Genomic DNA, 57,671 nt, shown 5'->3' on the forward strand with positions numbered 1-57,671 from the left:
CATTAAGCTCTCCTATTTGGGAATATCGTTTTGGGGTATTTTTAGCGATCGCATTGCTTTTTATGAGTAAGACTAAGGCAATATCCCAAAGTTAAGCTCCCCATATAATTAGAAATAATCTTTATTGGCAACATTATCTTTTTACTCATACAATTTAGAACAGGCTTAGTTGTCTCTAACACCAAGTCTTTATATCCTTAAGTAGTTACTAGTTAGTTAACAACTCAGGATTGAATAGCGATCGCCAAATCACCAATGATGGTCAACAGAATAAATGATATCGCTTGGCAGGCACGTCGGGGTAGTGTTGCTGCGATTATTCAAGTTTTGAACGAAAGATTAGCAAATTCAGGCGTCAGAACCAGAGCTATTTTTGATGATGGCGTTTTGCAACTTCTTTGTGAGGCTAACACGGTAGATGAACTAGAGAAATCCACTCTAGTAAATCAAGTCCAGCAAATTCTTGAGTCAATAGCACCCCGTAATATTCGTAGAGTTAATATCAATAGTCGAATAGTACGAGAACAGCAATTGTTATGGTTAGAGGAAATCACTCGCGAACCAGAAAATCAACTGCTGTGGTCGGAAGAAATCATATTAGAACAACCTAATACTTTCCAACAATTAATTAGAGATTTTAGAGATAGAAAAGCTGAATTAGGAAATTCAAATTTACCTAAAACTCAATCTTCTCGTTCGATATTAATTAATAATAACTCGAAAAATTTAGCTTGGAGACGGCTATTATTTGCTCTAAGTATATGTTCATTTTTGCTTTTGTTAGGTTGGGTTGGTTACACTCTGCTAAATGGGAAATTTAAGCATAAAGTATTATCAACAACACAAAAATCTCCATATCCAGTAGCAAAAACTTCAAAGCCAGTAAATAATAACCAAGAAATATCTCAAACTCAGGATGCACCGAAAGAAGACATATTTGTAGAGGCAGTGCGAATTGCTAATCAAGCTTCGGCAGCTGGTAAAGTAGCCAAAAGCTCAACTCAATGGTTAGAAATAGCTGCTAATTGGCAAAGGGCTTCAGATTTAATGAGTCAGGTATTGCCCAATCACAGTCGTTATAAAGAAGCGCAAATTAGAACTAAGTTGTACCAGCAGTACAGTCAGGCAGCCCAGCAAGAGGCGGAGAAAAGTAAATCTTAGTTTTTTGTTAGATGATACAGTTGACATGGTAAGTCCTACTGCCTTTTATCGTAACCTGAAATCAAGATTACGCTTTTATTGTTAGGTTTCACTTTGCTCTACCATTGGAATTATTCTATTTTGCTTCAGAATCCCTTTTTTAAACGAACCGCAAAGAACGCAAAGAATACGAAGAAGAGGATGAAAAGGGGATAATCATTAGACTGTGGGCTAAATAATTGCAAGAAATCCTATTACTTCAAAACCAATTTTTTTACCATGTGGGAAATGCCCTTTTGGTGCATTTATCCCAAAACAAAGTTGCTCGTATAATAGTGGTATGTCATTCATACGCCAACCAACTTTGTTACTAAAATTTTCCCAAATTTCGTATTGGTAATCCTGGATGCCTCCTAAACTTTGATATATTTTCTTTTGTACACTAAAACCAAATAGATTTCGACTATATTCTAGCCACAATTTATCAATTATTAATAAATCCTCACGTGGAAAATTAGCAATATCTATTAGACGAAAATATCTCTCATAATCTCTATTTAATACTTTTAGCATTGCATAAGCAGTTAGTTCATCAGCCTCCTGCCAACAGCCTTCTTTGAGCAAAATTTCAAGTATTCGATAATCAAAGTTATTTGTAACAAGAGTGTTCTCTTGTAACATCTGAGGAACCATTTCTTTCGTTTGTCTTAAATTATTTTGTTTAAACTCATGGTTTATTTTCCGAAGAATGTCGTTCTGTCTGTCAATTAAATTTTGATAAGATTGACGTTCTTTGAATTCCATTCGCCATTTAAAAAAATCTAATACATCCAGTAACGGCTTCACTTGTTTCGACTCCTCATGTCCAGTTTTACACCAGGTTGCAAAGTGTTCGCAGTTATTAAAAATCAAATCATAATTGCATTCTCCTAATCTACTTTCTGCACGTATCATTACAAGGTTTGGCGAGTCACAATACTCATATGGCGATCTACAAATCTCTTTTCCTTGACTAAATTGTTGAATCGTAGTTCGGCAAATTATTCCTTCTGAATAATGAATGACTGTTTCGTCACCGCAATCAATACCGTGGTGGGTATATGATGGAATGCCCACCAAATTACAGTGAACGTAAATGTGATCTCCTCTTGCCATATATGGATAGCTTATTTATTACATTCTCTTTTATGTAATGATTCCCACATTGGCAACAACATTAACAATTTCTGAACTATTTATATTAAATTTAAAAATGTGCAGCATGATAATATTAGGTTGAGTCTCATTTCGCTCAACCCAAAATTATTGTTTCATTACTTTTGCCTACTTTCCATCTAACCCAGCATAATTCTGTAGAGACGTGACACAACCACATCTCTACAAATCATTCAAACCCAACCTAACTAAACACTCATCTCTAACATCCGCTGAATTGGGCGCAACGCCGCCAACCTTATCTCCTCTGACATAGTAATTTCCGGTGCACAGTTTTTCATCGCTAAATAAAGCTTTTCTAAGGTATTCAAACGCATAAAAGGACATTCATTGCAATTACAATTATTTATCGGCGGGGCAGGAATAAAATGCTTTTGAGGTGCTGCTTTTTGCATTTGGTGAATGATACCTGGCTCAGTAGCAACAATAAATTCTTGAGTTTGACTTTCTTGACAATACTTGAGTAATGCTGCTGTAGAACCAATAAAACTGGCATGGCGCAATACAGGAGGTTCGCATTCTGGGTGAGCGATCGCCTCTGCTTCTGGATGTGCTATTTTTAGCTGCACAATCTTTTTTTCCGAAAAGGTTTCATGCACAATGCAGCTACCTTGCCAAAGTACCAAATGTCTTCCTGTCTGTTCCATGACGTACCGCCCTAAATTGCGATCTGGGGCAAAAATAATCGGTACGTTCTCTGGTATTTGCTGCACAATTTTGACAGCATTGGAACTGGTGCAAATAATATCGCTCATGGCCTTAATTTCGGCCGAACAATTGATGTAAGAAACCACCAGATGATCTGGATGAGCGGCTTTAAAAGCTGCAAACTCCTTTGGAGGGCAACTGTCTGCTAAAGAACAACCAGCGCTCAAATCTGGTAGAAGTACCATTTTATCGGGGTTGAGAATCTTTGCCGTCTCTGCCATGAAGTGAACACCAGCAAAGACGATAACATCAGCATTGGTGTTTGCTGCCGCTTTTGCCAGTTGTAGTGAATCTCCAATAAAGTCTGCTATATCCTGGATATCCGGCTCTTGATAATAATGCGCCAGGATTACCGCATTCAGTTCTTGTTTCAGGCTCTTAATTGCTGCAAACAAATCCAGTGGTAAGGCACCTGGTTGGTTTTTGTCTCGTTGAACAAGTGCAGTTGTAAACACAGTTTAGCGTAGCTTAATCTTGCTAGTAATTGTCTTATCTAAGCAATTATAGTAGTTTTTACCAAAAATGACTGGTGATTCATACTCTCTGTGGTGGAGTTGTGTCAAAACCCTCGTAAATTGCCTAAGCTGGAAACATATGGCAAGGAAAGTGGCATGATCGTTCAGACAACTAATTCAAAAACCTTGAAAATCGCTGTAGTTGGAGATGTTCACGACCAATGGGAAGTCGAAGATGGCATGGCACTCAAGCATCTCGGTGTTGACTTAGTGCTGTTTGTAGGGGATTTTGGCAACGAGTCGGTAGAAGTGGTAAGAGCGATCGCCTCCCTTGAGATTCCCAAAGCAGCAGTGATGGGCAACCACGATGCTTGGTACACTGCTACGGAATGGGGACGGAAAAAGTGTCCCTACGACCGTTCCCAAGAAGACTGGGTACAGCAACAATTAGATTTATTGGGTGAAGCCCATGTTGGCTACGGAAAGCGGGATTTTCCCGCTTTCAATTTGACGGTAGTGGGGGGACGTCCTTTTAGCTGGGGTGGCCCGGAGTGGAAATTTGCCGATATCTGCAAGCAAAGGTATGGTGTGAGCGATCTTGATGAGTCAGCTGCCCAGATTTTTCAAGCCGTCAAAAGTGCTGCTTATGAGACGATTATTTTTGTCGGTCATAATGGCCCTTCGGGATTAGGCGATCGCCCAGAAGATCCGTGTGGTAAAGACTGGCATCCTATTGGTGGCGATTATGGCGATCCAGATTTAGCAGAGGCAATTTCCCTGACTCTCAATGCTGGTAAAACTATTCCTTTGGTGACATTCGGTCATATGCACCATACTTTGCGGCACACAAAGAAAATGCTGCGCAAGCGGGTGTTTAGAAGTCCAGAAGGCATTATTTACTTAAATGCGGCGAGTGTACCCAGGATTATAGAAAATGGCGGTGAAAAGCTGCGGAATTTCTCAATTGTTCTGCTAGAAGATGGTGTAGTTGCTCAGACGTCCTGCGTTTGGATTGGAAATAACTTTAAGGTTGCCTCTGAGGAAATTTTGTATGAGCGATCGCGTTCAGTAGTGCAATCTGCATGAGTAATGAGTTATAATTTTTTACTGGTCAGCTTTGTTAGCTGACCGATTTATTGGAGAGGTGGCAGAGTGGTCGAATGCGCTCGACTTGAAATCGAGTGATGTGAAAGCATCCGTGGGTTCGAATCCCACCCTCTCCGTTAAGGAATTAAAAATGAAAAATTAAAAATTAAAAATTGGGAGAACGGCTTTAGTTGGAGTCTTTGGTGGAGATGACAATGGCACCAAGAATCCGTGTCAATTCTTCAGCTTCGGTTTGGAGTTGACTAATTTTTTCTTGAGGTACTATTTCGGACGCAACGAGTAATCTTAGCCAATAGCGAGTTTCACGTGATTCTTTGAGCGCAATCATCATTTTGCCAATAAAATCTGCTTTACTTTGTGCAGCTTGCGCCTCTTCTACATTAGCTCCAATTGATGTGCCTGACCTTAACAACTGTTGAGCAAGAGTTCGTGCTACTCCTGGTTTATCATCTAAAAACTGGCACAATTTGACTATGCGAATTGAGAAAGTAAAAGTGCGATCGCAAATATCTTTTTCCAGATAGAAGTTAAGTATATTTTGTATCATTAATCTACTTTTAGCTGTCTTATCAACTTCTACTAAATGTTTAAATTTTATTTGGTAACAGCAAAGTATTTTCAATATGCTAGAAACACTAATCCCTTTGGTTGTAAATAAGTCTCTTGTAATTGTTGTTGGGTTTCTGCTAGAAAAATTCTGGGCTTGGGTACTGAGTGATAAAAATATTAAATATGCCAGCCATTATCTGAAAATACAGATTCTCGTACTCTATCTTGATTGGGTTTTGCGAAAAACACCGCTCAAATCTTTACCTGAGAAAGCAGAAGATCATGAATGAGAAACCAATGGAAAACGATCGCACTCACAAATCAAAAGCGATCGCCCTCCTTCACCTTCCTCGCTCCAACTTTCAACCTTTGAACTCAAAAGTTGCTGCTCAGAAGACGACACTTCAAGCTTTTTACTTAAAAATTGAGCTTTAGAACTCGAAACGTCGAGCTTTTTACTTAAACTTCCAACTTCTGAACTTCAACTTTGCACCTTTCAAGTACAATTGTTCAACTAGTTGCTACGATGCTGTGTCTTGAGGTTTCATCGTTTATTCCTGAGACTTCGCCTTGCAAGAGTTGCGGATAAACCTTTGTCCAATTTCCCTAACTTGTGATTTAAGAAGAAACCATCACAGCTTGTCTAACCTTGTGCCAAATTAACCCGGCAACAATCAACCCCAAACCTACTTGCCAAATCGAAGACTCTACCCAAAAAGCCAAGAAAAGACAAGACAAAAGACCAAAAATCGCTACCCATTTAGGATACAATCGCTCTTGGGGACTGAGTCTTAAAGAAGCCAAGTTAGTAATTGCATAGTAAATTAAGACACTAAAGGCACTAAAAGACCACGTTGTTTTGACATTACCCAATAAAACTAGTAGGGCGATCGCTATCCCCACAGCAATTACAGCCCAGTAGGGAGTAGTTTGCTCTTGGTTCAGACGCGCTAAAAATTTCGGAGCATCGTTACGACGTCCCATTGCCAGTAGCACGCGGGATAAACCGAGAATCAAGTTTAGCAGCACGCCTAACATTGCTGTGATTGCACCAATTGTTAAGACAAAAGCACCACCCGTACCAGCAATAGTGCGGACTGCAACTTCCAAAGGCGCTGCCCTAGTTTGCCCAGTAGCACCAGCCAAAACATCTACCCCTACAGCCCCAATCGCTACTGCTGCCACTGCCATATAAAGCAACATTGTCAGCAAAAGACAAACTATCATTGCTTTGGGAATTGTCTCTCTGGGCGATCGCGCTTCTTCTCCTAAGGTGGCTATGCGACCATAACCTGTATAAGCTACAAACATCAAAGCGCTTGCATGGAGTATCGTTGCCGGAGAGCCTGTAAAAAAGGGCGTAAAATTGTCAGTTCCTACTTGAACAGCACGGGGCAGGCAGGCAAGAACAAAAAATCCCAAAGATAGTAGCGTGACTGAGACGATCGCAATATTGGCAAAATTGGAACGGCGGATACCATTTAAAACAATTAGCGTCATTACTGCTACAGCCAAAAGAGCACCAGGAACAACCCAGCCAGAACTTACTCCCAAAAGATTTAGCAAGTATCCAGCAAATCCTAAAGCAGCGGTTGCAGCTGAGGCAGACTTTGCTACTAAAAACATCCAACCAGCCGTGAAGCCAAAAGCGGGAGTGAGATACCTGTAACCATATTCATAACTACCACCACTGAGAGGATGGTTTGCAGCCAATTGAGCGCTACTCAATCCATTACAAGTGGCAACGATTGCCCCAATCGCTACTGCTATAATCACCGCAGGCCCGGCTATTCCAGCCGCAATACCGATACTGACAAATACGCCTGTACCAACAATCGAACCTAACCCCATCAGGGTTGCACCAAAAACCCCTAACTCTCGTTTCAGTTGGGGCTGTGGGTTGGTTACAGCCATATTTTATCTCCCTGTTGTGATTGCAATATTTTCATGTTGTTCAAATTGACTTCTGCTTTAAACCAGGCTTTTATTTGTTGTCTTGGGGGAAAGGTATTTATCTTTGTCAGTATTATTTTACTGATAACGCAACTAAATGAATTAGCAGTTTTAGGATTTAAATTTTGTCTAAATTTGAATTAATTAAATCTTAGGACTTTCTTTGCTAATTCTTAATATTTACTCTAAGTTATTCTGTAATTTGTTAAATTTATAGTTTTTCTTGAATTTGTCTAATTACTTTGTAAGAAGATAAATAGAGACTTGGACAAAATATAAGTGTAGTACTTGTATGAGAGTGAGCGTAATAATACCGTCTTTCAATGCGGCTGATACTATCGCTATTCAACTGGAAGCACTTGCTAATCAACAATGGTCGCAGCCTTGGGAAGTTATTATTTCTGATAACGGCTCGACTGACAATTCAATGCCGATAGTAGAACAGTACAAGACACGGATACCTAATCTTCTCACAATTGACTCATCCGATCGCAAAGGCCCAGGACACGCTCGTAATATGGGTGCAAAGGCTGCGAAAGGAGATGCACTACTATTTATCGATGCCGATGACGAAGTTGCTCCTGGATGGTTGGCAGCGATGGGTGAGGCACTTACCAAATATGATTTTGTTGCTGGGCGACACGAATTGAAGAAGCTCAACGAACCTGAGATTCTCAGGTGGTATGAGTTGGAAAATAATACGGGGGCAGTTGTGGAAAGTCAATACCTGCCATTTGCAGGTGCAGGTAACCTGGGAGTTAAGCGTTCTCTGCACAATGCAATTGGCGGTTTTGATGGAGCCTTGCTTCTGGCTGAAGATGTTGACTACTGCTGGAGAATTCAACAAACAGGAACAAAACTTCGCTACGTGCCAGAGGCGATCGCTCATATCCGGTTGCGCACGAGTCTCATTGATGCATACAAAAAAGCCTGGAAGATGGGTACTTGCGAGGCGTTACTGTATAAAAAGCATCGTCCGCTTGGTATGCCTCAAATGATGACATGGAAAACCTTTATAAAAACAGCAGTAATTCTTACTTTTCAAATGGTGTGTTTGCAAATTCGCGATCAAGAAAGTTTAGCTAGGTGGTTGATGAGTTTTGCTTGGCGGGCGGGGCAGTTGCAAGGTTGTATTAAGTATCGATATTTACCAATCTAGTAAAAGTTTTTGATAAAAAAGAACTAGAATATTGGGCGAAATTGGCGAAGTATTTTGACTGAAAATCACGGATGCGATCGCCTGTTAAAATTGAGTTCTTTATCTTTAGATGCAACCTAATTATGCCTCTGCAAATAATTTATTCTCGAATACTAGGAAAGCTGGAAAATGTTTGGCAACTAATTCAAGCTGAAATATTATTTCGCTGGATCTTACCTGCTAAAAGTCAACTACTACCAGTAAGTCAAAAACCAGCAATGGTATTTGCTCCCCATCAAGATGATGAAACCTTTGGTTGTGGCGGCATGATTGCTCTTAAACGCGAGCTTGGAGTTCCTGTTAAAGTTGTTTTTTTGACTGATGGACACAAATCATACTTTCAAATCAAACCAGAGGATATTGTTCAAGTTCGTAAACAAGAGGCTACAAGCGCACTCAATATATTGGGAGTTGAATCACCAGAAGACATATATTTTATCGATCAACCAGATGGCGAATTACGTCATATTTCTAGCGAGCAACAATTAGATACTATCAATCAGCTAGTTCAGCTTTTAAAGTCTTTTCAGCCAGCGGAAGTCTACGTTCCTCATCAAAAAGATAAGCATCCGGATCATGAGGCTACTTATGATTTAGTTCAAGCTGCACTTAAAGAATCTGGAATTCAAGCTCAAGTCTTCCAATATCCAATCTGGTTATTTTGGAAGATGCCACCACTTTTTAGGGTAAACTTACAACCTTTAGGTCAGTCTTATAAATTATCTATCAAGTCTGTTTTCAATAAAAAACAACAAGCAATCCAAGTATATGGTTCTCAACGCCATACCTTGCCTTTTAGCTTTATGAGACGATTTTTCTTACCTTCTGAAATCTTCTTTCAGCAAGAGAATTAATATTTTCCCCGCTCAAGAATTTTCCAGTAAAGTTTTTTATACTCTAAAATAGAGCGATTTACGTGTATGAAAATCTCATGAATATTAGCGTAATCATACCGTGCTTTAATGCGGCTGACACTATTGCTATTCAACTAGAGGCACTTGCTAATCAACAATGGTCACAGCCTTGGGAAGTTATTATTTCTGATAACGGCTCAACTGATAATTCAGTGTCAATTGTAGAGCAGTATCAGACACGCATACCTAATCTTCGCATTATTGATTCATCCGATCGCCAAGGAGCAGGGCACGCTCGCAACGTTGCTGCAAAAGTTGCCAAAGGAGATTCACTACTATTTATTGATGCCGATGATGAAGTTGCTCCTGGATGGTTGGCAGCGATGGGTGAAGCACTTAGCAAATATGATTTCGTTGCTGGCTACGATGATTACAATAAGTTAAACGATCCTTGGATAGTTAAGTGCTATCAATATGAAAATGGTACTGGAGTAATTGAAAATACATATTATCTGCCATTTGCGGGTAGCGGTAATTTAGGTATTAAGCGCTCACTTCACGATGCCATTGGTGGTTTTGATGAAACGCTATACCAAAGCGAAGATGTAGACTATTGCTGGAGAGCACAATATACAGGAGCTAAACTTCAATACGTGCCAGAGGCGATCGCTCATATCCGGTTGCGCGATACTCTAGCGAGTGTATATCATCGCAGTTGGGCTGTGGGTAAAGGAGGAATATTGGTGTATAAAAAGCATAGACCGCTTGGTATGCCTCAACTAGTAACATGGAAAACCTTAATCAAAACAGCGATAATTCTTACTTTTCAAGTGTTGCGTTTGCAAATCCGTGACAAGGAAAGTTTAGGCAGGTGGTTAATGAGTTTTGCTTGGCGTGCAGGGCAATTGTGGGGTTGTATCAAGTATGGTTATTTGCCAGTTTAGACGTTACTAATTGAACGCAGATTTAAGCGATCGCTTTTCAAATATTCAAGAAAGGGCGTTGCTGATTTAGGCTATGAAAATAATTTTTCGTAATGCCAAAACCCTGCCCAGACGCGATATATCGCGTCTCTACACATCAAATTCATACCGCGATTCAGCAACGCCCAAGAAAGCTAGGGTAACGAGAGGTAATATCATCCCTAAGCTTTGATAAATTGACACCAACTGTAAGGTGGGCACTGTCCACAACCTAGAAATAATGGTTTGAGGAAAATTAGACAGTGCCTACCCTACGAAAACTGCTAGGTTAACGAGAGGTAAAACTACTATCACTTCTAAGCTTTTATAAATTGACACCAATCTATTTGATTGGTGTCAGCGCTTTTAGGAAAGAAAATGTCTTAAGCTTCGACTTTTACACCCCGCCAGAAGGCAACATAACCCTCAATATTCTTAGCTTTTTCCTTGGCGCTGGGATAGTACCAAGCAGCGTCTTTATTCACTTGTCCATCTACTTCGATACTGTAGTAGCTAGCAACACCTTTCCAAGGACAAGTGGTGTGAGTGTCACTATCTTTGAAGTACTCTTTGTGAATAGAGTCAGGAGGAAAGTAATGGTTACCTTCCACGACTACAGTATTCTCGCTTTCGGCTAAAGTTGCGTCATTCCAAATTGCTTTCGGCATAAGTGATTTTACGAGTAAACTGTACACATAACATTTTGACACTTCCAAAGCTTGCAGGACATTGCCCAGAAATTAATGCCATCAATAAATTCGAGGGAGCGATTTGTTTTATTGGCGATACCATACCAAACCACAACACCCTCAAATTCTTTGCACCTAGCCAGGCGATCGCTGAAATTTTAGAATGGGTGCAGTGTAGTTGATTGTATTTATCCGTTGGTAGCGACAACTTTTGCATTTGTTATCAACACAGAAGCTGTCGTTACCACAACTTATTCATTCGTTACCACAGCTTATCCATTTGTTACCACACGATTCGTGTCGTTACTACATGATTGGTGTGGTAACCAACGCTTGTCTAGTTGTGGCAAATGCTTATGTCTTCGTTACCACAGCTTAAGCAAAACTTATGAATGATGATGCCTAGCAAATTATATTTTTAGATTCATGTCTTTCTCTCCAAAAATGGATTCACAATTTGTAAAGTATTTTGGAGAATTAATCCATCTTGCATATCTTTTGAGTAAAGAATACTTGCTTTCCCTAGAACGGCACTGGCAACGATGAGGCTATCCCAAAATGAAAGCAAGTAGCGATCGCGCAATTTGACTGCATACTGAAGCGTTTCTAGGGAGACAGGCAAGATTTCACAGCCTTCTGCAAATTCTTCAATATATTTTAATTCACGCAGAGGCGCGGAGGCGCAGAGAGTAAGTAGCAAATCATTTGTGCTTTTATAATCATTGGTATCAACTAATCACGCAGAATGCCCCAAAAAAAGCGATCGCTATGTCTCAATCTCCCAATTTAGAAAAAGCGCTCAAATATCACTTTGGTTACGATAACTTTCGCTCTGGACAAAGGCAAGTTATCGAAGATGCGCTCTCTAATCGGGATCTACTTATTATCATGCCGACTGGTGGTGGCAAATCACTGTGCTTTCAGCTACCAGCATTAATCAAAAAAGGTCTAACTGTGGTAGTGTCGCCTTTAATCGCCTTAATGCAAGATCAGGTGGAAGCACTGCGAAAAAATGGGATTGCGGCAACGTTTCTCAATAGCAGTCTTAACTCTTATCAGACGCGATCGCGTGAACAATACATCCTTGGCGGTAAAGTTAAATTACTCTATGTTGCTCCCGAACGTCTCCTCAGTGAAAGATTTCTGCCATTTCTCGATTTAGTACATCATCAAGTCGGTATTTCTGCCATTGCCATCGATGAAGCGCACTGTGTTTCCGAGTGGGGGCATGACTTTCGCCCAGAATACCGCCAGTTAATTTCGCTACGCAAACGTTACCCTGATATTCCCGTTTGGGCACTCACTGCCACAGCAACCGATCGCGTTCGTATTGATATTATCCAACAATTAGGATTGAAAGAAGCTAGCATTCACATCGCTAGCTTTAATCGTCAGAATCTTTACTACGAAGTCCGTACTAAAAAAAAGAATTCATACGCCGAACTTTTGGAACTGATCCGCGAGACAGAAGGTTCGGGAATTATTTATTGCTTGACGCGCAAAAAAGTTGATGAACTCACTTTTAAACTTCAGCATGATAAAGTTTCAGTTCTACCCTACCATGCCGGTTTAACAGACGAAGAACGCAGCCAAAATCAAACTCGGTTCATTCGCGATGATGTGCGCGTGATGGTGGCAACTATTGCTTTTGGTATGGGAATTAATAAACCGGATGTGCGGTTTGTGATTCACTTTGATATTCCCCGTAATTTAGAAAGTTATTATCAAGAATCTGGCAGGGCAGGTAGAGATGGAGAAGCTTCCCGCTGTACGCTTTTCTATAGCTACGGCGATGTCAAAACAATTGAGTATCTCATTAGTCAAAAAAGCGATCCGCAAGAACAATTAATTGCCAAACAACAATTGCGGCAAATGATAGATTACGCAGAAGGTACAGACTGCCGCCGTACTATTCAACTCAGTTATTTTGGCGAACGATTTACAGGTAATTGTAGTAATTGTGACAACTGCCGTCACCCCAAACCTGTGGAAGATTGGACAGTGGAAGCAATGAAATTTTTATCTTGTGTGGCGCGTTGTAAAGAAAAATTTGGCATGGGCCATATTATAGATGTATTGCGGGGAGCGAAAACTCAAAAAATTAGCCAATACGAACACGATAAACTTTCTACTTACGGTATTGGTAAAGATAGAGGTATAGAAGAGTGGCGCTTGCTCGGACGTTCTCTTTTGCATCAAGGCTTATTAGAACAAACTAGCGACGGTTATGCTGTCTTGAAACTCAATTCTTTGAGTTGGGAAGTGATGCGACGACAGCGGCAAGTATCTATTGCCGTTCCCATATTACAAAAAATTACCTGGAATGAAGAAACTACGAAAGCAACAGAGGCAGAAATGCTATTACAAAAGTTGCGATCGCTTCGTAAAAAACTTGCTGATGAACAATCTGTGCCACCTTACGTAATTTTCGCCGATTCTACTTTAAAGTTAATGGCACAGACCAAACCTCAAACGAAAGAAGCATTCGGCAAGCTTTCAGGTGTAGGTAGTCATAAACTTAGCCAGTATGGTGAAAAGTTTATTGCTGAAATTCGCAACTACTGCCAAGAATCTGGCTTAAAAGAACAGCAAACCAATGCTGGCGATTTGCTTGACTTACCTTCAACTACAGAATTACAAACATTACAATTGTATCAACAAGGCTTAAGTATTTCTGAAATTGCTAAAAAACGCAACCTCCGTCCAACAACAATCATCCGCCATCTTTGCGATTTAATTGAGAAAAACCAATCAATAGATATAAATCAATTGGTTCCTCTACAAAAGCAGCAAAAAATTTGGCAAGTTTTCGACACTCTTGGAGATATTTCTCTGACTCCTATTAAAGAGTATTTGGGTGAAAGCTATAGTTTTGATGAAATCCGATTAGTCAGAGGTAAATGGCGACAGAAAAGCCGCAAGTAATACTATAAATAACCCCACCCGCACTAAAGTAATATCCCCAACTTCTACCCTCTGCTACCCTACGGGTGTTTACAAGAAGTCGGAGATCTGTGTTTTTAGAATTTGTTATTAAGGGTAGCTAGGTACTTCTTTGCCAGTCTCTTGTGGCGCTGAGACATTTGGCACAGGTTCAGTAGCTTTACTTTTAGCTACCGTCATCATTGATAAAAACTTGGGGAAGGCAAGACATACAACAGTACTAACAAGCGTTAGTAATAAACCATCAATCAAACACATATGCAATCCCCCTTCCAAAAACTGTGTCTATCTATCTATTTTTAAACTAAAACTTTGATAATAGTAAAAACCAAACTTTTGAATTTCTTTTAGGTTATATAAGCTATATTTAATATTTAGTTTTGTATCAATATCGAGGATTTCTGAGTGATTCTAAAACTAGAAAAATTAGTGTAAATTTGTGTCGAGCGTCGTTCCTATCTTGCCATAATACATATAAAAAAACAACGTTAATGTTTATTGGAATAATTAATCATATCCATAGACAGTTTGGAATAATAGAATTAAAGGACTCAAAAGCCCGACTTCTTTAAAGAAATCGGGCTTATTAGCTTTCACGAATGATTGAAGTACAAAGCTATGTTTAGTTCGTGTTCTATTCACTTATCCATTTGCAGAGCATTTGCTACAGAAATGAGGGCTAAATTTACATGACGGGCTACCTGTCAACGCGTAAGATGTGCAATAAGGAAAGGTAGTGATTTTGTATCTGGCTTTTTGCGAAGCGGAAGTAGCCTTTACCAATTTAGTTCCTTTGGCTTTTGGATTAAGGATGTGACTTAGAAGCCTGGGAAACATCATGCAAGCCACAGTACTGGTGGTTGTCAGCAATACTGAATCTATCCAATCCATAGATAATCACCTCTTTTGCGTCATAGGCGTCTACTGCTTTTAGTTGATTAGGACTTACGCAAAATCTCTCTAAAATCCTCTTGACTCTGTTTTCTCTACGTTCTCTGCGGTTTATTATTCCATAACTCGTGCGTAAGTCCTGTTGAAAACAAAATTCACATAACTAACTAAAGATAAAGTTATTATTACATTTTTTCTATACTATTTAATCATACTATAGATTTCTTTATATATTTACACTAATAATGCAAATTTTATTTAGGAAAAAGGAATTTTATCCATTGAGGTTGGTTATTTTAGCTGTATGGCAACAACATTAGCTGTAAAAATAATTCATTAATTACTTAGGGTTATGATGTTATGTTAAAAACTTCTGTGGAAAATTCTTTTCTTGCCAACATTAGTGAACGAGAACGACAAATCATCAAGCGTTTACCTGATTACTCAAACGTTGAGTCTTTACCAGAAATTTGGCCTTTAGCAGCACAAAAATTTGGTAATACTGTTGCCCTACGCGATCCTCATGCTCAAAGCGAGGTAGTCCTGACTTATACTCAGCTATCTCAACAAATTCAACAATTTGCGGCGGGTTTGCAGGCGTTGGGAGTTAAAGCAGGCGATCGCATCTCCCTAATTTCTGATAACAGCCCGCGTTGGTTTATTGCCGATCAGGGCATGATGACTGCTGGAGCGGTGAATGCAGTGCGTAGCTCTCAAGCAGAACGGGAAGAACTGCTATACATCTTGGCAAATAGCGGCAGCACAACCCTGGTAGTAGAAGATTTGAAGACATTCCAGAAGTTGCGGGAACGTCTTGAGGATCTACCAATTCAATTAGTCATTTTACTTTCGGATGAAGCTCCACCAGAAGCAGAAACTTTGAAAGTTTACTCTTTTCCACAATTGATGGAAATTGGGGCACAACATACTCTAGAGCCAGTTCAACAAACTCGCAACCAACTGGCAACATTAATTTATACTTCCGGAACTACAGGCAAGCCCAAAGGTGTGATGCTCAGTCATGGTAACTTGTTGCATCAAGTGACGACGTTAGGGGCAATAGTGCAACCGCAACCAGGAGACATGGTTCTCAGTATTCTCCCCACTTGGCACAGTTACGAACGTAGCGCTGAATATTTCTTACTATCTTTAGGTTGTACGCAGGTGTATACTAACCTGCGCTCGATCAAGCAGGATTTAAAAAAATTTAAACCTCATTACATCATCGCTGTACCGCGCCTTTTGGAATCTATTTACGAAGGAGTGCAAAAACAGTTTCGCGAACAACCCGCTTCTCGGCAACGCCTGATTAATTTCTTTTTTGGTATTAGTGAAAAATATATCAAACTGCGGCGGACTGTCGAGGATTTGGATTTACTCCATCTCAATCCTTCCTTTGCGGAGCGGTTAGCTGCTGTTATGCAAGCTGCTGCTTTAGAACCTCTTCACCTTTTGGGAGAACGATTAGTTTACAAAAAAGTTAAGGAAGCAACCGGGGGAAGAATCAAGCAAATGATTAGCGGTGGTGGTGCGCTTCCCAAGCATATCGACGACTTTTTTGAGATTATTGGAGTTGAGATTTTAGTTGGCTACGGATTAACAGAAACTTCACCCGTCACCCATGCACGACGGTATTGGCGAAATTTACGTGGTTCGGCTGGGCAACCAATACCAGCTACAGAAGTCAAAATTGTCAATCCTGAAACTCGTCAACCTCTACCAACAGGAGAACGAGGATTAGTTTTGCTAAAGGGGCCGCAAATTATGCAAGGTTATTATCAAAACCCTGAAGCAACAGCCAAAGCCATCGATCCTGAAGGTTGGTTTGATAGTGGTGACTTGGGCTGGGTGACACCGCAAAACGACTTGATTCTAACCGGACGAGCCAAAGATACGATTGTATTAACAAATGGGGAGAATATCGAGCCACAACCGATTGAGGATGCTTGTGTGCGATCGCCCTACATCGATCAGATTATGCTTGTCGGGCAAGATCAAAAAAGTTTGGGTGCTTTGATTGTCCCCAATCTAGAAGCTCTGGAGAAATGGGCCGAAAGTCAAAATCTCCAACTCTGTATAGAAGATAAAATTGTGACTTCAGGCACCAGTCAAACAATAAATCTGGAGAGTAAAATAATCCAGGATTTATTTAGGCAAGAATTGAATCGGGAAGTGCAAAATCGCCCCGGCTATAGACCAGACGATCGCATCGGCCCATTCAAGCTAATTCTGGAGCCGTTTTCAGTTGAAAATGGCATGATGACACAAAAGCTAAGTATTAAGCGTCATGTCGTGATGGAACATTATCGCGATATCATTAACGGAATGTTTGCCTAGTCAATCCACTGCAAACTTTAAAAGTCAACTTCAACCCTTTATGGATGTCTCCAAGCCTCAACTGCTTCTAAAACGCGTCGTCAACGTTAAAGCCATTGTCACTCCCCTATGGAAAGAGGAAGTGCAGCAGCAATTGCAAGCGCAAATCAACCAAACCGATCAGCAATTGCAACAGTTGGACATCCAAGGACAGCGAGCGGTTGCAGAAATTCAAAAACAAAGCCTGCAACCGCCTGGGCCTCAAACTCTCCAACAAATTGAGAATATTCAATTCCAAGTCAATCAAAAGAAAAGCGAACTGCTAGAGCAGAAAAACCAAAGTCTGCAAAACCTACAGCAAGTACAGCTTTTAGAGTTAGACCAAGAAGTCAACCAATTTCAGATGGAAGGCTTTTTCCGGATTGAACCGGGGGATAACTTAATTAGTAAAATGCAAGTCGAAATCGTGCTGCGCGATGGCGTTGTAGAAGAAATTCGCGGGGATATTTGAGGAACAGGAAAAGTAATCAGGGAACAGGGAACAGTATGTTTGTCTTTCTATTGATAACTGATAACTGATAACTGATGACTGTGAATTGAAAACTCCTCACATCACACTTGGTCACTCCTCACTGTTTGCTTCTTGCTACTCTTACTTTGGGCTGCTATCGGCAAACAGCCATAGCTAGCTTCTGGTTGCCTTGATTTACAAAACATTTTTCTTGAGAGCCAGCCCAAGTAATTTGCCACAAAGGTGGTGAGCTAGCAAGTAGCGATCGCCCAAAACTTGATAATTCGACTCGATACTTCACTGCATTTCTAGCATTCTTGTTGTCTTTGGTTTGGTGGATAATCGTCACCAATGCCTGATTCGGTTGCGGATAAGATACCTCTACTTTGCGGGTTCCTCGTTCTGATTCCACTATGTCAAAAGCATCAAGGGCGAGGGCAGCAGGATCGCTGCCTTGAAGAACCGACTTGATGCTATCGAGAGGTATTGTTTTATAGTTAGCCCGCTCTGGATTTGCCACTAGTTCTTGGGCTGAGACAGCAGCAGAAAGATGCTGCCGTTGCCCATTGACAGAAAGCTGTATAGGTTGCTGGCGGTTAGTTATGTAAACTCCGGCAGCGGTGGCAAAGATACTGAGTACCAGAATGGCCAAAATCTTCGACTTTGCCGACATAAAAACTTAAAAAGCACTTTCCAACAGTTTAGTGATCAATTTTGAATTTTAGTTTGCGGAATCGCTAGATTTCCTCTTGCTTTCGAGTAAATGTTTCCATCACAGCAGTCGTGATTCAGAAATACAAATTAATAGACCATCCGATAATAGAATTGTTCCTCTCGTCTCACCTCAAGCTACAATTCGATCTGAAAAAAGCTGTTAAAGTCCAAAAATTATCGATTCGCCAAACTCCCTATGAGCATTCACGAAGTATTCATGCCGGCGCTTAGTTCCACCATGACCGAAGGTAAAATTGTCTCCTGGGTAAAATCTCCCGGCGACAAAGTGGAAAAAGGCGAAACAGTGGTGGTTGTTGAGTCGGATAAGGCAGACATGGATGTGGAATCCTTTTATGAAGGATATCTAGCTCATATCCTAGTGCAAGCTGGTGAATCCGCCTCCGTGGGAGCTGCGATCGCTCTGTTGGCAGAAACCGAAGCCGAAATTGAAACAGCTAAGGCTCAAGCCCAAGGCGCTGGCACTGCCAAATCCCAAACTACCGCAGCCACTGCTCCCGGACAAATGGCAGATACAGCCGCAGTAGCAACAGCCACAGTAGCAACTCAAAATGGAAATGGCTCTAACAACCGTTCTGGTAGGACTGTAGCCTCACCCCGCGCCCGCAAATTAGCTAAGGAATTAAAGGTTGATTTGACTGGTATTTCTGGCAGTGGCCCTCACGGTCGCATTATCGCCGAAGATGTAGAAGCAGCAGCTGGCAAAGTTAGTACCCAACCTGCTACGGCTACCCCTATTACACCAGCAGTGGCTCCAGTCACACCATCCCCAGTTGCCCAACCAACACCTGCTCCTACACCAGCTGTCGCTGCCGTGTCTGGACAAGTGGTGCCTTTAACAACCTTACAAAATGCTGTAGCGCGGAATATGGTTGCTAGCCTCTCCGTGCCCGTAATTCATGTCGGTTACAATATTACAACTGATGCGCTAGACCAGCTTTATAAACAAATTAAATCTAAAGGCGTGACAATGACGGCGCTATTAGCAAAAGCTGTGGCGGTGACATTGCAAAAACATCCACTCATTAACGCTAACTATTCTGACCAAGGAATTGTCTATCCTGCTAGCATCAATGTTGCTGTAGCCGTAGCAATGGATGATGGAGGCTTGATTACACCTGTTCTGCAAAATGCGGATCAGTTAGATATTTACTCACTTTCCCGCACTTGGAAATCTTTGGTTGAACGCGCCAGAGCCAAAAAGCTACAGCCAGAAGAGTACAGTACTGGCACATTTACAGTATCGAATTTAGGGATGTTTGGCGTAGACAGATTTGATGCAATTTTACCGCCCGGACAAGGTTCAATCTTGGCAGTTGGAGCATCTCGCCCGCAAGTGGTGGCAACAACCGATGGGATGTTTGGTGTTAAGCAGCAAATGCAGGTGAATATTACCTGCGATCACCGCATTATTTATGGTGCCCATGCTGCGGCGTTCTTGCAAGATTTGGCGAAGTTAATTGAGACTAATCCTCAATCTCTGACAATGTAAATTAATAATTCTTATGTGAGAATTCAAATTGAAACTTGGGGTTTAATACTCCAAGTTTTTTGATTTTTTTGTTTATAAATCGATCACAGATAAACACAGATGCACACGGATAGTTTATCTGTGTTTATCTGTGTCCATCTGTGGTCGCGATCTCCATAAAATAGGACTTACGCAAAATCCCTCTAGAATCCTCTTGACTCCGTGTTCTCTGTGCCTGGAGCGGTTTATTATTTCATAACTCGTGCGCAAGTCCTGTAAAATTGGATTTTGCAATCTATCTATTATTTGGTGCGGCTCAAGGTGAGTTTAGCTAATCCACATTAGACGTAATTTCTAATTCTTTATACCCTGTTTGTTCGTCAATAGTTCTCAGAAAAGCAAAAGCATCTGTTGTACCAATAACTATTTCGGCTGTTGTGTAAATAATACATCCATCATCCAGATGTCCGCCAATAGTTTTACCTTGTGAATCGGCAATTGCAATGTGAAGATGAACACCTGTTGTTGCGATTGTGCCGTTCAGGGAAAGAATTTCAAATTTGTCGGTTAATAGTGTACTAGCTTGTTGATTAGCAAAGCGAATTTTTGCTTGTTTAAGGCTGCCGATCGCAGTGATGATAAATCCTGCTTGAATATTTTTCTCTAAGGCAAAATTCCTTAAACTTTTTCTTAAATCTTCGTTGGGCTTAAGTCTAATAGCAGCAGCTTTCATTGAGATTTAAAGTTTTTTGTCAAGTTAAAATTTTTCAAGATTTAGCAATCACCTAAATTCGTATTTAAAATTGCCTGAGCCGTTGCGATCGCTTCTTTTGCACTTTCAACCACATAAATATTTTCTGGAGATAAATTTTTGAAGAAAACTTTACTTTGTTCGTCATCACTCAATAAAATTACTTGCTTCTTTCCTTTTAATGCTAATGCAACTTCTGAAACTGTTCCCGCACCTAATCCACAAGCGATAACTACATCACTAGAAAGCACATTAATGTTATTGCGGGCATTGCCCATGTCAGTAAAAATGGCAATATCGACTGCCTCAGAAATAGCCTGTTGATTAGCATCAGGAAGAATGCCAACCGTTAAACCATTGACAGATTTTGCTCCCTGACTGGCTGCATTCATCACCCCAACATTTCTACCACCAGTCAGCAAAACCCACCCAGATTGGGCAATGAGCTTTCCTAATTCATAGGCATTTTTTAAATCAACTGCTGTTGCCTTTTCACCTGGCCCCATCACCCCAATTATGATTTTTTTCATACCTCAAATTTTATTACCATTCTTCAGCCCAATAGACTATTTCTGATGCTGAACTATCAATTGCGACTCCATAACTATTTCCATGATTCCATTTGAAGTCAGAATTGCTGCGATCGCGTGCATCTAATACAAATATTTCATAGGAGACAGGAAAGGAATCTTCTTGAGAATCACTGGTATAAAAAAAAGTAGTTGGTACACCGTTGGATAAGTTAGCGTGGTCATTTGTGTTACCACCTCTATATCTATATTTAGCAATAGTTCTATATTCAGAAAGTAATTTTTTTATCTGTTGATTTGGTAGTTTCAACCTGACTTGAAAAAAACTATTTCCTTGCGAAGAAGCAGGAGAGTAAGCAAGGAATACATTGGGAGAATGAGCAGAAATATCGGCAGGAAAATGTTTTAATTGATTTTGATTTAACCAAAGTTTATGTCTTATTTCTGTGTAGCGAGATGGATCGTTGACGATCTGAGTTTCCTTTGAGTTACTAAAAGCCTGTTTAAAAACAAATCCCGCCCCAACCATACCAGCGCCACCGAGCAAAATTAAAGCAATTATGGCAACTTTCGTTAATTGTGCAGAGGCTGCACTTTTTATTGGTAAATATCGCTTCATTAAGTTGGATATATATATTTGTGCTTATATACCCAACTTTTATCTAAATTCGTAGACTTACGGAATAGATACTTAAGTATTTTTACAGAAAAAATACCTAAATTTTATAAAGCTTCCGTACAAACCCGGCCGCAAGGAGAGGGGGGACGCGGGGACAAGGGGAGTAATACACTACTAACCACTGTACGGGCAGATTTAGAAGATAAATTATCTGTTTGAACGGCAAGATGATCAACAAAACCCGCACGGCAGTCGCTACAACGGAGGAGCCACTGCGGTGGACGGGTTTCCCGGCATAAAGCATGTGGCGTGGAGCCGGAGACGTTTCCGTTAGCTCCTCTTAACCTCCAAGGGCGCGCTGCCTCCCCTACTAACTACTAACCACTAAAAACTAATGACAAAAAAAGCTTGACAATCTCAAATGTATTCGTCATAATAATAAAGTTGCCAATTAAGGGACTGTAGTTCAATTGGTTAGAGCACCGCCCTGTCACGGCGGAAGTTGCGGGTTCGAGCCCCGTCAGTCCCGTTGATAAGTCGAATACTGAAAGTGTTTATTCTAGGGTTTTTGTTTGAAGATTACTAGAATATTACGTCGGAAATAGCCCAGAGATGGTACGACCTCATGATGACTATTTCCGGAATACCCTACAATGATCGTGCTTTGCTAACATAAAGGATTTGTGAATTTGCTGTGACTGTTAGAGTGCGTCTTGCTCCCAGCCCAACTGGGAATCTACATATCGGTACAGCTAGAACAGCTGTATTTAACTGGTTATTTGCCCGTCACCACGACGGCAAATTTATCCTGCGAATAGAAGACACAGATTTAGAGCGATCGCGTCCCGAATATACAGAAAGTATTCTCCAGGGATTGCAATGGTTGGGATTGAACTGGGATGAGGGGCCAGTGTTTCAAACTCAACGCTTGGAAATTTACAAAAGCGCGGTACAAACCCTTCTAGATAAGGGATTAGCTTATCGTTGCTACACCACTGCTGACGAACTAGAAGCGCTGCGAGAATCCCAAAAAGCCAGAGGACAGGCTCCCCGCTATGACAACCGTCACCGCAATCTGACTCCAGAACAAGAAGCAGCTTACAAAGCCCAAGGGCGTAGCTTTGTCATTCGCTTCAAAATAGATGACGACCGGGAAATTGTCTGGAATGACCTGGTTAGAGAGAAAATGGTTTGGCGGGGCAGTGATTTAGGTGGTGATATGGTTATCGCTCGCGCCGCAGCAGATGGTATCGGTCAACCTCTGTACAACTTTGCGGTTGTCGTTGATGACATGGATATGCAAATTACCCATGTGATTCGCGGAGAAGACCATATTGCCAATACTGCCAAGCAAATCCTCCTGTATGAAGCTTTTGGTGCAAAAATACCAGAATTTGCCCATACCCCCTTGATTTTGAACCAGGAGGGACGCAAGCTTTCCAAGCGAGATGGCGTGACTTCTATCTCTGACTTTAAAAAACTGGGTTTCACTGCTGAAGCTTTGGTCAATTACATGACCTTGTTGGGTTGGTCGCCTCCAGATTCTACTCAGGAAATCTTTACTTTACAAGAAGCTGCCAAGCAGTTTAGCTTTGAGCGTGTAAATAAAGCAGGTGCAAAGTTTGACTGGGCGAAGTTAGATTGGCTTAATAGTCAGTATATTCATGCCATGCCTGTAGATAAACTGACTGATTTAATCATTCCCTACTGGCAGGAAGCTGGGTATCAATTTACAGGCGGGCGGGAGCGCCCTTGGTTAGAGCAGTTAGTGACTCTCATTCAGCCAAGTTTGACTCGCCTGGTGGATGCTGTGGAGATGAGCAAACTATTTTTCACCGATTCTGTGGAATTTAGTGAAGAAGCTGCTGCCCAACTCAAGCAGGAAGGCGTTGCTCTTACCGTTAACGGGGTAATAGCTAGTTTAGAAAATCACCAGGAATTGAACGAAGCTAGCGCCCAAGAAATCATTAAACAGGTGGTGAAAGAGCAAAACGTTAAAAAAGGCTTGGTTATGCGTAGTCTTCGGGCTGCTTTGACAGGAGATATGCATGGCCCCGATCTAATTCAATCGTGGTTACTCCTTCATCAGATTGGGTTAGACAAACATCGCTTAATGAAGGCAACAGCAACAGACAATTAGCAGAAAATTGAGTTTAGGGATAATACCTGAAGAAGGCTAATATCCTCTGAATAGTAAATACAGATGGGTGGGGCGCACGTTTGTGCGCCCTTATTTATAGCTGATGGGCAATTTCCCTCATTTAGGGAACTTGGTATGTAAAATAAATGTCACTCAAAATACTGAAAAAATTTAGAAAATATTAAATGTTAAATAAATTTTTAAACCGAGCGATTAAACCATCGTTTGTAATGGCGATGCTAGCGATCGCATTAACAATTAGTACTACAGCCCATGCAGAAGAAACACCACCACCCATATTTGCAGATGTCACTATCGGTCGCAAATTTTCTCCCGATCCCTTGACAGTTCGTGGAATGAGCGGTGGTTCATTGCCAGGAAATCAAGTAGTCAATAAAACCGAAACTTCCACAGGGCCATGTGCCGGCTTTATTGACAAAAAACCAGACCACATCCTCAAGTTAACAAGTAAGTTCGACTATCTCAAATTGCAAGTAGAAAGCCCTGAAGACACTACCTTGATTGTTAGCGGCCCTGGTGGTATTTGGTGCAATGATGATTTTGAGGGTAAAAATCCCGGCATTCTCGGTGAATGGTTACCTGGAACCTATCAGCTTTGGGTTGGTTCCTACCAAAAAGACAAGTATTTTCCTTACACTCTGCAAATAACAGCAGTTAAATAACAACAGAAGTGGTTCTTGCTGAATTGTATATATCAGCAGGCATGAAAAGGTTCTTTGCGTATATCCTCTTTCAAGCCAAGTGGTAGAAACCCTTAAAAATCTTCCTATCTGTAAATATAACGACCAGGAACCCTTCTACGACCGTAACGTGTATTCAACCGACGTGCAGGAACCCATACCCGTCGCCTAGTTGGAACAACTACTCGCCGTCTAGTTGGAACAACTACTCTCGTTTTTGCTGGAGATTTGTAGACACGACGTCTGGCAATAATTTCTGATGCTGATACTTCAGTTGGCACGGAAACAACAGCAAAAGGAAGAGCAAGCATAACGCCAGCAACAATCCGTTTTATTTTCATCATTAAAATTTTCCTATTTCTTTAATATCTGGAGTTGAGGACATCACACTTCGATTTAGGCCGATGTCTCATATCCCAGAATCATAGAAATTGAAACTGCCATAAACTAGTGAAAAAGGTAATGAGCTAAACCCTTGCTTAAGTAAGAATGTTTAGTATGACTAGTGTCACGAGTCAGACTATCTGAGTAAACTAGATGTTCCCTAATTCTTACTCACTGTCAAAGCACAGGCTGCCATTTGCCAGCTTTCTCACTTTTCTGGCGTATTGTATTAAAATTAAGTTAAATTTAATTAAGATTCTTTTTGGCGGTATAGCTTTGCCATAGCGCCTAAATGGTTCTATAGCAAACCACGTCAAGACGTTAAATTAAACAAAATGAATTTATAAACTCCGTTTCACACTTATTACAGTGACGGTAAAGATATTGCACCATCCGGTGAGTATCACTGACTATTTGTATCGGCATCTAGAGGCAAAAAAAAGATGAAATTCTCCTGGAGAGTCCTGGTTCTCTGGACGTTGCCAGCTTTGGTAATAGGCTTTTTCTTTTGGCAAGGGGCATTTTCTGGTGCTCCTGCGGATATGAGTAAAAATACAGCCAGCACCCGTATGACCTACGGTCGCTTTCTGGAATATTTGGACGCCGATCGCATCGCGAGTGTGGATCTTTATGAAGGCGGTAGAACGGCGATCGTGGAAGCCGTAGATCCGGATCTCGACAATCGTGTCCAACGAGTGCGGGTGGATTTGCCTGTTAACGCTCCTGAAGTAATTTCCAAGCTTAAAGACAAAGGAGTGAGTTTTGATGCCCACCCCATGCGAAATGATGGGGCAATCTGGGGATTGTTAGGAAATCTAATTTTTCCTATTTTGTTGATTACTGGATTGTTCTTTTTGTTCCGCCGTTCTAGTAATTTACCTGGCGGCCCTGGTCAAGCCATGAGCTTTGGCAAATCTAAAGCTCGTTTTCAAATGGAAGCCAAAACCGGCGTCAAGTTTGACGATGTAGCAGGTATCGAAGAAGCGAAAGAAGAACTTCAAGAAGTTGTTACCTTCCTCAAACAGCCAGAAAAATTTACTGCTGTGGGCGCACGCATTCCTAAAGGAGTTCTTTTGGTAGGGCCTCCAGGAACTGGTAAAACTCTGTTGGCAAAAGCCATAGCCGGTGAAGCAGGCGTTCCTTTCTTCAGCATCTCCGGTTCAGAATTTGTAGAAATGTTTGTGGGTGTCGGTGCATCTCGTGTCCGCGACTTATTCAAAAAAGCTAAAGACAACGCTCCTTGTATCATCTTTATAGATGAAATCGACGCTGTTGGCAGACAACGGGGTGCTGGTATCGGTGGCGGTAACGATGAGAGAGAACAAACCCTCAACCAACTGCTGACCGAAATGGATGGTTTTGAAGGCAACACAGGTATCATTATTATCGCTGCCACCAACCGTCCCGATGTACTCGATGCGGCACTATTGCGCCCCGGACGCTTTGATAGACAAGTGATTGTTGATGCACCTGATATCAAAGGACGTTTGGAAATTTTGAAGGTTCACGCTCGCAATAAGAAACTTGATACTGGTGTTTCTTTAGAAGCGATCGCTCGCCGTACTCCTGGGTTTACAGGAGCAGACTTAGCTAACTTGCTCAACGAAGCTGCTATTCTCACTGCCAGAAGACGCAAAGAAGCTATTACCCTCACAGAAATTGACGATGCTGTGGATCGGGTAGTTGCTGGTATGGAAGGCACACCCCTGGTAGATAGCAAGAGCAAGCGCTTAATTGCTTACCACGAAGTTGGACACGCTTTAGTGGGAACTGTCCTTAAAGACCACGATCCTGTACAAAAAGTAACTTTGGTGCCACGGGGGCAAGCACAAGGTTTGACTTGGTTTACTCCTAATGAGGAGCAAGGTTTGATTACTCGCGCTCAACTCAAAGCTAGAATTACAGGTGCTTTGGGTGGTCGTGCTGCCGAAGATGTGATTTTTGGTCGAGATGAAGTTACCACTGGTGCGGGTAATGATTTGCAACAAGTGACCAACATGGCACGGCAGATGGTAACCCGCTTTGGGATGTCTGACTTAGGCCCCATGTCCTTAGAAAGCCAGACAGGTGAAGTGTTCTTAGGTCGTGACTGGATGACTCGCTCAGAATATTCCGAAGCGATCGCAGCACGTATCGATTCTCAAGTCCGCACCATTGTTGAAGAGTGTTACGAAACAGCAAAACGAATTATCCGTGAAAATCGTACAGTGACAGACCGTTTGGTTGATTTGTTGATTGAGAAAGAAACTATTGACGGTAATGAGTTCCGCCAGATAGTTGCTGAGTACACAACCGTACCTGAAAAACCGCAGTATACACCAATTCTGTAATTTTTCCAAGCAATTAAGTATGTGTGAAAAGGGGATGGCGCTGTCCATCTCCTTTTTTTATGAAAAACTATTGAATCCCCTGGCATCTTGACATTGAGCCGAGACAATTGTCATTTCCGGAAAGCCTTGCTACACAAATGTTTCAGTTAGTTAAGCGTGTATGACAAACACCAGTAATATTTAAGACGCTCATACTGGAAATTGCTGAGATTTGTACTCAAAGCGGATTGGAATTCTGCTAAGGAAGGATAATTCTTGAGTACTTCATAAACTTTGCCGTTTTCCAGTTTTCGCTGTTGATAGGTATTACTACCAAATCCGAATCTAATACCCCCTTTTACCCTACAGGCTAGAAGCCTGGGCTACACAAACAAAGGGTTGAACAACCAGATTTAGTATTATTCAAAGTTGTGGAGTGCTGAAAATTGACCCAAATTTTCCTGACGCCACTTGGCATCTACTTTGCGATTTGTCCGCAACTCTAAAACCCTAATTCCTGTAGTTGGTAGTGTATTTAATCTGTTCTGTAACTGTTCCCAAGTAGTAATTAATTCATGCTCTACCCCGTAAGTGGCACATAACTGAGCAAAATCAATATCTTGGGGAGTAGCAAAAAACTCTTCAAAGGGCGGCTCAAACTTGGCAATGGGCAACATTTCAAAAATTCCACCGCCATTATTATTAATTAATACAATCGTCAGGTGTCCAACAAATTTATTTCTGATTAAAAAGCCATTGGTATCGTGCAATAAAGCTAAATCTCCCGTCAACATGACGCTGCTTTGATTACGATGGGCAATTCCTAAAGCAGTGGATAACGTACCATCAATACCATTCGCACCCCTGTTGAAAAAGGGTTTTACACCTGATTGATTGGGTTTCCAAAAAAATTCTACGTCCCGCACGGGCATACTGTTAGCGATAAATATAGGGGTTTCTTTGGGTAGAAATTGAGACAGTAACCAGGCGATTTTACTTTCAAGCAAATCCGACTTGCTTGCTAAGGTTTGATCGACATTCAACCTAACTTTAGCTTCTGCTGTACACCATAGTTGTAGATAGAATTCTGAGAGTGAGGGACTTTGTATGGCATTCTCCCCCTCTCCCCCTCTCCCACTCTCCCACTCTCTTATTAAGAGTTCTACACTCACCCGCAGATGAACTGTCCTACCGTGGAGAGGGTCAAGATTTTGGTCGCTGGGGTCAATGATCCAGCGTTTTGCGGCTGTGGTTTTGAGCCAGTTACGCAGCACTGGGCTAGTAGGCATTTCGCCAATTTGAATTACTATTTCTGGTGCTAGTTGTTTCGCTAATTGTTGATTCCGTAAAATCAGGTCATAGGTGGAAATTATATGGGGGTTAAGCTCGGCATAGTTTCTAACGGGCGATAGTCCCTCTGCCAAAACTGGGAATTTTAAGGTCTTGCTAAGTTGGGCGATCGCCTGACAATATTCCTGTGGTTGTTGCGGTTGGGCAACTCCGGCGATGATGATACCTTGATCGGATTTTAGCCATTCTCGTAGAAGGGGAGAGCAGGGGTAGTGCCTTGTGCCTGCCCTGGAGAGAGGGAGAGCAGGGGCAGTGCCTTGTGCCTGCCCTGGAGAGAGGGGAAAAATACCTGTCCAGAAGTCTTCTGACTGAAGGTGTAACTGTAAGGAATTTAAGTCAGTGCCATCAGGAATGGGTGCAAGGGGGTCGCGAAAAGGTATATTCAAATGTACCGGGCCAGGTACAGGATAAAGCGATCGCTCCCAAGCATACATCACTGTTTGCCTCAGATAGGCTAACATTCCCATATCTGCCGAAGGCACAGCTAACTCTGCTTGCCAGTTTGGGTAATTGCCATATAATTTCAACTGGTCAATTGTTTGTCCAGAATGGCAATTGCGCAGTTCTGAAGGTCTATCGGCTGTTAACAGCAACAATGGCACACGACTTTCTTTTGCTTCAATGACTGCTGGGTAAAAATTCGCCCCTGCCGTGCCAGAGGTGCAAATAATTGCAGTAGGAGTTCCAGTTGCTTTTGCCCTACCCAAGGCAAAAAAGGCAGCGCAACGTTCATCAAGAATGGAAATTACTTCTAGAGTGGGCGATGCTTGAGCAAAAGTAATTGCTAAGGGTGTGGAACGCGAGCCAGGACAAATCACAGCGCAAGTCAATCCTAAGCGCTTTAATGTCTGCGTCAAGATTGAAGCCCAAAGTTCATTTGTATTTCTGAAACCAATTGGCATGAAATTACACTGAGCAAGAAAATAATTACCGTCTGGAGCAAAAGTATGAAGTTTTTCTTTACCCGGTTTGATTCATCTTCTCACTCAGGACGATTCCTGCCTGACTTAACAATCTAATGGCTTTGCCCACTAGTTTCAGATAGTATCACAATCTCAGCTCATGCAATTCACTAATGATTTCTTTATACGAGCGATCACTATGCATGTACTCGAATTAGTGGTGTGAATGGCTCGCTGTAGCTTTTTGGCAAATTCTCTTTTTAATTTGCTGATGCCTGATTGGAACTGGTTACAAGTAAAATTTTTGTCAACTATTAAGTTTTGTGTGGATGCACAACTGAGTTATCTGCTAGCTGAAGAACAATTGAGCTACAGGTTTTAGAGAAATATATTAACCAAGTTATAATTCCTAATAATTTAAAGGTTTCTTCTATAATGTCATGTCCTAATTTTATCATTGTATTCATGTCAACTGCTATAGATAGGAAAAAGAATAGCAATGCTAGAATCATAAACTGATATTCTGTTTGCTGAATATGTTTTCTAAAATATAAAAGATAAAGAAAAACATAGATGAAATAAATAATAAAAAATAATCCTTCTAATAAATTTTGCAACTGTCTGTTATTTTCAGGTAGATTAGCATTAACTCCAAAGAAGAAAACAGGGTACGTCTCATGCAGTTGAAATAAATCATCTAATAACAAAAAGGATGTCAGAAAAAAAGAGGATAATAAAAAATTAAACCATTTTCTAAAGCAACTTGGGTTAACTTTAGTCAGTAAGGCACTGAATATACAGATTGCGGCAGTGCTACTCCACAGCACAATTCCAATATTAGAAAACAATCCTGTATAAGGAGGCTTTCCTACTACTTCTGCTGGATCGGCGGTCAGTTCATACATTGAAATATTGAATATCTTACTGAGACACCAAACCAGAATAATAAAAAGTAAAGTTGGCAAATAAATTTTGAGTGCTATTGGAAACAGATTTTTGATATTTTGAGAAAGATTCAACTTAAATTTCATGTCAATTTCATTAGTTGAGGATTGATTTGAATTCTTCGCTATATTTTGACTAATGAGTGAAGTGAAACAATTATTGTATGAATTAAATTCTGCACTCAAAACCTCAAATGTTTTGAGCTAAAGCAAGAATGTTATTGTTAGTTGAATAATAATTTTGGTACTTAAACAGATTAACATGATTGGTTAAGCTTAGGTTAACCAGTTGTTAATAACTTTGCAATGACTTAACTTTATCTTTACCTAGACGTATTGAATGTATATAAAATATATATCTTTAGATAGATGTACTTATTTACTCAAGTTTTATTTACGCCACTGTACTTGAGTATGGGTTAAAAGTCGATGATACAGATACTACTAGAGTTGGATATAATGGCTTTGCCTCTTGGAGAAGGCGATCGCACTCGAATTCCATGCTGCAATAGCAATGCTCTAAAATCGAATGTAATGTCAAAGGAGATTAGGGGCGATCTGTGTTGGCGCGGCACAACTCAGTTGCAGGGTTATTCGTTGGTGTTTAACATCAAATCAGAACAAGCAAACCGATAAATATTGAGGAGTGCTTATGGTTCAGATTGATCGGTTAAATACCGCGCTCGTTGGATTAGATTTGTACACAGTTGCAGAGCGGCATCAATCAGGATTAGTGGATGCTATCAAAGAGCAAATCCAATCCTGGAAGTCCAACGCATACTTTGTATCAGCTAGTGTGCATCAAAGTTTAGATGGGGTTCGTGTCTTCACCTACAGTCAGTGGCAACCCAAGTTTGATCATCGCAGTTTGCAGCGTCCAGTAGTGTTCGGAGAGTTTTTTCCACCAGACTCGTTGCAGTTAGAAGTGTCGGCAAGCAAATCGAGAACAGCAGAAGTTGAGATTAGTGCAGGCGATCGCATTACACATCTGGCAGAATTTCGCATGATGCCAGCAAACCAACCAGAAATGGTGAAACGGACAACGATTGAACTAGATCGGGCTATGAATAATACGCCAGGGCTAATTTCTGCAACATTTCACCGTAGTTTAGATGGAACGCGGATGTTTAATTATGGTCAGTGGGAAAGCAAGGAAGCATTTGAAGCAATTCTCCAGCAACCAGGTTTCAACCCGGACAAGCCCTATTGGGAGGGGCTAGCCCGCAATGAGTTCCATCTATATAATGTTGTTCATGTTGTGTCAGCCAGCTAACACTTCATGGCAACGGAAGAAGGACACAATTATGCTTGAGCCAAATTTCCTGCTGAGTATGTTGATTGTGGTTATAAGTTCTTTCCTCATACCTCAACTACTATTGAATCGTGATATGCTGCCGAGTTTCATACTTCGCCTAGTCGTGCTGGCATAATTTGATCGTTAAATTTCCCCTTCCGGAAGTGTCAGAATTTCTACGCCATCATCAGTAACAGCGATAGTATGCTCAAATTGTGCCGAGAGTTTGCGATCGCGTGTTACGGCTGTCCACCCATCACTAAGCACTTCTACTTCCCAAGTGCCTTCGTTAATCATCGGCTCAATCGTAAATACCATACCAGGTCTGAGAACCCTACCTTTGCCACGCGTACCGTAATGAGGAATATCTGGTGCAGTATGGAAAATGTTGCTGATGCCGTGTCCGACAAAGTCTCTTACCACAGAAAAGCCTTGTGCTTCAGCATATTCTTGAATTGCAGCGCCAATATCTCCAATGCGCGCCCCAGGCATAACCTCTGCAATACCTCTTCTACGGCATTCCTCTGTGACTTCCACTAGCTTTTTCGCAATTGGGGAAGGCGTTCCGACGAAAAAAGTCTTCGATGTATCACCGTGGTAACCATCAACAATCAGTGTCACATCAATATTAACAATGTCGCCATCTTTGAGAATCTGCTTGGCATTGGGAATGCCATGACAAACTACTTCATTGATACTGGTGCAAATTGATTTTGGATAACCTTTATACCCAAGTGGCGCACTTTTGGCTCCATGCGCCTGTGTCCACCGTTCTGCTTCATCATTTAACTCCAGGGTGCTAACTCCTGGCTTTACCATCGGTTCGAGATGGTGTAAGAGTTCGGCTGCTAAACGTCCAGCCTTACGCATTTTATCTAATTCTCTTTTGGATAAGATAACAATTGTTTGTTGCTTGTTCATGATATGTGGAATTGGGGACAGGGGACGGGGGACAGCTTGCCGCAGGCTACAGTAATCAACGAAGGATAACTGATAACTGATAACTGATAACTAATCTTCAACTACTATAGTCAATCCTGTTTCTGCAGAACGCCTTGCGGCATCTGCGACTTTGAGGGTATATAAACTTTCCTCTGGGGTAACGTATAAGGGAGTTCCATGAAAAAGATGGTCTAACACCATAGTTGTATCTTTGGCAAACAATCCCCGCCGACTACCAACTTCTATTGGTGTGGTTTCTCCTGCTTTCACTAAAACTCCTGTCTCACCATCAAAAATTAATCCGCCACGTTCACCGTGAACTTCAAACCTGCGTTCTGCTTGCCAGATAGTTTCGCCTTTTGCATATATTACTTGCGCTAACAGCCCACTGCTAAAAGATAGTTGAGTGACGCAAAAACAGCTTTGATAATAATCTGTTTGGGTTGCCCAAAATCGATTATGGCAGTTAACTGTCAACACTTTGCCAAACAAATCTGTAAGGCGATGTAACCGAGACAGAGCAGCCATCATCGGAAAGCCGAAAAGGTTGTGGTTGTAAGTCCATTTCCGGGGTGCAGGATGTTCAGGTTTAATAGTATTGTAGCGGACGTAAAATACATGACCAACTTGTGGTAAGTGTTGCTTTAAGGCTTGATGTAGTCCGCCTAAAAGTTCAATATGCTCGACATGAAGAAGTTTGTTTTGTGCCTTGGCTAAAGTGATCAGCTCTTTAGCTTCTACTAAGTCAATGGACAAAGGATACTCAACTATTACGTGTTTACCGCAGGAAAGTGCGGATGAAGCGATCGCACCATGATCTTGGTTAACAGTGCAAATCACAATCAGATCTATTTCATTTGTTGCCACTAATTCTTGCCAAGAACTCATTACAGAACACTGAAAGTCCTTAGCAAAGGCTTCTGTTTTTTCTGGTGTATGCCCAACAACAGCGACTAAGTGCGATCGCCCATCACGCAGCAATGCTTCTGCTCTTAACTTTGCTGCATACCCAGTACCAACCAAACCCACCTGCAGTTTTGCTTTGTCCATTTTCACCAGTTTTATACAGCTTGCCTAGAAAGGCAAAGCAATGTTTTTTGAGCGTAGTGCTTTTGCACTCAATCATCTAAATATCATCCATTTTATTGATGATGGATTTGTTTATTGATGCATTTATCTGTACTGTGGTAGGTATAAACTTATCTAATACATTGGCCAATAGATGCATTTTTGTATAAGAAAATATTATTAATATTACCTAACCAAATTTCATTACTAATCGCGGTCAATTTCCGGTTACATCTTATTATTTTTCCCGTAGTATCAAAAGTGAAGCAAAATTTAACAGGCGGCTGCTTGCAACAGGTAAGCCGTTCAGCTTGCTTTAGGATAACTTATACTGCCGTTTGTGAAAGAGAGGACTAATACATGGCAACTTACAAAGTTACACTCATTAACGATGCTGAAGGGCTAAATCAAACAATCGAAGTTGATGACGACACATATATTCTAGATGCAGCTGAAGAAGCTGGTTTAGATTTGCCCTACTCTTGCCGCGCTGGTGCTTGTTCTACCTGTGCTGGTAAAATCAAGTCTGGTACAGTCGATCAGTCCGACCAGTCTTTCTTGGATGACGATCAAATTGAAGCTGGATATGTTCTAACCTGCGTTGCTTACCCGACTTCTGACTGCACCATCGAAACCCACAAAGAAGAAGAGCTTTACTAGAACTCAAGCACCTTTCTCCAGCAAGAACTATCAATGCTGTAGAGATGGTGAAAGAAAAAAAGCAGCACGGCTAGAGAAAATTCTTCCTCTTTTGTGTCTGCTCTTAGAACAGTATTTGGCAGAATGTTTACTTTTTAGTCATAGGCAGGAGCACAGTTAGTGGTGTTCCTGCTTTATTGACTTATTTTATAGTTTGGCATAAGTAGAAGGCAGATGGGAGGAGCTAATTGCTCTTAGTGAATCAATGGGCAAAACAGCCAACAAAAATCACTCTTTTTATCATCGCTCGGTACAAACTCAATTAGTTTCTAGCTTAATAGTATTGTTGAGAACTTTAATTTGAGTTTGAGGATAGTAAAACTCAAGTATTTTTGCACTTGACCAACCTAGTTTAGCTAAATTTTGGGCACCAGTTTGACTCAAACCAACTCCATGCCCAAGCCCACCGCCAATAAAGGCGTATCCCCAAAGTTCTGATTTGTCATTGTCTGATTCGTTATTGTCTGATTTGTCCTTGTCTGATTTGCTCTTGTCTAATTTGTCCTTGTTTGATTTGTCATTGTCTGATTTACTCTTATCTGATTTACTTTTGTCTGATTTGTCATTGTCTGATTTGCTCTCGTCTAATTTGTCCTTATCTAATTTGCTTAAGGGTTCCAGGTAAAATAGCGTGCTTACAGGAGCGAAAAAGGCACTGCGTACCTCGTCTTTATGTAGATAAAATGTGCCGATATCAGTATCAACAGCCAGTTTGAGAATACGTCCACTCCTACTACGTTCAACTATTTTCATACTTTTAATAGTTTGAAAGTTGGCATAGGGACTTTTTTTAACCTTGAGAAATTTCTGTAATCCCTTGGCGATATCTTCGATTTTGCTTTCCCTGCGCCAACGAAATACGTCCCATTCACTTTCATTAAATCCTTTGTTCAGCTTGATAAACTGCTGGAAATTCTTTTCATCGGCTAAATTTTGTGTTGCCAAGTTCCAAATATTGCCAGGAGCATCCACCACAGGTTGGAGGTAAGGACGATCCTCACCATTCCAAACATCACTAAAGGAGGCTGTGACTCCACCAGTAGTAGATGAATACAGAGCATCTATTAGCTCGTTCTTGTAGGTGAGTACCATGCTCCGTGTCGCCACGATCGCTCGATCTGTTGCGGTGGTTACTCCTGATAGCCCATAATATACCTGACAATGAGTATCTGCACATAATTGATACTCATCTATTGCAAATCTCCGTAGATTCCGTAAGGCATAGGTGCGGGCAATAATTGCTTGTACTTCAAGTGCTGCTTTTGGGGCAGTTGTACCAATTTCATACGGCACTACTCCACGCAAGTAAGTTTCTAAAGGCACCTCATTAACTAGAGTATAAGTGCCGTAGGCGTTTGGTTGCAATTCAATACGTCCTGGGTATAGACGAGCATTTCCTGGTTTATTACCTTGATTTACCCGAATTAAATTTTTGCTACTGCTAATTTCCAGGCGATCGCGGCTGTAACGTTTACCGTCAACGATCCAACTGACTTCTGGCACCTGTTGCAGAACTTTAGTGTCAACATATGCCATTTTATTGTTGGTGGCTCGCACGCTCTCTAACAACAAGCGGCGCAATAAAGGAGTATTGTAAACATCCCGTTTTGCCCATACTTGCCAACGCTCTGGTTGAGCTATTTCCACTTCTATGCCTTGAGCGCGGAATTTTTGGGCGCTATCTTCGGCAATTTCATAAGTACGATAAGTTCCTAGCACTACCTGTTCCTCAATTTTTGGTTGTGCTAAGGGTTGCATACTCACTTCCAGTTTGATGGGGTTAGCGGTGACTAAGGTTTGCTGTTGATTACCTTTGAGAAACTCCACCCGCAAGCGATCGCCTTTAGTGGGTTCTATTTGTAGCTGTTGTTTGGGGTTATCTCCAAATCGCTGCACAATTCCTACTCGCAATTCTACGTCTGCGCTCATTTCTGGGCGAGACGCAGCTGTTAACCCCAATAAACAAAATGTTGTCATTACAGTGTAGGAACGACGCCAGAGCGAGATTTTCATAGCAATTAACTTGATTCTGCTGGCAGTGCCGCCTTGGGTGCGACGACAAATTTTCTTTGTAGTGTAATTGTTTTGTGGCATTAGTTAGCCAATTGTTTTGGCTACATCATAAATCCTTATAATCTTTTTAGAAAGTTAGTTGCAAAATGAAGTCATAATGACTATGATTTATATAGATGTGACAAGTTAAATAAACAGTTTATGGTAAAAGTCCAAGAAATTCCTTTAAATCAAATTAGACGCCCTTTACCACGTCAAAACGATCCCCAGAAAGTAGAATTTTTGATGGAATCTATTCGCGAGATCGGGCAGCAAGAGCCGATTGATGTTTTAGAAGTAGATGGACAGTATTATGGATTTTCTGGGTGTCATCGTTACGAAGCCTGCCAGCGTTTAGGCAAAGAAACAATCCTAGCAAGAGTTCGCAAAGCTCCCAAGAGCGTTTTGATGCGGCATCTAGCCTAAGGCGTTGGGGACACGGGGACAAGGAGACACGGAGAGTGGGAGAGAGGGAGAACTACTAACCACTAACCACTAACAAATGACCAATGACTATTAACTAATTTTGGAGAATAATATGCAAGCTCAAACCAAAACATCTTTACCTGTCGATATTGGGATTGACGAAGCTAGCAGAGCGAAAATTGCTGAGGGATTATCTCGTTTGTTGGCTGACACTTACACTCTGTATCTGAAAACCCATAACTTTCATTGGAACGTTACTGGGCCGATGTTTCAAACTTTACACTTAATGTTTGAGCAACAGTATACAGAGTTAGCTTTAGCGGTAGATTTAATTGCTGAACGGATTAGAGCACTTGGTTATCCAGCACCAGGAACTTACAGCGAATTTGTCAAACTTAGCTCCATCTCGGAAACTCCTGGCGTTCCCAAAGCTACAGACATGATTCGCCTCCTAGTAGAAGGGCAAGAAGCTGTTGTAAGAACTGCACGTTCTATCTTTCCAGTTGTAGAGGAAGTAAACGACGAGCCTACCGCCGACTTATTAACTCAACGGATGCAAGTACATGAAAAGACTGCTTGGATGTTGAGAAGTTTGCTGGAAGAATAAAGGGATTAGGGACTAGGGACAGATCAATTAAAAATTAAAAATGTAAAATTAAAAATTTTTAATTTTCTAACCCCTAGCCCCTAGCCTCTAACCTCTAGCTCCTATGCCTGATAATAGTGATTTCACCCCTAATTTGCAAAAATTGATGCAGCAAGTGGGTATTTCTAGTTTTAAAGCTTTGAGTCGCGCTGCTGGCGTTTCAGAGCGGCAGGTTTTGCGATTGCGACGGTTTGGAGTGGAGCAAATGCGGGTGGATGTGCTGCTAAGACTATCGCAAATACTACAAGTGTCATTGCAGGAATTAGTGGCAACTTTTTCTCACCAAGAGTTAATAAAAGCAAAAGTTCCACAAAATCAGGAATTATTACGACAAATAGCAGATTTAAGAAATGAATATGATCGCTTGCAATTACAACTAGAACAGCAACGATTAATTTTGCAGCAACAGTTCCAGCAGTCGAGTTTGCAACTGCTGGAATCTTTGTTATTGCAATTTCCTACTGCTGCTTACAAAGCACGAGAAAACCCACAGTTAAGCGCGCTCAACATCATTCCTCTAGTGCAAAAACCTTTGGAAAAACTACTACAGCATTGGCAAGTAGAAGCGATCGCGCCTGTAGGAGCAGAAATACCCTACGATCCCCAATTTCACCAATTGATGGATGGAAATGCCCAACCAGGAGAAATTGTTAAGGTGCGTTACACAGGTTATCGTCAAGGTGACAATTTGTTGTACAGAGCCAAGGTAAGTCCCCACAATCCCCAGAAAGACTAAGAAAATGGCTTTCGTTCTCCCAGAATGCCTTGTAATCGAGAGTCAACAAATTCCTTGGCTTTACGGCTTTTAATTACTCGTGCAGGCACACCCACAGCAATAGAAAAGGGAGGAATATTTTTTGTGACAACAGCATTGGCACCGATAACACTACCTTTACCAATGGTGACTCCATCTAAGACTTTTACTCCAGTACCTAACCAACAATCATCTTCAATCACAATTCCTTGGCGAGTTACGCCTTGAGATGTAATCAATTGGGTTGGATCGGAATAAATATGATTATTAGCATATATGCCTGCTTGTGAGGCAATTAGACAGTTTTTGCCTATTTTAATATTTCCAGGCCCAGCCATACATACGTAAGGGCCGATGAAAGTATCTTTATCTATGTAAATAGACGTATTTATTAACGATCTAATGTCAACACCATAATCAATAACAACTCCATCTGCTAGATAAATTTTGTTATTTGGGTGTCCGCTTGCATTAATATTAACACCTCGAAAAATCCCTACATTGTTGCCTATTTCAATACAACTAGGTTCGATGAATTCTACACCGTACTGAATATAAGCAGATTTACTAATTCGGGCAAAAATATTACGATACAGTAAATTTCTTAATTTGATACCTACACTTGTCGGTATTCCTTTTGCCAGATTAAACACAAGAGTTTCTTGAACTCGTTGCCACTTGGAAAGGTATTTTTGGCTATTCATATTTGTATAACTCTCGGCTAACTACAATTCTTGAAAAGATTTCTGAAAAGTTATTAACTTCAGCTTGTTTTGAGAATTTAAGATATTGAAACTTTGAATTTTGTGGCAGTAAAAGCTTATATCCCTTAGTAATTTAGGGAAATAAACACTAGTAATAAAAATGCTCAAACCTATCAAATAATATAAAATTAACCAATTTATGGTCAAAAGTTGGTCAATTTTATGGTTGAGACTATGGTATTGATCCTAGCTTTTTACTACAAAGTTCCAATATTAACAACAAATTGGATAAGTAACAAACAAATTACGTTCTGTTTAATTTAGTTCAATGTTTGATTGACTTATTGTTCCAATATTGTGATGACAACAAGCGATAAAGTTAATTGATTCAATTACATCTATTCAAGATATACAAAATAGGGAGTAAATTTTCTCACACCATGATCAAGATGTAATTGTTTAATTACTTATGAAAATTTCAACAAAGTACAAGCACATCTATCTAGGGGGGAGTCTCTCCAACTTCAGCCATCACGTTGAAGTCAACCATCGGAGCGAATAAGTAAATACTTCCCCGATTACTGTAATGGCCCCTTAGCAGCCTATTTGCGGAGTTTGCTGCTGTGTTCATGATGTACAAGTTTACATATGTATGAAGGACAGTGTTTTTATAGTTATACGAACAGTATATCCATATAATCCTAGAAGAGAGAGGCGTAAAAATTATGTTAAGAAACAGTAAAGTTTAAAGAAAAAAAATAAAGTTTAAAAAAAGGTATTGCAGTATATAAATAATAATACGGTTATATAGTATGTATTTATTTAAACTTATACATATATCTGCCGGGAGGTAGTAGACGCCATGAATAAGTAGTGGTGAGCAGTGCCATCTCACTATACGAGTATCTACGCACTGCCGATTTATGGATTCTACAATACAAAAAATATAATATTAGAAATCGACTAATGGTCTATGGCTTTAAGCTTGTAGAAATATTGTAACTGTGTGTTTCTACCTTCACTCTTTTTGGGCGATCGCTTAACTTATAACTAAATTTAGTAATACAATTCATGACGAATACTTAACTCATTACTAAATTACTAAATAATTTATTATTTTTATAAATCCATAATAGTTTGAAATTATTTAAAATAAGGTATAATACTAGGCTTGGAACATTTTTGATTAAATAAGAATTACTGAAATAATATGGTACTTAAAGTAAAAATCATTAAGCCAAGTGGAATTTTAGACTCTACGAAATCACAAGAATTTCGGGAAAAAATTGCCGAAAGTTTAGAAAGTGGAGCAAAAATTGTATTAGTTGATTTGGAAGATGTGACGTTTATGGATAGTTCTGGTCTTGGTGCTTTAGTATTAGCTTTCAAGACACTGCGAGCAGTAGAGAGTAAATTAGTAGTCTGTTCGATGAATGAGCAGGTGAGGATATTATTTGAATTAACTGGTATGGATAAAGTATTTGAAATTTTTATCGATCAAGATGAATTTAAGAAAGCAGAAGTATTTAAAAGTGAATCAGCTTTAGATATATAAATTGATGCTTGACCTATTTCAAACTAGAAGATAGTGTATGAATTTTTATATTTGAGATTCATAAGATAAAATACAATTAATTAAACTTTAATTGCAATATAGATAAATCATCATCAAAAGCTTCTTGTTGTTTCAAACCAGTCAATTGATTGATAATCTGGTCGAGATGATAGTTACTACTAACAACCATCTTGACAAAATTTTCCAAACCCCAAAGCATACCATCTGATTTAGCAATTTCATAAGCACCATCACTAAAAATATAGAGGATGCTGTCTTTTTCAATGTCGCAAAAGCCATCCACATATTTGACTTGTGGAAACATTCCAATCGGAATACCAGGAGTTCTGAGTAGTTTTGCTTGGGTGACATCAGTTGATTTAGCTGTTGTTAAAATTGCAGGTGGATGCCCAGCAGTGGAATAAACTAGTTGATGCTTGATACGGTTATAAACTCCGTACCAAATAGTAAAGTATTTGTCATTTTGATAATTAATTTGGAAGGTGTCATTTAATGCTTTTAATACCTCACTAGGTTGATAGTAATTTAAGTTTTTCAGAGCACGAGAGCGGAGTAAATTTAATACAGAAATAGAAGGGAGAGTGGCTCTAAGTCCATGTCCGGCAGTATCTAGGAGATAGATTGCTAGATAATTAGAATCGAGCCAGTAGTAATCAAAGCAATCACCACCAAGTTGACGTGAGGGAATGAAGCGGAAATCAATTCTCAGAGGTTCTGTCATGGGTGGAGGTAGGAGCGAACGTACATATTCTGCTGCTTCCTCCAATTCCGCTTCTAAAATTCGTTTTTGAATTTGCAAATCTCGACTTAGCTGGTGCAGGCGCAATCCTGCTCTGACTCGCGCTTGCAGTTCATTATGTTCAATTGGTTTGGTAATAAAATCATCTGCACCCGCATCTAAACCCTTAACGCGATCGGCAACTGAATCTAAGGATGTTAATAGAATAAAGAACGTGGTAGATAATTCTGGATTTGCCTTAATACACTGGCAAACTTCTAGCCCATTCATTCCCGGCATGATCCAATCGCAAATTATTAGTGCGGGATGATAAATCAATGCTTGTTTTATTCCTTCTTCACCATTACTAGCGCCAACTACCTCATAACCATGTTTTTCCAGCATTCTTTTCAGGAGAATCTGTACTGCGGGATCATCATCAATTACTAAAATTTGAAACATAGGAGATAGGTGCGTTTGTAATTTAAAAGATTACCGCTATCAGCCACAGTATAGAGAAACGAACGGAAGCTAGAATTCCATAGGTAATTCTATTGGCTTTTGGAAGTAATTTGTTAATTGTTAATCAATCTAATTTGCCCAAATTTAGTATAAATGTAAACAAAAAGCTAATTATAAAGGTGACAAAGGGTTCAGCCAAAAAAGTATAGTACGTTTGAGCTGATGTAAATCTCGGTACATTTCTTGTTTAAACCATTGCCCGATCGCATCTAGGGGGTTAAATTCCTTACCTGGTTGCCATTTAACATCTTGTCCTAGAGGTGTGAGGTGATTGCCTGGAAGCGTCTGTGCTGTTACCATACCTGGAAAGCGTTTTTGCAACAGTTCGGTTAAAGCTGCTGACTGATCGATGGTGTCGTTGGTAAATTTGATTAACAGATTACGGCGAACATTGTACTGTTCCTGCACAAGTTTGGTAGTTTCTAGCGGTGAAGGAGTAAATTCGACAGCAAAATTAGAATTGAACTGAAAATTAGTGTTTAACTGTTCTACTAAGGGGATGGCATCACGAGCGGCGTAGTTATTGAAAGAAATGAGAATATTACCGGCACGTTCTACAGGAAACAGACTACCGATGAGCAAATGGAGTTTGCAACCCATGCTGTGCCCGATGCCATAGATGGGGAGGTAGCCTTTGCCTAATAATCCTCTATCTTCTAAGCGTACTAAAACACGTTCAAAGTTGAGGAGAACTTGTTGTGCGATCGCCGTATGATCAAGGGTATTAACAAACGGCGTGGCAATAACTACAAAGCCTTTTTCTGCGGTGTTTTCCAATAACAAACGATAAGTGATGTGAGGTGCAGTGGCGACAAAGGCACCACCTAGAAAATGAATGATTCCAATCGGTTTTTGGGGAAGCAACACCCAGTTACCAGAGATTTCTTTCCAATCCATTAGAGGAGCGATCGCGCTTTGAATTCGTGAATTAATACTTTTTTATGTTAAACCAGGTTTTGGACTTAACCCGATGTTATACAATTTTCGATTTTGGATTTTGGATTGGAATTGCTTTAGTGTATCTGAATTGTATCAATGCATCTGTCGCCATTATGAGTTCAAATTGGTGTTAGCTAAATAGATAGATGCAGTTTCGACATCACTCTTCCTCTAGAGCTAGGGCGTTGACTGCGGCGGCGGCGATCGCACTTCCACCCCGTCTTCCTAATAATGTCAAGAATGGCACACCCCGACTATCTGCTGCCAGTGCTGCTTTTGATTCTGCTGCTCCGACAAATCCAACTGGAAAGCCTAAAATCACAGCCGGTTTTGCTGCCCCAGCATCTAGCATTTCCAATAACCGGAACAAGGCGGTAGGTGCATTGCCTATTGCTACCACTGCTCCTGCTAAATGCGATCGCCATAATTCTAAGGCAGCAGCAGAGCGAGTTGTTGCCAATTGTTGAGCAAGCTGCGGCACATCTGGATGATTGAGGGTACAAATTACAGTATTTTCCGCAGGAAGCCGCCGTCGGATAATCCCTTCTGCTACCATCCGAGCATCACACAAAATTGGTGCTCCTGCTTTTAGGGCTGTACGTGCTGATGCTACTGCTGTTGGTGAAGCTACTAGATCGTCTACAATATCCGTCATTCCACAGGCATGAATCAGACGCACGGCAACATTAACCACATCTGGGGCAAGTAGAGACAGATTTGCTTCTGAGCGAATGATGGCAAAGGATTGGCGATAGATTTCGTTGCCATCCCGAAGATAGTTTATGGTCATTTGTTAGTAGTTAGTGGATAGTAGGGGCGGGTTTTGTTGATAATCTTGCCTTCAAAACTAATAATTTATCTTCTAAACCCGCCCGTACAGTAGTTAGTAGTTAGTGGTTAGTAGTTTCTCCCCCTCTGCTCCCCTGCCCTATTGTCCCCCTGCCTGCCAAAACTAATATGTTTGAACGCAACTCGGTATAAACCCGCTCTTAAATTTTCAGTTAAAGCGATCGCTGAATCGTTAAAATTTCTTTTGCCTGTGAGTCTTGAGTGATAATTTCACCTTGACGATTAAATAAAACCGTACCAACTTTAAGGGCGACATTGGCGTATTTTTGCACGTATGCAGTAGCTCTGTGACTAATTTTTTCAGCTAGCGTTTCAAATACTAATTCTGACAAGCCTAGTTCCACCAATTTTTTGTATGCTGCATCAGCTGTTTTTGCATCTAAAACGGCTCTTACTGCTTGTAAATCATCACTAACCGCAATTACAGCAGCACCAATAATTTCTAGTTTGGCGTCTGCTAAATGGCTCGATGTGTTAAAAATACCGCCTGCGAGCTTAATCAGCTTGCCGTGGTACCCCAACAACAAAACAGATTTCGCCTGGGTTAGCCCTGCTTCTACGAGCATGGCACCAATCCAATTGCCTGTTTGTACAATGGCTGATTCTGCTATGCCTAGACGTTGTGCTACTTGCATACCATTGCTGCCAATACAAAAGACTAAATGGGGAGAAAATTTGACGCGATCGCTCAACGACAAACGAAATTCTTCCAAATGTTCAGCTGCCGACAAGGGTTGAGAGATACCGCTAGTTCCCAACAATGCTAGCCCTTCCAAAATACCAAAAGCTTCATTAGAAGTGCGTTGTGCCAACTGACGCCCTTCGGGAAGAATAATCGATACCGTTGCTGTTTGCTCTGGCGGTATCAGTGGCAGTAAATTGGCATCAAATAGTTGACGGGCGTAGTTGTATATTGCTGGTTCCCCCGATGCAGTTTTTCCCAAACCTTCACCAGCTTCCAACACCAGAGCTTGAGATTGTCGTTGAGATAACCTTACCCAAGCCCAAATAGGCGTATTTCTAGTCAAATCTAGATTATCGCCTGGCTCGCTCAACGTAATTGCTAAGGAACTTTCAGGTTCTAGCTTTGCTAGTTGAGAGATAAAAATTTCTGCCGTGCCTGGAAGAATATCAATTTTCACAGACGACACAGAATCTATATTTTTCAGCAGATGCATTAGAGCCGCCTTAGCGGCAGCTACTGCAAAAACTGGCAAGGTGTAACCTGTACGAGCCATTAGCTGTTAGAGAGGTAAATTAAAGAATTTTTATTATTAAATATTATTGAATAGGTTGCGATCGCGAGTTAACCACTCACCACTGTAAGTAAGGGCTGATTTTAACAATTATCTCTCTATAATGACGAAATATCTAAATAAACCCGCCCCTACCACTAACAAATGACTAATGACAAATGACTGTTGACTATTCCCTCAATATCGCCAGCACTTCAAATTAAATCTTGAACCAGCTACAGCAGTTGCAGCTACATAATTGTCAGCGGGTGTTAGCTCTACAAGACTCCATTCTTCATTGATGTTAAGCTTTGCTGGTGTTTCTGGCGTCAAGGAAATTTCAACTTCCTCCAAATGAGATATTCCTACTCCCGTTGCTTTTAAATACGCTTCTTTACAAGTCCAATAACGGAAAAATACCTGTTGCTGTGTGTCGGGAGGAAGCGATCGCACGACAGCATATTCTCTAGGTGCAAAAAACCTTTGAGCAAGGCTTTCTACATCACTTACAGAGCGGATATATTCTAAATCAACTCCGATGGGGCGGTGAGTCGTAACCGCACACAAAGCCAAATCTTGAGAGTGAGACAAGTTGAATGATACCTCGCTACAGGCAAATTTACCAGCTAATAATGGTTTGCCTTGAGCTTCATAGTCAAACTGTACTGCCTGCGGTTCTACATCCAAGTAACGTCCCAAAATAGCGCGGAGAATACCCCTACCTGCAATAAAACGCTCTCGATGTTGCTGGAAATAAAATCGATTAGCTCTTACAACTTCGTCACTAGAGAGAGTTGTCTGCAAACGTTCGAGTTCTAGTTGCGATCGCTCAAGCTCGATTCGCCAGATGTGAACATCATCAGGCAACAAAGTTAAATCAGTTGGAGCGGTAAACCACGCATGATTATCAAAAGTCATCAATTCATGAAATTTGGGATTTTGCAGTTTTTTTCAATTTCACATCAAAATTGCCAAAAAAGTACGTGGCGGATGTAAAGACTAGCTGATGTATTAGATTTAGGAGCAACTTATCTGTTATATACGTTATTCATCCTTGGCCTAGCTCTCCGGTTTTGAACCACTTTGGCAAGAGATATGTTAGCAGGACTTGTCCAAAAATGGGATCTCTGGTAAATGCTTCGCAAATGTTTTCGCACAACCCTCCTAGCATGGCGACAGTTGATCAAACAGAAGACTCGTCTTTTGATAGCAATAATAGGTATTGCCTTTGCAGATATTCTCATTTGTGCCCAGATGGGATTTGAAGCTTCGCTGTTCGAGAGTTCCACAGCACCACAAAGGATTCTCGATGCAGATTTGGTATTGGTAAACCCTCATTTTCAAAGTGTATATTCAGTCAAAAATATTTCCAGAGAGCGATTGTACCAGGCGTTAGGATTTGCAGGTGTAGAGTCGGTGAGTCCAATCTACATGGGTATAGGAAAATGGAAAAATCCTCAAACCTCGCGCACCCAGGCAATTTTGGTATTTGGTACCGATCCAAGAACTCAAGCATTTAAACTTCCTGAAGTTAATCAAAACCTCAGTCAACTGCAAAAGCTAAACACCATATTTTTTGATCGAGCTTCCTTGCCACAGTTTGGGCCGATCGCTAGTTTATACCAACAGCAAGCAATTGTTGAAGCGGAATTAAATGATGTTAATGTCCGGGTTACTGGTTTATTTACTTTAGGTGCGTCATTTGGTGCATACGGCAATGCCATTGCTAGCGATTCCACATTTCTACTTTTATTTAGCGATCGCCAACCTCGTGAAATTCAGATAGGTTTGATTAAGTTGAAACCTGATGCTGATGTACAACAGGTAGCAAAAAATTTATCAGCAGGTTTACCCGATGATGCGATCGTTCTTACTCCCCAAGGGTTTGCAGAAGCAGAAAAATCTTATTGGGCAAACACAACTCCCATTGGTTTTATTTTTGGTTTGGGTGTAATAGTTTCTTTTATTGTTGGCATCGTCATAGTGTATCAAATTATTTATGCCGATGTTGCCGATCATTTGCCAGAGTACGCTATGCTCAAGGCAATTGGGTATAGCGATCGCTATTTAGTACTCGTCCTCATCCAAGAAGCTTTACTATTAGCAGTATTAGGCTTCATTCCAGGATTTATAGTTTCAATTGGACTTTATCAAATAGCAGCTACTGCGACAATGCTACCAATTTTTATGACAGTCGAACGGGGTATCTCTGTATTTCTTTTAACAGTGATCATGTGCATGATTTCTGCGGTTAGTACGATGCGAAAAATGCATTCTGCCGATCCTGCTGATGTTTTTTAAAGGCAGTTTGAGTTCTAAGTAACTCGCAAGATTTCATAAATCAAATCAGATTGTTATATGTAACGTACAGCAGTGTCTGTATATTTCTATTTCGCTCATTGGCAAATTGCTTCACAAATTTCATGCCAATTTTCTCAGCCACTCGTCGCGAAGCAGCATGATTCCAAGGCATATTGGCATATAAACTATCCAGCTTGAGCTTTGTGAACGCGTAATCTTTGAGTGCAATCGCAACTTCTGTTCCATAACCGTATCCCCAAAATGGATTGTGAATTATATACTCCAAATCATTGAAAGGCTCACCTATTAATGTCGATTTCAAAATTCCAGCATCACCAATCAGCTCTCCGGTTTCTTTCAAAAAAACTTTATAGCGCCCAAATCCGTGCTGATTATAACTCTCTAAATTGCGTGCTATCCAGACCTCTACACCTTCTCGTGTAAAAGGCTGCGGCCAATAACGCATTGTGATTGGATCTGATAAAATCGCCAACAGCCTATCTACATCATCATTTTGGTAAAGATGAATCGTAAGATGTTGTGTCTCAAATAGCATATAAAAATGTTTATATTACGTCATTTATAAATATTCAATTCCTGCTCATAAATTTTCAGATTTCCTTAGAGATTTTTTCACCACTTTGCAAAATGGCGGATGATACGGGTAGTATTAGTATCAAATCGCAGAAAACTCTCTTCTCTAGCCCCTATTCTCAGGTGAATCAGAAGTCGTGGCAGTAATGGATAGATTGCCTCAGATATGGCGAGTCAGATTAGCAATTTTTGTAGGGTGGGCACTGGCTAACTTTCCTCAAACCCTTATTTTTACGTTCTAAAAAGTGCCCAACTTACGGTTTTAAAGTATTCTAAGGTATGGGGCAAGCTATTTTTTAACTAAAGTTATCGAGGAAATACAGCATGACTATTTGGGTAAACGAGCAAATTGATCCATCTGGCATGATTTATGCTTGTATTGCCTGCTGTAATGAGTCCCAAGCTAAAGATTGCCATGAGTCATTTCAAAAAAATTTGACTGAGACACAAAAGGCAGCTGGTTGGGTAGCGCAATTACGGACAGTTGATTCTTGGGATGAAGTTCCAGTAAATGCTTTAAAACTCGATTGATTGATTTTTACAGCAGAATTGAGGCTTCCGTTGTCACATATCAGTTATCATTTTTACGCAATCTTTTTACCAGACAAACCCCCAACTTTTTTGTAGCTGGGGGTTTTTCACATATACCAAAAACGTTGGGAGAGGTGATGGCATTTCTCTAAAATTATGCGATTCAAAATCCCCCTCCCTCTCAGGATAGAGTGGAAATTATTACGTATTCGTGATTAGAAGTCAAAGGGTAGTGGGGGGAATATAAATATATTGCCTAATTAATAGGTTAAGAAAATACAACAATCAGATTAAGAAATAATAAATAATTGATAATGACTTGAAATTAACTAGTTCTTGAATAGAAAAGAGATGATTTTGATGAAAGTAAAAGAGTTATTATCTAAGCATAGTAAAAATTTAAGACTTTGAAAAACACAAATAAGATTAATGAACTACCCAGTGGCTTACACTTCTGTTGCAGACTATCCCATTCATTTGATAGGCACAACCGCACAAGCAGTCGAAATTTCAATTCATTCTCCCAGTCAGTACATTTGTGCTAATTGCGAAAAAATTTTGCCGGATTGGAAAAATCAGCTTTCTTTTTGGGTAGTGATTGTTTTACAGCAATCTAAATACGAAATACTAGAAAGTAGCCCAGAAATAGAAGCAGAAAAACAAAGACTGCGGGAAAAATTTATGAAGTTTGGGCTTGATGTTGCTTTTGTTTTACGCGATCGCGGTTATTTAACAGACTTAATCGATCCCCGTACTGGCTATCCCCTGCTTTCTCGTCCAGGAAAATTTCCTCATGATGATACCGCAGTTGTAAAAGCTTTACTCGGTTATCCAATGATTAAAAATAAATGTCGCGTACTAGTGCATCCACGCTGGGGAATGGCTGTTTATCCCAGCATTTTGTTATCAGCAGCTCCCCCATTCATCATTGAGAGGGTAATCAAAAGCATGGCTTTCTCCCATGGCTGGAAGGAAAAAACTTAGAAAGGCTTCGCTCAGAACTTAATTTCGATATACATCTAAATTGTTAAATTTTGTAATATTTAAGATTTTCTTTAGATTTCATCGCTTAAGATTTTCTTTAGATTCTCAACAACATAATTATGTGTTGAGCCAGAGAAGGAGCGATGGTAATGAATGTATGCCCTGTGAACTCAAAAACATTACGTCAACTTTGGTTTGTAGTTGAACAAACTCAAACTAGTACTCTTCTCGGACTTGGTGATACGGATTTAGTGAAGCAGTTATTAGAACAGCTTGATAAAAAAGCCCTCAGCAGTGAAGAGACTAACACCCTGAGAGCCTATATTTCCTCTAAAACTTCATTAATACGCGATCTAGCCTTGGCACGTTTGGCATAAGGGCAGGTTGCCTAACCTTTACAAACGCAATTGCACTGCCTTGGCACTATTAATATCTCCCATCATCGTGACTTAAATTCTCCTAATCGCCTCAGCCCAACAAGCTGAGGTTTTTTGTTGTTCTAATAGCGATAAGTGCCTCTAAGGTGTTTTCTTGCTTGATATTCCCTTAAAGCACCATGGCTCAATAAAGTTCGTCCATTCCTTCTGATGGTGGGAATTTGTCCTTTTTGCAAAGCCATAAACAAATTGCTTTGATCTACACACAAGCGTCTAGCAGCTTCTAGAGGTGAAACACCATGTCTGTGCATACACTGTTGTCTTCCAGATCCTACACGCAAGCGTCTAGCTGCATTTCCAAGTAGAACATCGAGCTTGTGCATAATTTTATGTATTCCTGCCAATCTAATTAGATAGCCATCTAATTATAAGACAGGAAATTATAAAAAAATGATAAAAATTATGCAACAATTTGTTAACTGTTAGGAATTCCGTGATGCAACAGCCACCAGGCGGCAGCCCACCACTCTCGTTACCAGGTTCAACCTAGTAACGAGAATTAATAAAGTGCGATCGCATTTGGGTTTAGGGTTGGGTAAAGCGATCGCCTAACCCAACCAAAAGTCAATTAAATTCTGGCGCGAAGCGCGGGAGTGCGGAAGAGGTTTTTGAATGCAGCCACCCTTTGTGCAGGGGGTTCTGGTGTTGACTCCCAGAGGCTTTCGTAATAGAAGAAAGCCACACCCAAACCACGCTCTTGGGCATTGCGTACTTGGAACTGAATTTTTTGGATTGGAACTGGATTAGTTCGCAAACCTGCCATAATCCCAATACCAGTGGGAATTATTTTTTGTGCTTGTTGAATTTCTGGGCGAGAAATATTGGCGATAAAGTTTTGCATATTGGAACTATAGACTTGCATAATTAACTCGTCCACAATTCCCTGCTGTACCCAGTTCAACCAGTCTTGTAAGTGAAGTTTGTAAGCAAAGTCGTAATAATTGGGGGAAACGGAGAAAATTGCCTGAGGTTTTCTGGCTTTTACAGCTTTGTTAAGTTGCACCATAAAAGCCGTGATTTTATCTGCCCGCCAACGCACCCATTGTGAATCTTTAGGATTTGCCGGAGGATTTTTCTTGGTTTCTTGCTTGTATAAAGCAACCGTGTACTTATCGTAACCAAATTCGTGGGGCAAACTCATGTGATCGTCAAACTGAATGCCATCGACATCATAGTTAGTGACGATTTCCAGCACAAGATTGGTGATAAACTGTTGTACTTCTGGGTGGAAGGGATTGAGCCATACAACTTCACCAGCAGCACTAATCGAAGTTTTGCTACCATCCCGCTTTTGCGTCAGCCAATTCGGATGACTTAATGCCAACTCAGAAGTTTGAGGAGCCATGAAACCAAATTCAAACCAAGGAATCACAAGCAAGCCTTGGCGATGAGCTTGGGCAATCAGATCTGCAAGAATATCATGTCCGTCAGAGCCTCGAAACAAAAAGGGGATACCTTTTGTTTGTGCCACTGCACTAGGATACATTGTATAACCGGAGTTCCAGACTACGGGGTAGATTGTGTTGAAGTTCAACTGTCGCAGTTGGCTCACAGCATCCTTCACTTTTGCCCGATCCTTGAGCATATTAAAATCATTGTTTGTCATCCAAACACCCCGAATTTCTTGGCGAGGTATCTGAGCAATTGCTGGGGTAAAACTGTGTATGAAAATTGGTGTTAAAAATGATACTATTATCAGAAGCGGAAAAAAACTCTTCAGCGATCGCCGCCAACTGGGAAAAACTAAATGTAATTTCATTGGTTTGAATATTGCTTTAGCTACCCTGGCGTGCCATCGTATGCTTTGGTGAAGGAATCTACTAGTCATATAGTCTTCCAGTATTTATATTTACCAGATTCATTCCGTGCATATCGAATTGCTGCTTCAATACTTTTGAAGCAGATTTCTACGCATTATAAGTATTGACGTAGATAGCAGACATTAGTGCCCAATTTTACTTTTAAAGGAGGGAAATTACTCAATTAAGTCAGGTGGGCGATCGCCTAACAGCTCAATCATTGCGGGCGTGCTCAAACTCATAGACATAGAACAGCCGACTAAGTTTCTTGAGCAGATATCCTCCTGTTGCAAATAGGAATGCACCTGCAAACGCCCACCAAACAACTGCGGGAGGAATAACGGTTAAAAAAGATGCGTTGGTTTGTTCTAAAGTCGTTAACGCAACCTTAATAGCTAGCGATCGCGCATCTAAAATCACACCTAAACAAAAACAGGCGATCGCTGCCCCATAGGCAAATACAGTGAGACGATTTATATTTTTCAGAGCATCTTGACAAACTTTGCAATTCTGAGTGTGTGTTGTCCACACATCAAAGAGCTTCTGCTTGTCTAGTTCTTTAGCCGGAAGTTCAGAGCTAGATCTTGAATCCCAAGCTATACTACCACCCGCTCTTTGTTCCAGCCACTGGCGAAATGCAATCACCATTTTGTCTTGAGGATTGGGAGTATAGACAGCTTTTAGCCATTTGTCATTTCTCTGTTTACCTAAAATCTTCTCTTGATAATGGAGAAAAACCAAATCTTGGTGCAGAAACAAAGAAGCTAAGACGTGCCCCAACCAGATAGGCATCGGTAGCCCAAAGATTCCCAAACCTTTGGGTATTTTTCCAGCCTCATTCTTCACTAGAACTTGGCATCCAATATGACGGCACCAACCAGGGCGAGTCGGGGTAGCATATAAAGCTAAGATTAGCTTGCTGCCATCCTTGGAAGTGGAAACAATTCTCATGTGGCAGGGCGGCTGAAAATCATGAACTGCTTGTTCAATATTTGCAGCAGTTGGTATGATTTCAAAGGAGAAGCCTTCTTGAGTGGAAATCTCCCGGACTTTAATCATGTCATAGTATTTGGCATCCTGATACCGATTACCGACAAGCCCGTGGTGGGAGACAGGTACATGGGCGGGATCTGAGACATTTTCCATGAAAAAGTCCCATCCATACGGTAGATCGCGCACATTCCAAAACAGCTGCACTGCTCTGTCAGAGTTATCCCTAAGTTCTGGAATGATGCGTGGTGTGCGCTGCTGACTTTCAAGTTGGGCTTGAGTACCTGCCTCTGCCCACACCCACAATAGCCCTTGGCACTCTTGGGTTGGATAGACAACAGCACATGACTTCTGATTGGAGAGGTGTTTTGCTTCAGTTTGCTTGTCTTTTGACTGAGGAATACTGACACAACTTCCCTCAGAATTAAAGCGCCAGGCGTGGTAAGCACACATCAACGTGCCATCAGACTCAACTCGCCCTTCTGAAAGAGGAGCCAGTCGATGGGGGCAAAAATCTTCAAAACAACGCCATTTGCCAGAACCATCTCGCCATAACACTATATCTTTTCCCAATAACTGCAGAGCATGGGGGCGAGACGGATCTAAAAAATCTACCACTGCTACTGGATACCACTGCTTTGCCCATTGGAATAATTCTTCTTTTTCCCTCGTGTTACGCCTATCTCCTTCCAGGCTAGCTTCAGTAGTCACAGCTACCTCTTCGAGTTTTGTAGTTATATATGGATTTTATCTTTGTTAATAAATTTTAATACATTATATGTCTGGTGTTCATCTACACCTGATTTTAAATGCACTCATGAAGCCTATAGAGTGATAAAAAAGTTGCTGCTTGGCAACAGCAACTCATCACAGGCGATCGCTAACTGGTGCTTCACAACAACTTGTACTAGAGCCAGATCAAATCTTTTAAAGAGTTTTCCGGGGTATGTTTGGTTTATGCGGTTTTTCTGGTTTTTCTTTAGTGGTTGGGGAACTAAGATTCAAGAAATCGATAAGTTTGAGGGTACGACGACGAATTTTCCACTGCCCGTTTTCATTGATAACTTCATCTTCATAAGTACCATTGGCAACATCAATGCTGGTTTCTGAAAGTTTGTGAGTTGCGTGTAGATAAGAGGACATTGTTGCTTGACTGTTTTGAAGGGAAATGTTGATTGTACCGATCAGATGTTGAGTAGCTTGATATCCATTTGCTTGGAATACCGCATAGACGAAATCTGCCCACGCATCTGTACCAGTTCGTGTTTCACTTGCCCCATCAGGAAAAATAGCAGTGATCAGTGCATCCTGAGTAAAACAATCCCGATAAATATTCTTGCCTTCTTGGAGATCTCCTCTACCAATAGCGTCAGTTCCAAGTGCATAACAGACTGTTAATTTTTGAATTTCTAATTCTGCGTTAGGTTGAGTTGCACTTGCTAATTCAAACTTACCTCCAAGCAGTAAAACAAGAGCAACTGCAAGCGCAATTATGGTGATACGGTGCCAAGAAAACGAAATAACTTTTGAAATTAAACGTCTATTTTCTCTTCTTCTTTCCATAAAATTTCCTTTTTATTTTTGTTGTGTTTGCTATTTTGCACTTGTCAGAAATTAAATTTATATCTGAAATTTCTCTGAATTCCTCATAGATTAGGCTCAAGTTTAATTATGTTATTACCCAGGAAGCACTTTGATTGAGTAGTAATGCTAAATCTGAAATACAAATCTTTTTTGATAACCAATACAGATGAGATTAATTTATGATTGACAAGCTTTTAGCCTCTAGAAATAGAGGTAATACAAAAGCGGATTCGTATGAGATTATGCAAGCTTTACTCAACGAATTATTTATAGCAGATAAAAAATAAACTTATTGTTAACTTTAAGTAAGTTTATCTTAATATTTATTAGCTGAATTTTAGTAAATATATAAGTATTTACCACAAAAAAGACACAAATCCCCGACTTCTCTAAGAAGTCGGGGATCTTGTTTCTCACGAAAGACTTAGATTAAATAAAAAATTGGTTGATATCGATGTAATATCAATTCATCAAATCATCCTTGATGTGATTTCTCACACAAGCTTATTGAGAATATTCTTGCTCGGAAATGGGAATAGAAATCAAAAATTCTGTCCCTTGCCCCAAAACTGAATTACAAGTCAAGCTGCCACCGTGGTTTTCTACTATAATTTGCCGACTAATAGATAAACCTAACCCTGTACCTTTTCCTACTCCTTTAGTAGTAAACAAGTGGTCAAAAATACGGTATTTAACATCTTCTGTCATACCTGTGCCATTATCTTTAATTTCAATCACTACACTTTGATTATTTGCAGTTAGCTTAGTGTTAACAGTAATAGTATTGGGATTACCTGCTTTAATCTCAGCAAAACTACGACCACTATTTGCTTGTTCTAAAGCATCAATTGCATTTGCTAAAATATTCATAAATACCTGATTTAATTGTCCCAAATGACATTTTATTGATGGAAGAGTACCGTATTCTTTAATAACTTGAATTGCTGGGCGATCGGGATTAGCTTTCAAGCGATGCTGTAAAATCATCAAAGTGCTATCAATGCCTTCGTGGATATTAGCTAATACTTTAGAAGTATTATCAGCACGGGAAAAAGTACAGAGGGAAGTACTGATGTTGCGAATGCGTTGTGTACCCATTTTCATGCTATCAATCATCTTGGGTAAATCTTCTATCAGGTAATCTATATCTATTTCTTCAGCTTTATTCCTGATTTCAGTACCTGGCTCGGAGAATGTTTTTCGGTAAAGTTGTAAATAATTTATTAAATCAGTAAAACTATCTTTAGCTTGCTCAATACTGCCTGCAAGAAAACCAACTGGGTTATTTATTTCATGTGCTATTCCTGCAACTAAATTCCCAAGAGAAGACATTTTCTCACTTTGGATGAGTTGCAGTTGTGTCTCTTGCAAATCTTTGAAAGACTGTTCTAATTGTCTAGATTTGTCTTGCTCCCTTGCGTACAAGCGAGCATTCTCTATGGCAATAGCCATTTGAGAGACTAAGACTGTTAATATTTCCACTCTCTCGGAAATAAAAGCTCCTACCGACAACTTATTTTCTAAGTAAACAATACCTGTAAACTGTGATTTATAAATAATAGGTAAACACAAGATTGATTTTGGTTGATTTTTCTGAATAAAGGCATCAAAGTTAAAAGGTTCCGTAATTACTGCATCATTTAAAATAAGGTTTGCTTGAGTTCTGAAAACGTAATTAATAACAGAGATAGGTAAATCGTGACAGTTTCCCAAAGGAATAGATTGTAAAACTGTTACCACATCGTCAGTATTACCACCAGAAGCTTCTATATATAGTTCATTATCTCTAAGTAGCAGCAATACTGCTTTTTGTGCAGCAGCATTTTCTAATAAAATTTTGATTAACTTGCTCAATAAATTGTCTAAAACAATTTCATTAGTAATTGCCTGAGAAAACTTGACAAATGTATTAAAGTCGAGAAAATCACTCAAACCACTACTGGTAGTAGTGCTAGCAGCAATGTAAGTTGAATCTAATTTTAAAGTATGATTTTCAGTAGTGTTTGTTTGTTTGACTAGAAAAGGATATTTTGATTCTAAGTGCTTAACTTTAGCGATCGCTCCCCAGCGAACATAGGCATAATAGGCTTTAGTTATATAAGTTTGACAAATTAATTCTTTACCTAAAGATTGATAAAATTCTCCTGCTAACTCATAGGCTAAAGCTTCTTCTTGCAGATAACCATTTTCTTTAGATTTAGCGATTGAAGCCTCATAATAGTCCATCGCCTCAAGTTTTTTACCTAAAACCCTATATAGTTCTGCCTCTACTAAATAAAATTTATTTAAGTGATTCATTGGAGCATGAGTTGCCCAAAGTTCCATTTTTTGTTGATTAGCTCGTACTTTTTCAAGAATAGATTGTTGCTCAACTTCTTTCGCACCAGGATAAATTGCTAGTTGCACTAAAGAATCATAAAAATAAAATACAGGCACAACAAACAGCCCTATAACTCCACCTAAAGATTTTTCTGCCATTGCAGCATTTTCTCTAGCTTGACAGTACTTTCCAAACAAGTAAGAGAGCATGAGCTTATTGACAAATAGGTGGTTAATTGTGTATTGGTCATTAAATTGCTCATGTATTGGTAGCATATTTTGCTCATTATAAGCTTCTCCAACTAAACAGCAGACATTTTCTAAATTTCCTTGCAAATTCCTAACTGTTTGCAAATATATTTGGTTCCAAGTTAAAGCTACTTGTTGCTTAATTTTTTTCAGTGATTCACAGTAAGCGACAAGTTCTTTTTCTAAAGAGCAAAGCTCAATACCGAGCCAAAATGAATGATAGGGATAAATGTAAGCACAATAGCCAGCATATTCTAAATCTCCAGCTTCTAATCCGCTAGAATACCCTGTCTTAGCTGTTGAGAATGTCTTGCTAATATGCTCTTGCCAATGCATAATATGGGCACTAACAACTGTGAGAATCTTTGCCTTGACTTCTTCAGCATTAAATCGTGACACCAGATTTAATGCTAATTTGCCAAATTCACAGCCAGAATCAATTTTTCCTTGAACTCCACAAAGAATTAACCCATAAAGACTGTAACCATAGGCAGATACAGCCGTATTACCGTACTGTAAGGACAAATTCACCATTTCGCAGGCAATAATTGGCATCATTGCGGGAGCCGTTTGAAAAGCAGCTGGAAGAACTCCCATTAAAATTCTCATGGCTGCTATCTTTTGATGATCGGTCATTTGAGGTAAGTTAATTAAATTGGCGATCGCTTTCCCTTGCAAATGAGTCGTGATTTTATCCATCCCTTGCTGAATATCAGACGCTGTTGGCTGATTTGGAAAATTTATTCCTAATAATTGCAAAATTTGTAGTGCTAGCTGAATAGCTTCAAGTTGTTTGCTCTGAACTATAGAAGCGATAATCTGCACTTCATAAACTTTGACTTTATCTAGTAAAGATTTGGCGTTTTGCAGCACCACATCAGCCCATAGTTGCATCTGCTCAAAATTGCCACTAAGATATGCTACTTCTGCTCCTCCTGCATATAAACCTATAGTTAAGTTATATTCAGTTTGCCAAGCATCTATACTTAAAATTTCTATTCCTGTTTTTAAGTATTTAAGAGCAGCTTCGTAAGCTGTAGAAGCTTTTGCCTTTCGTCCTGCAATTAAATTTAGTCTTGCCAATTCAGTTTTTTCAAATTGCGCAATCAAGTCAACAATACCTATATTTAACTGA

Annotated in this window: 55 protein-coding genes and 2 tRNA genes (1 of these 57 running past the window's edge); 28 read left to right on the plus strand and 29 right to left on the minus strand. The window is 40.4% G+C overall.

Annotation, left to right across the window (positions count from 1 at the left end; genetic code table 11):
* Positions 1-258: 258 nt before the first annotated feature.
* A complete protein-coding gene (locus tag UYC_RS0132005; protein WP_016876465.1) occupies positions 259-1,161 on the plus strand; it encodes a hypothetical protein in 903 nt (300 codons plus the stop codon).
* A gap of 210 nt (positions 1,162-1,371) precedes the next feature.
* On the opposite strand, the gene UYC_RS0132010 is transcribed toward UYC_RS0132005, so the two are convergent.
* Positions 1,372-2,295, minus strand: a complete 924-nt coding sequence (locus tag UYC_RS0132010; RefSeq protein WP_016879805.1) for a GUN4 domain-containing protein — start codon at positions 2,293-2,295, stop codon at positions 1,372-1,374.
* 248 nt (positions 2,296-2,543) lie between these two features.
* A complete protein-coding gene (nadA, locus tag UYC_RS0132015; protein WP_016876467.1) occupies positions 2,544-3,518 on the minus strand; it encodes a quinolinate synthase NadA in 975 nt (324 codons plus the stop codon).
* A gap of 156 nt (positions 3,519-3,674) precedes the next feature.
* On the opposite strand from nadA, the gene UYC_RS0132020 reads away from it, so the two are divergent.
* Both UYC_RS0132020 and UYC_RS0132025 read left to right on the plus strand, forming a co-directional pair.
* Positions 3,675-4,604, plus strand: a complete 930-nt coding sequence (locus tag UYC_RS0132020; protein ID WP_016879806.1) for a TIGR04168 family protein — start codon at positions 3,675-3,677, stop codon at positions 4,602-4,604.
* A 52-nt stretch (positions 4,605-4,656) separates the two neighbouring features.
* Positions 4,657-4,741, plus strand: a tRNA-Ser gene (locus UYC_RS0132025).
* Between the two features lie 50 nt (positions 4,742-4,791).
* Here UYC_RS0132025 and UYC_RS0132030 read toward each other — a convergent pair.
* Complete coding sequence (locus UYC_RS0132030; protein ID WP_016876469.1) at positions 4,792-5,172, minus strand: four helix bundle protein; 381 nt, start codon at positions 5,170-5,172, stop codon at positions 4,792-4,794.
* 76 nt (positions 5,173-5,248) lie between these two features.
* Between UYC_RS0132030 and UYC_RS0132035 the strand changes: the two genes are divergently transcribed.
* A complete protein-coding gene (locus UYC_RS0132035) occupies positions 5,249-5,464 on the plus strand; it encodes a hypothetical protein (RefSeq protein WP_016876470.1) in 216 nt (71 codons plus the stop codon).
* Positions 5,457-5,609: a hypothetical protein gene (locus UYC_RS39185; RefSeq protein WP_016876471.1), complete on the plus strand. Its 153-nt coding sequence runs from the start codon at positions 5,457-5,459 to the stop codon at positions 5,607-5,609. Before UYC_RS0132035 ends, UYC_RS39185 begins: the two co-directional genes overlap by 8 nt.
* Before the next feature lie 183 nt (positions 5,610-5,792).
* Here UYC_RS39185 and UYC_RS0132045 read toward each other — a convergent pair whose 3' ends face one another.
* On the minus strand, positions 5,793-7,088 hold the full coding sequence (locus tag UYC_RS0132045; RefSeq protein WP_016876472.1) for an APC family permease: 1,296 nt from the start codon (positions 7,086-7,088) through the stop codon (positions 5,793-5,795).
* Between the two features lie 331 nt (positions 7,089-7,419).
* On the opposite strand from UYC_RS0132045, the gene UYC_RS0132050 reads away from it, so the two are divergent.
* From UYC_RS0132050 to UYC_RS0132060, 3 genes are all read left to right on the plus strand, one after another.
* Positions 7,420-8,286 (plus strand): glycosyltransferase family 2 protein, encoded by an 867-nt coding sequence (locus tag UYC_RS0132050; protein WP_016876473.1) that lies wholly within the window; start codon positions 7,420-7,422, stop codon positions 8,284-8,286.
* Positions 8,287-8,408: 122 nt separating this feature from the next.
* Complete coding sequence (locus UYC_RS0132055) at positions 8,409-9,179, plus strand: PIG-L deacetylase family protein (RefSeq protein ID WP_016876474.1); 771 nt, start codon at positions 8,409-8,411, stop codon at positions 9,177-9,179.
* 77 nt (positions 9,180-9,256) lie between these two features.
* Positions 9,257-10,123 carry a glycosyltransferase family 2 protein gene (locus UYC_RS0132060; RefSeq protein ID WP_016876475.1) on the plus strand — a complete coding sequence of 289 codons (867 nt, stop codon included), beginning with the start codon at positions 9,257-9,259 and terminating at the stop codon, positions 10,121-10,123.
* Positions 10,124-10,524: 401 nt separating this feature from the next.
* On the opposite strand, the gene UYC_RS0132065 is transcribed toward UYC_RS0132060, so the two are convergent.
* A complete protein-coding gene (locus UYC_RS0132065) occupies positions 10,525-10,809 on the minus strand; it encodes a DUF427 domain-containing protein (RefSeq protein WP_016876476.1) in 285 nt (94 codons plus the stop codon).
* Between the two features lie 35 nt (positions 10,810-10,844).
* On the opposite strand from UYC_RS0132065, the gene UYC_RS39190 reads away from it, so the two are divergent.
* A complete protein-coding gene (locus tag UYC_RS39190; RefSeq protein ID WP_200862410.1) occupies positions 10,845-11,012 on the plus strand; it encodes an NACHT C-terminal alpha/beta 1 domain-containing protein in 168 nt (55 codons plus the stop codon).
* Positions 11,013-11,254: 242 nt separating this feature from the next.
* Here UYC_RS39190 and UYC_RS0132075 read toward each other — a convergent pair whose 3' ends face one another.
* Complete coding sequence (locus UYC_RS0132075) at positions 11,255-11,530, minus strand: PIN domain-containing protein (RefSeq protein WP_016876478.1); 276 nt, start codon at positions 11,528-11,530, stop codon at positions 11,255-11,257.
* Positions 11,531-11,598: 68 nt separating this feature from the next.
* Between UYC_RS0132075 and recQ the strand changes: the two genes are divergently transcribed.
* Complete coding sequence (gene recQ, locus UYC_RS0132080) at positions 11,599-13,755, plus strand: DNA helicase RecQ (protein ID WP_016876479.1); 2,157 nt, start codon at positions 11,599-11,601, stop codon at positions 13,753-13,755.
* A gap of 108 nt (positions 13,756-13,863) precedes the next feature.
* On the opposite strand, the gene UYC_RS39195 is transcribed toward recQ, so the two are convergent.
* Positions 13,864-14,031, minus strand: a complete 168-nt coding sequence (locus UYC_RS39195; RefSeq protein WP_016876480.1) for a hypothetical protein — start codon at positions 14,029-14,031, stop codon at positions 13,864-13,866.
* A 993-nt stretch (positions 14,032-15,024) separates the two neighbouring features.
* Here UYC_RS39195 and UYC_RS0132090 point away from each other — a divergent pair.
* Positions 15,025-17,001 carry an AMP-dependent synthetase/ligase gene (locus UYC_RS0132090; RefSeq protein ID WP_016876481.1) on the plus strand — a complete coding sequence of 659 codons (1,977 nt, stop codon included), beginning with the start codon at positions 15,025-15,027 and terminating at the stop codon, positions 16,999-17,001.
* 40 nt (positions 17,002-17,041) lie between these two features.
* Positions 17,042-17,491, plus strand: coding sequence for a YlqD family protein (locus UYC_RS0132095; RefSeq protein ID WP_016876482.1), 450 nt, complete (start codon positions 17,042-17,044; stop codon positions 17,489-17,491).
* 154 nt (positions 17,492-17,645) lie between these two features.
* Here the strand turns inward: UYC_RS0132095 and UYC_RS0132100 are convergent, their stop codons facing one another.
* Complete coding sequence (locus tag UYC_RS0132100) at positions 17,646-18,164, minus strand: hypothetical protein (protein ID WP_016876483.1); 519 nt, start codon at positions 18,162-18,164, stop codon at positions 17,646-17,648.
* Between the two features lie 237 nt (positions 18,165-18,401).
* Here UYC_RS0132100 and UYC_RS0132105 point away from each other — a divergent pair, with 237 nt between their 5' ends.
* Positions 18,402-19,715 (plus strand): dihydrolipoamide acetyltransferase family protein, encoded by a 1,314-nt coding sequence (locus UYC_RS0132105; protein WP_071588466.1) that lies wholly within the window; start codon positions 18,402-18,404, stop codon positions 19,713-19,715.
* 310 nt (positions 19,716-20,025) lie between these two features.
* Here UYC_RS0132105 and UYC_RS0132110 read toward each other — a convergent pair whose 3' ends face one another.
* From UYC_RS0132110 to UYC_RS0132120, 3 genes are read right to left on the minus strand one after another with little or no spacing between them, the layout of a single operon-like run.
* Positions 20,026-20,427 (minus strand): PPC domain-containing DNA-binding protein, encoded by a 402-nt coding sequence (locus tag UYC_RS0132110; RefSeq protein WP_016876485.1) that lies wholly within the window; start codon positions 20,425-20,427, stop codon positions 20,026-20,028.
* A gap of 41 nt (positions 20,428-20,468) precedes the next feature.
* Positions 20,469-20,975: a TIGR00725 family protein gene (locus tag UYC_RS0132115; protein WP_016876486.1), complete on the minus strand. Its 507-nt coding sequence runs from the start codon at positions 20,973-20,975 to the stop codon at positions 20,469-20,471.
* A gap of 13 nt (positions 20,976-20,988) precedes the next feature.
* On the minus strand, positions 20,989-21,594 hold the full coding sequence (locus UYC_RS0132120; protein WP_016876487.1) for a hypothetical protein: 606 nt from the start codon (positions 21,592-21,594) through the stop codon (positions 20,989-20,991).
* 455 nt (positions 21,595-22,049) lie between these two features.
* Between UYC_RS0132120 and UYC_RS0132125 the strand changes: the two genes are divergently transcribed.
* The 3 genes from UYC_RS0132125 (at position 22,050) to UYC_RS0132135 (ending at position 24,417) form a co-directional block, all read left to right on the plus strand.
* Positions 22,050-22,123: transfer RNA gene (locus UYC_RS0132125), tRNA-Asp, on the plus strand.
* Positions 22,124-22,288: 165 nt separating this feature from the next.
* The gene (gene gltX / locus UYC_RS0132130) at positions 22,289-23,734 is read left to right on the plus strand and encodes a glutamate--tRNA ligase (protein ID WP_016876488.1); all 1,446 of its coding nucleotides are present in this window, start codon (positions 22,289-22,291) and stop codon (positions 23,732-23,734) included.
* A gap of 185 nt (positions 23,735-23,919) precedes the next feature.
* Positions 23,920-24,417 carry a hypothetical protein gene (locus tag UYC_RS0132135; RefSeq protein WP_016876489.1) on the plus strand — a complete coding sequence of 166 codons (498 nt, stop codon included), beginning with the start codon at positions 23,920-23,922 and terminating at the stop codon, positions 24,415-24,417.
* Positions 24,418-24,521: 104 nt separating this feature from the next.
* Here the strand turns inward: UYC_RS0132135 and UYC_RS0132140 are convergent, their stop codons facing one another.
* On the minus strand, positions 24,522-24,779 hold the full coding sequence (locus tag UYC_RS0132140; protein ID WP_235082998.1) for a hypothetical protein: 258 nt from the start codon (positions 24,777-24,779) through the stop codon (positions 24,522-24,524).
* 483 nt (positions 24,780-25,262) lie between these two features.
* Here UYC_RS0132140 and ftsH2 point away from each other — a divergent pair, with 483 nt between their 5' ends.
* On the plus strand, positions 25,263-27,149 hold the full coding sequence (ftsH2, locus tag UYC_RS0132145; RefSeq protein WP_016876491.1) for an ATP-dependent zinc metalloprotease FtsH2: 1,887 nt from the start codon (positions 25,263-25,265) through the stop codon (positions 27,147-27,149).
* A gap of 398 nt (positions 27,150-27,547) precedes the next feature.
* On the opposite strand, the gene menD is transcribed toward ftsH2, so the two are convergent.
* Entirely contained in the window at positions 27,548-29,380 is a 1,833-nt protein-coding gene (gene menD, locus UYC_RS0132150) for a 2-succinyl-5-enolpyruvyl-6-hydroxy-3-cyclohexene-1-carboxylic-acid synthase (RefSeq protein WP_016876492.1), read from the minus strand.
* A 314-nt stretch (positions 29,381-29,694) separates the two neighbouring features.
* Entirely contained in the window at positions 29,695-30,411 is a 717-nt protein-coding gene (locus UYC_RS0132155) for a hypothetical protein (RefSeq protein ID WP_016876493.1), read from the minus strand.
* A 342-nt stretch (positions 30,412-30,753) separates the two neighbouring features.
* On the opposite strand from UYC_RS0132155, the gene UYC_RS38385 reads away from it, so the two are divergent.
* Both UYC_RS38385 and UYC_RS0132165 read left to right on the plus strand, forming a co-directional pair.
* Positions 30,754-30,960: a hypothetical protein gene (locus tag UYC_RS38385; RefSeq protein ID WP_127011345.1), complete on the plus strand. Its 207-nt coding sequence runs from the start codon at positions 30,754-30,756 to the stop codon at positions 30,958-30,960.
* Positions 30,961-30,976: 16 nt separating this feature from the next.
* Positions 30,977-31,597 (plus strand): antibiotic biosynthesis monooxygenase family protein, encoded by a 621-nt coding sequence (locus UYC_RS0132165; protein WP_016876495.1) that lies wholly within the window; start codon positions 30,977-30,979, stop codon positions 31,595-31,597.
* Between the two features lie 165 nt (positions 31,598-31,762).
* Here UYC_RS0132165 and map read toward each other — a convergent pair whose 3' ends face one another.
* Both map and UYC_RS0132175 read right to left on the minus strand, forming a co-directional pair.
* Positions 31,763-32,539 carry a type I methionyl aminopeptidase gene (gene map, locus UYC_RS0132170; RefSeq protein ID WP_016876496.1) on the minus strand — a complete coding sequence of 259 codons (777 nt, stop codon included), beginning with the start codon at positions 32,537-32,539 and terminating at the stop codon, positions 31,763-31,765.
* A gap of 90 nt (positions 32,540-32,629) precedes the next feature.
* The gene (locus UYC_RS0132175) at positions 32,630-33,610 is read right to left on the minus strand and encodes a Gfo/Idh/MocA family protein (protein ID WP_016876497.1); all 981 of its coding nucleotides are present in this window, start codon (positions 33,608-33,610) and stop codon (positions 32,630-32,632) included.
* A 378-nt stretch (positions 33,611-33,988) separates the two neighbouring features.
* Between UYC_RS0132175 and UYC_RS0132180 the strand changes: the two genes are divergently transcribed.
* Complete coding sequence (locus tag UYC_RS0132180; RefSeq protein WP_016876498.1) at positions 33,989-34,288, plus strand: ferredoxin; 300 nt, start codon at positions 33,989-33,991, stop codon at positions 34,286-34,288.
* A 297-nt stretch (positions 34,289-34,585) separates the two neighbouring features.
* Here UYC_RS0132180 and UYC_RS0132185 read toward each other — a convergent pair whose 3' ends face one another.
* A complete protein-coding gene (locus tag UYC_RS0132185) occupies positions 34,586-36,421 on the minus strand; it encodes a SpoIID/LytB domain-containing protein (protein ID WP_016876499.1) in 1,836 nt (611 codons plus the stop codon).
* Between the two features lie 120 nt (positions 36,422-36,541).
* Between UYC_RS0132185 and UYC_RS0132190 the strand changes: the two genes are divergently transcribed.
* The 3 genes from UYC_RS0132190 to grpE all read left to right on the plus strand — a co-directional run bounded on the left by UYC_RS0132190 (position 36,542) and on the right by grpE (position 38,187).
* A complete protein-coding gene (locus tag UYC_RS0132190) occupies positions 36,542-36,805 on the plus strand; it encodes a ParB N-terminal domain-containing protein (protein WP_016876500.1) in 264 nt (87 codons plus the stop codon).
* 112 nt (positions 36,806-36,917) lie between these two features.
* Complete coding sequence (locus UYC_RS0132195; protein ID WP_016876501.1) at positions 36,918-37,412, plus strand: Dps family protein; 495 nt, start codon at positions 36,918-36,920, stop codon at positions 37,410-37,412.
* Between the two features lie 103 nt (positions 37,413-37,515).
* Positions 37,516-38,187 carry a nucleotide exchange factor GrpE gene (gene grpE, locus UYC_RS0132200; protein WP_016876502.1) on the plus strand — a complete coding sequence of 224 codons (672 nt, stop codon included), beginning with the start codon at positions 37,516-37,518 and terminating at the stop codon, positions 38,185-38,187.
* Here the strand turns inward: grpE and UYC_RS0132205 are convergent.
* On the minus strand, positions 38,184-38,909 hold the full coding sequence (locus UYC_RS0132205) for an acyltransferase (RefSeq protein WP_016876503.1): 726 nt from the start codon (positions 38,907-38,909) through the stop codon (positions 38,184-38,186). The genes grpE and UYC_RS0132205 overlap by 4 nt on opposite strands.
* A gap of 1,210 nt (positions 38,910-40,119) precedes the next feature.
* On the opposite strand from UYC_RS0132205, the gene UYC_RS0132210 reads away from it, so the two are divergent.
* Positions 40,120-40,464 (plus strand): STAS domain-containing protein, encoded by a 345-nt coding sequence (locus UYC_RS0132210; protein WP_016876504.1) that lies wholly within the window; start codon positions 40,120-40,122, stop codon positions 40,462-40,464.
* 76 nt (positions 40,465-40,540) lie between these two features.
* On the opposite strand, the gene UYC_RS0132215 is transcribed toward UYC_RS0132210, so the two are convergent.
* From UYC_RS0132215 to hetI, 5 genes are all read right to left on the minus strand, one after another.
* A complete protein-coding gene (locus tag UYC_RS0132215) occupies positions 40,541-41,665 on the minus strand; it encodes a PP2C family protein-serine/threonine phosphatase (RefSeq protein ID WP_016876505.1) in 1,125 nt (374 codons plus the stop codon).
* A gap of 171 nt (positions 41,666-41,836) precedes the next feature.
* A complete protein-coding gene (locus UYC_RS0132220; RefSeq protein ID WP_016876506.1) occupies positions 41,837-42,622 on the minus strand; it encodes a DUF1350 family protein in 786 nt (261 codons plus the stop codon).
* A gap of 202 nt (positions 42,623-42,824) precedes the next feature.
* Complete coding sequence (locus UYC_RS0132225) at positions 42,825-43,454, minus strand: precorrin-8X methylmutase (protein WP_016876507.1); 630 nt, start codon at positions 43,452-43,454, stop codon at positions 42,825-42,827.
* 211 nt (positions 43,455-43,665) lie between these two features.
* A complete protein-coding gene (gene cbiD, locus UYC_RS0132230; RefSeq protein WP_016879808.1) occupies positions 43,666-44,751 on the minus strand; it encodes a cobalt-precorrin-5B (C(1))-methyltransferase CbiD in 1,086 nt (361 codons plus the stop codon).
* A gap of 195 nt (positions 44,752-44,946) precedes the next feature.
* Positions 44,947-45,666, minus strand: coding sequence for a 4'-phosphopantetheinyl transferase HetI (hetI, locus tag UYC_RS0132235; RefSeq protein ID WP_016876509.1), 720 nt, complete (start codon positions 45,664-45,666; stop codon positions 44,947-44,949).
* Positions 45,667-45,882: 216 nt separating this feature from the next.
* Here hetI and devC point away from each other — a divergent pair, with 216 nt between their 5' ends.
* On the plus strand, positions 45,883-47,049 hold the full coding sequence (gene devC, locus UYC_RS0132240; protein ID WP_016876510.1) for an ABC transporter permease DevC: 1,167 nt from the start codon (positions 45,883-45,885) through the stop codon (positions 47,047-47,049).
* 40 nt (positions 47,050-47,089) lie between these two features.
* Here the strand turns inward: devC and UYC_RS0132245 are convergent, their stop codons facing one another.
* Positions 47,090-47,605, minus strand: a complete 516-nt coding sequence (locus UYC_RS0132245) for a GNAT family N-acetyltransferase (protein ID WP_016879809.1) — start codon at positions 47,603-47,605, stop codon at positions 47,090-47,092.
* Between the two features lie 362 nt (positions 47,606-47,967).
* Here UYC_RS0132245 and UYC_RS0132250 point away from each other — a divergent pair, with 362 nt between their 5' ends.
* The 3 genes from UYC_RS0132250 (at position 47,968) to UYC_RS0132260 (ending at position 49,535) form a co-directional block, all read left to right on the plus strand.
* On the plus strand, positions 47,968-48,174 hold the full coding sequence (locus UYC_RS0132250; protein WP_016876512.1) for a hypothetical protein: 207 nt from the start codon (positions 47,968-47,970) through the stop codon (positions 48,172-48,174).
* Positions 48,175-48,603: 429 nt separating this feature from the next.
* Positions 48,604-49,158: a methylmalonic aciduria and homocystinuria type D protein gene (locus tag UYC_RS0132255; protein WP_016876513.1), complete on the plus strand. Its 555-nt coding sequence runs from the start codon at positions 48,604-48,606 to the stop codon at positions 49,156-49,158.
* A gap of 149 nt (positions 49,159-49,307) precedes the next feature.
* Entirely contained in the window at positions 49,308-49,535 is a 228-nt protein-coding gene (locus tag UYC_RS0132260) for a hypothetical protein (RefSeq protein ID WP_016876514.1), read from the plus strand.
* Positions 49,536-49,657: 122 nt separating this feature from the next.
* Here UYC_RS0132260 and UYC_RS35910 read toward each other — a convergent pair whose 3' ends face one another.
* The 5 genes from UYC_RS35910 to UYC_RS0132290 form a co-directional block, all read right to left on the minus strand.
* Entirely contained in the window at positions 49,658-49,918 is a 261-nt protein-coding gene (locus UYC_RS35910) for a hypothetical protein (RefSeq protein ID WP_016876515.1), read from the minus strand.
* Positions 49,919-50,163: 245 nt separating this feature from the next.
* Positions 50,164-51,354, minus strand: a complete 1,191-nt coding sequence (locus UYC_RS0132270; protein ID WP_016876516.1) for a glycoside hydrolase family 10-like protein — start codon at positions 51,352-51,354, stop codon at positions 50,164-50,166.
* Positions 51,355-51,607: 253 nt separating this feature from the next.
* Positions 51,608-53,095 (minus strand): aromatic ring-hydroxylating dioxygenase subunit alpha, encoded by a 1,488-nt coding sequence (locus UYC_RS0132275; protein WP_016879810.1) that lies wholly within the window; start codon positions 53,093-53,095, stop codon positions 51,608-51,610.
* Between the two features lie 216 nt (positions 53,096-53,311).
* Positions 53,312-53,947: a nuclear transport factor 2 family protein gene (locus tag UYC_RS0132280; RefSeq protein ID WP_016879811.1), complete on the minus strand. Its 636-nt coding sequence runs from the start codon at positions 53,945-53,947 to the stop codon at positions 53,312-53,314.
* A 525-nt stretch (positions 53,948-54,472) separates the two neighbouring features.
* Positions 54,473-57,671, minus strand: partial view of a trifunctional serine/threonine-protein kinase/ATP-binding protein/sensor histidine kinase gene (locus UYC_RS0132290; protein WP_016879813.1) — the 3' portion only. Its footprint extends 2,240 nt past the window's final position; only the last 3,199 of its 5,439 coding nucleotides appear in the window; the start codon falls outside the window, past its right edge — the gene reads right to left on this strand; its stop codon occupies positions 54,473-54,475.

The organism is Chlorogloeopsis fritschii PCC 6912 (assembly GCF_000317285.1).
Lineage (GTDB): Bacteria > Cyanobacteriota > Cyanobacteriia > Cyanobacteriales > Nostocaceae > Chlorogloeopsis > Chlorogloeopsis fritschii.

What these genes read in the sequence shown, in the direction of transcription:
- UYC_RS0132005 (WP_016876465.1), top strand. Translation starts at nt 259, where the DNA reads ATGGTCAACAGAATAAATGATATCGCTTGGCAGGCACGTCGGGGTAGT.
- UYC_RS0132010 (WP_016879805.1), bottom strand. Translation starts at nt 2,295, where the DNA reads ATGGCAAGAGGAGATCACATTTACGTTCACTGTAATTTGGTGGGCATT.
- UYC_RS0132020 (WP_016879806.1), top strand. Translation starts at nt 3,675, where the DNA reads ATGATCGTTCAGACAACTAATTCAAAAACCTTGAAAATCGCTGTAGTT.
- UYC_RS0132030 (WP_016876469.1), bottom strand. Translation starts at nt 5,172, where the DNA reads ATGATACAAAATATACTTAACTTCTATCTGGAAAAAGATATTTGCGAT.
- UYC_RS0132035 (WP_016876470.1), top strand. Translation starts at nt 5,249, where the DNA reads ATGCTAGAAACACTAATCCCTTTGGTTGTAAATAAGTCTCTTGTAATT.
- UYC_RS39185 (WP_016876471.1), top strand. Translation starts at nt 5,457, where the DNA reads ATGAATGAGAAACCAATGGAAAACGATCGCACTCACAAATCAAAAGCG.
- UYC_RS0132045 (WP_016876472.1), bottom strand. Translation starts at nt 7,088, where the DNA reads ATGGCTGTAACCAACCCACAGCCCCAACTGAAACGAGAGTTAGGGGTT.
- UYC_RS0132050 (WP_016876473.1), top strand. Translation starts at nt 7,420, where the DNA reads ATGAGAGTGAGCGTAATAATACCGTCTTTCAATGCGGCTGATACTATC.
- UYC_RS0132055 (WP_016876474.1), top strand. Translation starts at nt 8,409, where the DNA reads ATGCCTCTGCAAATAATTTATTCTCGAATACTAGGAAAGCTGGAAAAT.
- UYC_RS0132060 (WP_016876475.1), top strand. Translation starts at nt 9,257, where the DNA reads ATGAATATTAGCGTAATCATACCGTGCTTTAATGCGGCTGACACTATT.
- UYC_RS0132065 (WP_016876476.1), bottom strand. Translation starts at nt 10,809, where the DNA reads ATGCCGAAAGCAATTTGGAATGACGCAACTTTAGCCGAAAGCGAGAAT.
- recQ (WP_016876479.1), top strand. Translation starts at nt 11,599, where the DNA reads ATGTCTCAATCTCCCAATTTAGAAAAAGCGCTCAAATATCACTTTGGT.
- UYC_RS39195 (WP_016876480.1), bottom strand. Translation starts at nt 14,031, where the DNA reads ATGTGTTTGATTGATGGTTTATTACTAACGCTTGTTAGTACTGTTGTA.
- UYC_RS0132090 (WP_016876481.1), top strand. Translation starts at nt 15,025, where the DNA reads ATGTTAAAAACTTCTGTGGAAAATTCTTTTCTTGCCAACATTAGTGAA.
- UYC_RS0132095 (WP_016876482.1), top strand. Translation starts at nt 17,042, where the DNA reads ATGGATGTCTCCAAGCCTCAACTGCTTCTAAAACGCGTCGTCAACGTT.
- UYC_RS0132100 (WP_016876483.1), bottom strand. Translation starts at nt 18,164, where the DNA reads ATGTCGGCAAAGTCGAAGATTTTGGCCATTCTGGTACTCAGTATCTTT.
- UYC_RS0132105 (WP_071588466.1), top strand. Translation starts at nt 18,402, where the DNA reads ATGAGCATTCACGAAGTATTCATGCCGGCGCTTAGTTCCACCATGACC.
- UYC_RS0132110 (WP_016876485.1), bottom strand. Translation starts at nt 20,427, where the DNA reads ATGAAAGCTGCTGCTATTAGACTTAAGCCCAACGAAGATTTAAGAAAA.
- UYC_RS0132115 (WP_016876486.1), bottom strand. Translation starts at nt 20,975, where the DNA reads ATGAAAAAAATCATAATTGGGGTGATGGGGCCAGGTGAAAAGGCAACA.
- UYC_RS0132120 (WP_016876487.1), bottom strand. Translation starts at nt 21,594, where the DNA reads ATGAAGCGATATTTACCAATAAAAAGTGCAGCCTCTGCACAATTAACG.
- UYC_RS0132135 (WP_016876489.1), top strand. Translation starts at nt 23,920, where the DNA reads ATGTTAAATAAATTTTTAAACCGAGCGATTAAACCATCGTTTGTAATG.
- UYC_RS0132140 (WP_235082998.1), bottom strand. Translation starts at nt 24,779, where the DNA reads ATGATGAAAATAAAACGGATTGTTGCTGGCGTTATGCTTGCTCTTCCT.
- ftsH2 (WP_016876491.1), top strand. Translation starts at nt 25,263, where the DNA reads ATGAAATTCTCCTGGAGAGTCCTGGTTCTCTGGACGTTGCCAGCTTTG.
- menD (WP_016876492.1), bottom strand. Translation starts at nt 29,380, where the DNA reads ATGCCAATTGGTTTCAGAAATACAAATGAACTTTGGGCTTCAATCTTG.
- UYC_RS0132155 (WP_016876493.1), bottom strand. Translation starts at nt 30,411, where the DNA reads ATGAAATTTAAGTTGAATCTTTCTCAAAATATCAAAAATCTGTTTCCA.
- UYC_RS38385 (WP_127011345.1), top strand. Translation starts at nt 30,754, where the DNA reads ATGATACAGATACTACTAGAGTTGGATATAATGGCTTTGCCTCTTGGA.
- UYC_RS0132165 (WP_016876495.1), top strand. Translation starts at nt 30,977, where the DNA reads ATGGTTCAGATTGATCGGTTAAATACCGCGCTCGTTGGATTAGATTTG.
- map (WP_016876496.1), bottom strand. Translation starts at nt 32,539, where the DNA reads ATGAACAAGCAACAAACAATTGTTATCTTATCCAAAAGAGAATTAGAT.
- UYC_RS0132175 (WP_016876497.1), bottom strand. Translation starts at nt 33,610, where the DNA reads ATGGACAAAGCAAAACTGCAGGTGGGTTTGGTTGGTACTGGGTATGCA.
- UYC_RS0132180 (WP_016876498.1), top strand. Translation starts at nt 33,989, where the DNA reads ATGGCAACTTACAAAGTTACACTCATTAACGATGCTGAAGGGCTAAAT.
- UYC_RS0132185 (WP_016876499.1), bottom strand. Translation starts at nt 36,421, where the DNA reads ATGCCACAAAACAATTACACTACAAAGAAAATTTGTCGTCGCACCCAA.
- UYC_RS0132190 (WP_016876500.1), top strand. Translation starts at nt 36,542, where the DNA reads ATGGTAAAAGTCCAAGAAATTCCTTTAAATCAAATTAGACGCCCTTTA.
- UYC_RS0132195 (WP_016876501.1), top strand. Translation starts at nt 36,918, where the DNA reads ATGCAAGCTCAAACCAAAACATCTTTACCTGTCGATATTGGGATTGAC.
- grpE (WP_016876502.1), top strand. Translation starts at nt 37,516, where the DNA reads ATGCCTGATAATAGTGATTTCACCCCTAATTTGCAAAAATTGATGCAG.
- UYC_RS0132205 (WP_016876503.1), bottom strand. Translation starts at nt 38,909, where the DNA reads ATGAATAGCCAAAAATACCTTTCCAAGTGGCAACGAGTTCAAGAAACT.
- UYC_RS0132210 (WP_016876504.1), top strand. Translation starts at nt 40,120, where the DNA reads ATGGTACTTAAAGTAAAAATCATTAAGCCAAGTGGAATTTTAGACTCT.
- UYC_RS0132215 (WP_016876505.1), bottom strand. Translation starts at nt 41,665, where the DNA reads ATGTTTCAAATTTTAGTAATTGATGATGATCCCGCAGTACAGATTCTC.
- UYC_RS0132220 (WP_016876506.1), bottom strand. Translation starts at nt 42,622, where the DNA reads ATGGATTGGAAAGAAATCTCTGGTAACTGGGTGTTGCTTCCCCAAAAA.
- UYC_RS0132225 (WP_016876507.1), bottom strand. Translation starts at nt 43,454, where the DNA reads ATGACCATAAACTATCTTCGGGATGGCAACGAAATCTATCGCCAATCC.
- cbiD (WP_016879808.1), bottom strand. Translation starts at nt 44,751, where the DNA reads ATGGCTCGTACAGGTTACACCTTGCCAGTTTTTGCAGTAGCTGCCGCT.
- hetI (WP_016876509.1), bottom strand. Translation starts at nt 45,666, where the DNA reads ATGACTTTTGATAATCATGCGTGGTTTACCGCTCCAACTGATTTAACT.
- devC (WP_016876510.1), top strand. Translation starts at nt 45,883, where the DNA reads ATGCTTCGCAAATGTTTTCGCACAACCCTCCTAGCATGGCGACAGTTG.
- UYC_RS0132245 (WP_016879809.1), bottom strand. Translation starts at nt 47,605, where the DNA reads ATGCTATTTGAGACACAACATCTTACGATTCATCTTTACCAAAATGAT.
- UYC_RS0132250 (WP_016876512.1), top strand. Translation starts at nt 47,968, where the DNA reads ATGACTATTTGGGTAAACGAGCAAATTGATCCATCTGGCATGATTTAT.
- UYC_RS0132255 (WP_016876513.1), top strand. Translation starts at nt 48,604, where the DNA reads ATGAACTACCCAGTGGCTTACACTTCTGTTGCAGACTATCCCATTCAT.
- UYC_RS0132260 (WP_016876514.1), top strand. Translation starts at nt 49,308, where the DNA reads ATGAATGTATGCCCTGTGAACTCAAAAACATTACGTCAACTTTGGTTT.
- UYC_RS35910 (WP_016876515.1), bottom strand. Translation starts at nt 49,918, where the DNA reads ATGCACAAGCTCGATGTTCTACTTGGAAATGCAGCTAGACGCTTGCGT.
- UYC_RS0132270 (WP_016876516.1), bottom strand. Translation starts at nt 51,354, where the DNA reads ATGAAATTACATTTAGTTTTTCCCAGTTGGCGGCGATCGCTGAAGAGT.
- UYC_RS0132280 (WP_016879811.1), bottom strand. Translation starts at nt 53,947, where the DNA reads ATGGAAAGAAGAAGAGAAAATAGACGTTTAATTTCAAAAGTTATTTCG.